The organism is Pseudomonas sp. NPDC088885 (genome assembly GCF_044750025.1).
In the GTDB taxonomy this organism is placed as follows: domain Bacteria; phylum Pseudomonadota; class Gammaproteobacteria; order Pseudomonadales; family Pseudomonadaceae; genus Aquipseudomonas; species Aquipseudomonas rustica.
Genome location: NZ_JBIVJB010000005.1, coordinates 1 through 51,821, shown reverse-complemented (window position 1 = coordinate 51,821; position 51,821 = coordinate 1). Strand labels below are relative to the sequence as shown.

At 56.3% G+C, this 51,821-nt stretch carries 72 protein-coding genes and 1 tRNA gene (1 of these 73 running past the window's edge); 24 read left to right on the top strand and 49 right to left on the bottom strand.

From position 1 onward, the window contains the following. A protein-coding gene (locus tag ACIP1X_RS05495) for a hypothetical protein (protein ID WP_400750089.1) crosses the window boundary here: on the top strand, positions 1–46 show its 3' end. It extends 356 nt beyond the left edge of the window; 46 of the gene's 402 nt are visible here — the last part of the coding sequence; its start codon lies off the left edge, out of view; its stop codon occupies positions 44–46. A gap of 516 nt (positions 47–562) precedes the next feature. Here ACIP1X_RS05495 and ACIP1X_RS05490 read toward each other — a convergent pair. The 30 genes from ACIP1X_RS05490 to ACIP1X_RS05345 all read right to left on the bottom strand — a co-directional run bounded on the left by ACIP1X_RS05490 (position 563) and on the right by ACIP1X_RS05345 (position 28,322). After that, positions 563–2,470 carry an AAA family ATPase gene (locus ACIP1X_RS05490; RefSeq protein ID WP_400750087.1) on the bottom strand — a complete coding sequence of 636 codons (1,908 nt, stop codon included), beginning with the start codon at positions 2,468–2,470 and terminating at the stop codon, positions 563–565. Between the two features lie 781 nt (positions 2,471–3,251). Continuing rightward, positions 3,252–3,677, bottom strand: coding sequence for a cell wall hydrolase (locus ACIP1X_RS05485; RefSeq protein ID WP_400750084.1), 426 nt, complete (start codon positions 3,675–3,677; stop codon positions 3,252–3,254). A 43-nt stretch (positions 3,678–3,720) separates the two neighbouring features. Next, positions 3,721–5,046: a hypothetical protein gene (locus tag ACIP1X_RS05480; RefSeq protein WP_400750082.1), complete on the bottom strand. Its 1,326-nt coding sequence runs from the start codon at positions 5,044–5,046 to the stop codon at positions 3,721–3,723. A gap of 21 nt (positions 5,047–5,067) precedes the next feature. After that, positions 5,068–5,748: a hypothetical protein gene (locus ACIP1X_RS05475; RefSeq protein ID WP_282352839.1), complete on the bottom strand. Its 681-nt coding sequence runs from the start codon at positions 5,746–5,748 to the stop codon at positions 5,068–5,070. After that, the gene (locus tag ACIP1X_RS05470) at positions 5,748–6,059 is read right to left on the bottom strand and encodes a hypothetical protein (protein ID WP_400750257.1); all 312 of its coding nucleotides are present in this window, start codon (positions 6,057–6,059) and stop codon (positions 5,748–5,750) included. Before ACIP1X_RS05470 ends, ACIP1X_RS05475 begins: the two co-directional genes overlap by 1 nt. Positions 6,060–6,074: 15 nt before the next feature. Beyond that, a complete protein-coding gene (locus ACIP1X_RS05465; protein ID WP_400750078.1) occupies positions 6,075–9,662 on the bottom strand; it encodes a phage tail protein in 3,588 nt (1,195 codons plus the stop codon). Positions 9,663–9,719: 57 nt separating this feature from the next. Then, positions 9,720–10,334, bottom strand: a complete 615-nt coding sequence (locus ACIP1X_RS05460; RefSeq protein WP_400750076.1) for a tail assembly protein — start codon at positions 10,332–10,334, stop codon at positions 9,720–9,722. A 414-nt stretch (positions 10,335–10,748) separates the two neighbouring features. After that, the gene (locus tag ACIP1X_RS05455) at positions 10,749–11,075 is read right to left on the bottom strand and encodes a hypothetical protein (protein ID WP_400750074.1); all 327 of its coding nucleotides are present in this window, start codon (positions 11,073–11,075) and stop codon (positions 10,749–10,751) included. A gap of 17 nt (positions 11,076–11,092) precedes the next feature. Then, a complete protein-coding gene (locus tag ACIP1X_RS05450; RefSeq protein WP_400750071.1) occupies positions 11,093–11,434 on the bottom strand; it encodes a hypothetical protein in 342 nt (113 codons plus the stop codon). Positions 11,435–11,508: 74 nt separating this feature from the next. Then, positions 11,509–11,907, bottom strand: a complete 399-nt coding sequence (locus ACIP1X_RS05445; RefSeq protein ID WP_400750068.1) for a hypothetical protein — start codon at positions 11,905–11,907, stop codon at positions 11,509–11,511. Between the two features lie 74 nt (positions 11,908–11,981). Then, on the bottom strand, positions 11,982–12,746 hold the full coding sequence (locus ACIP1X_RS05440) for a C40 family peptidase (RefSeq protein WP_400750066.1): 765 nt from the start codon (positions 12,744–12,746) through the stop codon (positions 11,982–11,984). Position 12,747: 1 nt separating this feature from the next. Next, positions 12,748–13,497, bottom strand: coding sequence for a phage minor tail protein L (locus ACIP1X_RS05435; RefSeq protein ID WP_400750063.1), 750 nt, complete (start codon positions 13,495–13,497; stop codon positions 12,748–12,750). Between the two features lie 9 nt (positions 13,498–13,506). Further along, a complete protein-coding gene (locus ACIP1X_RS05430; protein WP_400750060.1) occupies positions 13,507–13,845 on the bottom strand; it encodes a phage tail protein in 339 nt (112 codons plus the stop codon). Then, positions 13,845–17,174: a phage tail tape measure protein gene (locus tag ACIP1X_RS05425; protein ID WP_400750057.1), complete on the bottom strand. Its 3,330-nt coding sequence runs from the start codon at positions 17,172–17,174 to the stop codon at positions 13,845–13,847. Before ACIP1X_RS05425 ends, ACIP1X_RS05430 begins: the two co-directional genes overlap by 1 nt. Continuing rightward, entirely contained in the window at positions 17,171–17,443 is a 273-nt protein-coding gene (locus ACIP1X_RS05420) for a DUF1799 domain-containing protein (protein ID WP_045122089.1), read from the bottom strand. The genes ACIP1X_RS05425 and ACIP1X_RS05420 overlap by 4 nt, the downstream gene beginning before the upstream one ends. Positions 17,444–17,487: 44 nt before the next feature. Continuing rightward, positions 17,488–17,868, bottom strand: coding sequence for a phage tail assembly chaperone (locus ACIP1X_RS05415; protein WP_400750054.1), 381 nt, complete (start codon positions 17,866–17,868; stop codon positions 17,488–17,490). 9 nt (positions 17,869–17,877) lie between these two features. Further along, positions 17,878–18,534, bottom strand: coding sequence for a phage tail protein (locus tag ACIP1X_RS05410; RefSeq protein ID WP_400750052.1), 657 nt, complete (start codon positions 18,532–18,534; stop codon positions 17,878–17,880). A 68-nt stretch (positions 18,535–18,602) separates the two neighbouring features. Next, positions 18,603–19,019, bottom strand: a complete 417-nt coding sequence (locus ACIP1X_RS05405; RefSeq protein ID WP_400750050.1) for a phage tail terminator-like protein — start codon at positions 19,017–19,019, stop codon at positions 18,603–18,605. Continuing rightward, positions 19,016–19,669, bottom strand: coding sequence for a hypothetical protein (locus tag ACIP1X_RS05400; RefSeq protein ID WP_400750048.1), 654 nt, complete (start codon positions 19,667–19,669; stop codon positions 19,016–19,018). Before ACIP1X_RS05400 ends, ACIP1X_RS05405 begins: the two co-directional genes overlap by 4 nt. Beyond that, positions 19,666–20,037, bottom strand: coding sequence for a hypothetical protein (locus ACIP1X_RS05395; protein WP_400750046.1), 372 nt, complete (start codon positions 20,035–20,037; stop codon positions 19,666–19,668). The genes ACIP1X_RS05400 and ACIP1X_RS05395 overlap by 4 nt, the downstream gene beginning before the upstream one ends. Before the next feature lie 17 nt (positions 20,038–20,054). Beyond that, positions 20,055–20,558, bottom strand: coding sequence for a DnaT-like ssDNA-binding protein (locus ACIP1X_RS05390; RefSeq protein ID WP_400750044.1), 504 nt, complete (start codon positions 20,556–20,558; stop codon positions 20,055–20,057). Between the two features lie 57 nt (positions 20,559–20,615). Beyond that, positions 20,616–21,200 (bottom strand): hypothetical protein, encoded by a 585-nt coding sequence (locus ACIP1X_RS05385; RefSeq protein ID WP_400750041.1) that lies wholly within the window; start codon positions 21,198–21,200, stop codon positions 20,616–20,618. Between the two features lie 49 nt (positions 21,201–21,249). Then, positions 21,250–22,218, bottom strand: a complete 969-nt coding sequence (locus tag ACIP1X_RS05380) for a major capsid protein (protein WP_400750038.1) — start codon at positions 22,216–22,218, stop codon at positions 21,250–21,252. Positions 22,219–22,229: 11 nt separating this feature from the next. Continuing rightward, entirely contained in the window at positions 22,230–22,937 is a 708-nt protein-coding gene (locus ACIP1X_RS05375; RefSeq protein ID WP_400750036.1) for a hypothetical protein, read from the bottom strand. A gap of 85 nt (positions 22,938–23,022) precedes the next feature. After that, the gene (locus tag ACIP1X_RS05370) at positions 23,023–23,373 is read right to left on the bottom strand and encodes a phage protein NinX family protein (RefSeq protein WP_400750033.1); all 351 of its coding nucleotides are present in this window, start codon (positions 23,371–23,373) and stop codon (positions 23,023–23,025) included. Positions 23,374–23,430: 57 nt separating this feature from the next. Next, a complete protein-coding gene (locus tag ACIP1X_RS05365; RefSeq protein ID WP_400750031.1) occupies positions 23,431–24,516 on the bottom strand; it encodes a minor capsid protein in 1,086 nt (361 codons plus the stop codon). Continuing rightward, positions 24,491–25,951 carry a DUF4055 domain-containing protein gene (locus ACIP1X_RS05360; RefSeq protein ID WP_400750028.1) on the bottom strand — a complete coding sequence of 487 codons (1,461 nt, stop codon included), beginning with the start codon at positions 25,949–25,951 and terminating at the stop codon, positions 24,491–24,493. Before ACIP1X_RS05360 ends, ACIP1X_RS05365 begins: the two co-directional genes overlap by 26 nt. Continuing rightward, the gene (locus ACIP1X_RS05355) at positions 25,951–27,438 is read right to left on the bottom strand and encodes a terminase (protein ID WP_400750026.1); all 1,488 of its coding nucleotides are present in this window, start codon (positions 27,436–27,438) and stop codon (positions 25,951–25,953) included. The genes ACIP1X_RS05360 and ACIP1X_RS05355 overlap by 1 nt, the downstream gene beginning before the upstream one ends. A 1-nt stretch (position 27,439) precedes the next feature. Then, the gene (locus tag ACIP1X_RS05350; RefSeq protein ID WP_400750023.1) at positions 27,440–27,961 is read right to left on the bottom strand and encodes a hypothetical protein; all 522 of its coding nucleotides are present in this window, start codon (positions 27,959–27,961) and stop codon (positions 27,440–27,442) included. Between the two features lie 154 nt (positions 27,962–28,115). Next, a complete protein-coding gene (locus tag ACIP1X_RS05345; protein WP_400750021.1) occupies positions 28,116–28,322 on the bottom strand; it encodes a hypothetical protein in 207 nt (68 codons plus the stop codon). A gap of 121 nt (positions 28,323–28,443) precedes the next feature. Between ACIP1X_RS05345 and ACIP1X_RS05340 the strand changes: the two genes are divergently transcribed. Then, entirely contained in the window at positions 28,444–28,782 is a 339-nt protein-coding gene (locus ACIP1X_RS05340; protein WP_400750018.1) for a YceK/YidQ family lipoprotein, read from the top strand. Between the two features lie 195 nt (positions 28,783–28,977). Here the strand turns inward: ACIP1X_RS05340 and ACIP1X_RS05335 are convergent, their stop codons facing one another. From ACIP1X_RS05335 to ACIP1X_RS05280, 12 genes are all read right to left on the bottom strand, one after another. Further along, entirely contained in the window at positions 28,978–29,355 is a 378-nt protein-coding gene (locus ACIP1X_RS05335) for a hypothetical protein (RefSeq protein ID WP_400750015.1), read from the bottom strand. Further along, on the bottom strand, positions 29,352–29,666 hold the full coding sequence (locus ACIP1X_RS05330) for a phage holin, lambda family (protein ID WP_178116912.1): 315 nt from the start codon (positions 29,664–29,666) through the stop codon (positions 29,352–29,354). Before ACIP1X_RS05330 ends, ACIP1X_RS05335 begins: the two co-directional genes overlap by 4 nt. A 140-nt stretch (positions 29,667–29,806) precedes the next feature. Beyond that, a complete protein-coding gene (locus tag ACIP1X_RS05325; protein WP_400750012.1) occupies positions 29,807–30,043 on the bottom strand; it encodes a hypothetical protein in 237 nt (78 codons plus the stop codon). Between the two features lie 156 nt (positions 30,044–30,199). Then, positions 30,200–30,877: a hypothetical protein gene (locus tag ACIP1X_RS05320; RefSeq protein ID WP_400750010.1), complete on the bottom strand. Its 678-nt coding sequence runs from the start codon at positions 30,875–30,877 to the stop codon at positions 30,200–30,202. Beyond that, positions 30,874–31,455: a recombination protein NinG gene (locus tag ACIP1X_RS05315; RefSeq protein ID WP_400750007.1), complete on the bottom strand. Its 582-nt coding sequence runs from the start codon at positions 31,453–31,455 to the stop codon at positions 30,874–30,876. The genes ACIP1X_RS05320 and ACIP1X_RS05315 overlap by 4 nt, the downstream gene beginning before the upstream one ends. Next, positions 31,455–31,856: a recombination protein NinB gene (locus ACIP1X_RS05310; protein ID WP_400750004.1), complete on the bottom strand. Its 402-nt coding sequence runs from the start codon at positions 31,854–31,856 to the stop codon at positions 31,455–31,457. The genes ACIP1X_RS05315 and ACIP1X_RS05310 overlap by 1 nt, the downstream gene beginning before the upstream one ends. After that, positions 31,853–32,077, bottom strand: a complete 225-nt coding sequence (locus ACIP1X_RS05305; protein WP_400750002.1) for a hypothetical protein — start codon at positions 32,075–32,077, stop codon at positions 31,853–31,855. The genes ACIP1X_RS05310 and ACIP1X_RS05305 overlap by 4 nt, the downstream gene beginning before the upstream one ends. Next, positions 32,074–32,871: a hypothetical protein gene (locus tag ACIP1X_RS05300; RefSeq protein WP_400749999.1), complete on the bottom strand. Its 798-nt coding sequence runs from the start codon at positions 32,869–32,871 to the stop codon at positions 32,074–32,076. The genes ACIP1X_RS05305 and ACIP1X_RS05300 overlap by 4 nt, the downstream gene beginning before the upstream one ends. After that, positions 32,858–33,829, bottom strand: coding sequence for a phage replication protein (locus tag ACIP1X_RS05295; RefSeq protein ID WP_400749996.1), 972 nt, complete (start codon positions 33,827–33,829; stop codon positions 32,858–32,860). Before ACIP1X_RS05295 ends, ACIP1X_RS05300 begins: the two co-directional genes overlap by 14 nt. Position 33,830: 1 nt before the next feature. Beyond that, entirely contained in the window at positions 33,831–34,553 is a 723-nt protein-coding gene (locus ACIP1X_RS05290) for a Rha family transcriptional regulator (RefSeq protein WP_400750248.1), read from the bottom strand. Between the two features lie 153 nt (positions 34,554–34,706). Beyond that, positions 34,707–35,132, bottom strand: a complete 426-nt coding sequence (locus ACIP1X_RS05285) for a phage regulatory CII family protein (RefSeq protein WP_400749993.1) — start codon at positions 35,130–35,132, stop codon at positions 34,707–34,709. An 80-nt stretch (positions 35,133–35,212) separates the two neighbouring features. Continuing rightward, a complete protein-coding gene (locus ACIP1X_RS05280; protein ID WP_007965032.1) occupies positions 35,213–35,419 on the bottom strand; it encodes a Cro/CI family transcriptional regulator in 207 nt (68 codons plus the stop codon). 107 nt (positions 35,420–35,526) lie between these two features. Between ACIP1X_RS05280 and ACIP1X_RS05275 the strand changes: the two genes are divergently transcribed. The 3 genes from ACIP1X_RS05275 to ACIP1X_RS05265 all read left to right on the top strand — a co-directional run bounded on the left by ACIP1X_RS05275 (position 35,527) and on the right by ACIP1X_RS05265 (position 37,754). Continuing rightward, positions 35,527–36,393 (top strand): helix-turn-helix transcriptional regulator, encoded by an 867-nt coding sequence (locus ACIP1X_RS05275; RefSeq protein ID WP_400749990.1) that lies wholly within the window; start codon positions 35,527–35,529, stop codon positions 36,391–36,393. Positions 36,394–36,471: 78 nt separating this feature from the next. Next, positions 36,472–37,314, top strand: a complete 843-nt coding sequence (locus ACIP1X_RS05270) for a hypothetical protein (RefSeq protein ID WP_400749987.1) — start codon at positions 36,472–36,474, stop codon at positions 37,312–37,314. Further along, positions 37,311–37,754 carry a hypothetical protein gene (locus ACIP1X_RS05265; protein ID WP_400749984.1) on the top strand — a complete coding sequence of 148 codons (444 nt, stop codon included), beginning with the start codon at positions 37,311–37,313 and terminating at the stop codon, positions 37,752–37,754. Before ACIP1X_RS05270 ends, ACIP1X_RS05265 begins: the two co-directional genes overlap by 4 nt. Before the next feature lie 64 nt (positions 37,755–37,818). Here the strand turns inward: ACIP1X_RS05265 and ACIP1X_RS05260 are convergent, their stop codons facing one another. Continuing rightward, positions 37,819–38,139 (bottom strand): DUF1654 domain-containing protein, encoded by a 321-nt coding sequence (locus ACIP1X_RS05260; RefSeq protein WP_400749981.1) that lies wholly within the window; start codon positions 38,137–38,139, stop codon positions 37,819–37,821. 445 nt (positions 38,140–38,584) lie between these two features. Between ACIP1X_RS05260 and ACIP1X_RS05255 the strand changes: the two genes are divergently transcribed. The 11 genes from ACIP1X_RS05255 to ACIP1X_RS05205 all read left to right on the top strand — a co-directional run bounded on the left by ACIP1X_RS05255 (position 38,585) and on the right by ACIP1X_RS05205 (position 44,508). Further along, positions 38,585–39,127, top strand: coding sequence for a hypothetical protein (locus tag ACIP1X_RS05255; protein WP_400749978.1), 543 nt, complete (start codon positions 38,585–38,587; stop codon positions 39,125–39,127). Positions 39,128–39,564: 437 nt separating this feature from the next. Next, complete coding sequence (locus tag ACIP1X_RS05250) at positions 39,565–39,756, top strand: hypothetical protein (RefSeq protein ID WP_215731547.1); 192 nt, start codon at positions 39,565–39,567, stop codon at positions 39,754–39,756. Between the two features lie 21 nt (positions 39,757–39,777). Beyond that, entirely contained in the window at positions 39,778–39,969 is a 192-nt protein-coding gene (locus ACIP1X_RS05245; protein ID WP_400749975.1) for a DUF551 domain-containing protein, read from the top strand. Positions 39,970–39,986: 17 nt separating this feature from the next. Continuing rightward, positions 39,987–40,415 (top strand): hypothetical protein, encoded by a 429-nt coding sequence (locus ACIP1X_RS05240; RefSeq protein WP_400749973.1) that lies wholly within the window; start codon positions 39,987–39,989, stop codon positions 40,413–40,415. Continuing rightward, positions 40,412–40,627, top strand: a complete 216-nt coding sequence (locus ACIP1X_RS05235; RefSeq protein ID WP_400749971.1) for a hypothetical protein — start codon at positions 40,412–40,414, stop codon at positions 40,625–40,627. Before ACIP1X_RS05240 ends, ACIP1X_RS05235 begins: the two co-directional genes overlap by 4 nt. Further along, on the top strand, positions 40,624–40,818 hold the full coding sequence (locus ACIP1X_RS05230; RefSeq protein WP_400749969.1) for a hypothetical protein: 195 nt from the start codon (positions 40,624–40,626) through the stop codon (positions 40,816–40,818). The genes ACIP1X_RS05235 and ACIP1X_RS05230 overlap by 4 nt, the downstream gene beginning before the upstream one ends. Beyond that, a complete protein-coding gene (locus ACIP1X_RS05225) occupies positions 40,815–40,940 on the top strand; it encodes a hypothetical protein (RefSeq protein ID WP_400749966.1) in 126 nt (41 codons plus the stop codon). Before ACIP1X_RS05230 ends, ACIP1X_RS05225 begins: the two co-directional genes overlap by 4 nt. 168 nt (positions 40,941–41,108) lie before the next feature. Beyond that, positions 41,109–41,915 carry a phage recombination protein Bet gene (bet, locus tag ACIP1X_RS05220; protein ID WP_400750245.1) on the top strand — a complete coding sequence of 269 codons (807 nt, stop codon included), beginning with the start codon at positions 41,109–41,111 and terminating at the stop codon, positions 41,913–41,915. Next, entirely contained in the window at positions 41,912–43,534 is a 1,623-nt protein-coding gene (locus ACIP1X_RS05215) for a YqaJ viral recombinase family protein (protein WP_400749964.1), read from the top strand. Before bet ends, ACIP1X_RS05215 begins: the two co-directional genes overlap by 4 nt. Then, positions 43,531–44,124 carry a hypothetical protein gene (locus ACIP1X_RS05210; protein ID WP_400749961.1) on the top strand — a complete coding sequence of 198 codons (594 nt, stop codon included), beginning with the start codon at positions 43,531–43,533 and terminating at the stop codon, positions 44,122–44,124. The genes ACIP1X_RS05215 and ACIP1X_RS05210 overlap by 4 nt, the downstream gene beginning before the upstream one ends. Positions 44,125–44,193: 69 nt before the next feature. Further along, complete coding sequence (locus tag ACIP1X_RS05205; RefSeq protein WP_400749958.1) at positions 44,194–44,508, top strand: hypothetical protein; 315 nt, start codon at positions 44,194–44,196, stop codon at positions 44,506–44,508. A gap of 22 nt (positions 44,509–44,530) precedes the next feature. Here ACIP1X_RS05205 and ACIP1X_RS05200 read toward each other — a convergent pair whose 3' ends face one another. Beyond that, on the bottom strand, positions 44,531–45,103 hold the full coding sequence (locus ACIP1X_RS05200; protein WP_400749955.1) for a hypothetical protein: 573 nt from the start codon (positions 45,101–45,103) through the stop codon (positions 44,531–44,533). Positions 45,104–45,155: 52 nt separating this feature from the next. Between ACIP1X_RS05200 and ACIP1X_RS05195 the strand changes: the two genes are divergently transcribed. Continuing rightward, positions 45,156–45,932, top strand: a complete 777-nt coding sequence (locus ACIP1X_RS05195; protein WP_400749953.1) for a DUF2786 domain-containing protein — start codon at positions 45,156–45,158, stop codon at positions 45,930–45,932. Positions 45,933–45,948: 16 nt separating this feature from the next. Here the strand turns inward: ACIP1X_RS05195 and ACIP1X_RS05190 are convergent, their stop codons facing one another. Both ACIP1X_RS05190 and ACIP1X_RS05185 read right to left on the bottom strand, forming a co-directional pair. Next, positions 45,949–46,221, bottom strand: coding sequence for a hypothetical protein (locus ACIP1X_RS05190; RefSeq protein WP_400749950.1), 273 nt, complete (start codon positions 46,219–46,221; stop codon positions 45,949–45,951). Further along, entirely contained in the window at positions 46,218–47,009 is a 792-nt protein-coding gene (locus tag ACIP1X_RS05185; RefSeq protein WP_400749947.1) for a hypothetical protein, read from the bottom strand. The genes ACIP1X_RS05190 and ACIP1X_RS05185 overlap by 4 nt, the downstream gene beginning before the upstream one ends. Positions 47,010–47,101: 92 nt before the next feature. Here ACIP1X_RS05185 and ACIP1X_RS05180 point away from each other — a divergent pair, with 92 nt between their 5' ends. Beyond that, positions 47,102–47,785: a hypothetical protein gene (locus ACIP1X_RS05180; protein WP_400749945.1), complete on the top strand. Its 684-nt coding sequence runs from the start codon at positions 47,102–47,104 to the stop codon at positions 47,783–47,785. Here ACIP1X_RS05180 and ACIP1X_RS05175 read toward each other — a convergent pair. After that, the gene (locus ACIP1X_RS05175) at positions 47,745–48,074 is read right to left on the bottom strand and encodes a hypothetical protein (protein ID WP_400749943.1); all 330 of its coding nucleotides are present in this window, start codon (positions 48,072–48,074) and stop codon (positions 47,745–47,747) included. The genes ACIP1X_RS05180 and ACIP1X_RS05175 overlap by 41 nt on opposite strands. Positions 48,075–48,261: 187 nt before the next feature. On the opposite strand from ACIP1X_RS05175, the gene ACIP1X_RS05170 reads away from it, so the two are divergent. The 6 genes from ACIP1X_RS05170 to ACIP1X_RS05145 are packed head-to-tail and all read left to right on the top strand — an operon-like array spanning position 48,262 to position 51,178. Further along, a complete protein-coding gene (locus tag ACIP1X_RS05170; protein WP_400749942.1) occupies positions 48,262–48,588 on the top strand; it encodes a hypothetical protein in 327 nt (108 codons plus the stop codon). Positions 48,589–48,637: 49 nt separating this feature from the next. Then, entirely contained in the window at positions 48,638–48,793 is a 156-nt protein-coding gene (locus ACIP1X_RS05165; protein WP_400749940.1) for a hypothetical protein, read from the top strand. A 51-nt stretch (positions 48,794–48,844) separates the two neighbouring features. Next, positions 48,845–49,090 (top strand): hypothetical protein, encoded by a 246-nt coding sequence (locus ACIP1X_RS05160; RefSeq protein ID WP_400749939.1) that lies wholly within the window; start codon positions 48,845–48,847, stop codon positions 49,088–49,090. Continuing rightward, the gene (locus tag ACIP1X_RS05155) at positions 49,087–49,812 is read left to right on the top strand and encodes a hypothetical protein (protein ID WP_400749937.1); all 726 of its coding nucleotides are present in this window, start codon (positions 49,087–49,089) and stop codon (positions 49,810–49,812) included. The genes ACIP1X_RS05160 and ACIP1X_RS05155 overlap by 4 nt, the downstream gene beginning before the upstream one ends. A 41-nt stretch (positions 49,813–49,853) precedes the next feature. Continuing rightward, a complete protein-coding gene (locus ACIP1X_RS05150) occupies positions 49,854–50,066 on the top strand; it encodes a hypothetical protein (RefSeq protein WP_072392567.1) in 213 nt (70 codons plus the stop codon). Next, complete coding sequence (locus tag ACIP1X_RS05145; RefSeq protein WP_400750242.1) at positions 50,066–51,178, top strand: tyrosine-type recombinase/integrase; 1,113 nt, start codon at positions 50,066–50,068, stop codon at positions 51,176–51,178. Before ACIP1X_RS05150 ends, ACIP1X_RS05145 begins: the two co-directional genes overlap by 1 nt. 89 nt (positions 51,179–51,267) lie before the next feature. Here ACIP1X_RS05145 and ACIP1X_RS05140 read toward each other — a convergent pair. Beyond that, positions 51,268–51,344 (bottom strand) — tRNA-Pro (locus ACIP1X_RS05140). 89 nt (positions 51,345–51,433) lie between these two features. Then, positions 51,434–51,799, bottom strand: a complete 366-nt coding sequence (locus tag ACIP1X_RS05135) for a MerR family transcriptional regulator (RefSeq protein ID WP_400750239.1) — start codon at positions 51,797–51,799, stop codon at positions 51,434–51,436. Between the last annotated feature and the right edge of the window lie 22 nt (positions 51,800–51,821).

The following is a 51,821-nucleotide window of genomic DNA, read 5'->3' as shown; positions in this document are numbered from 1 at the left end:
CGCAAGCCAGCTTTGCGCATCTGCGATTTATCCTCCGGCGGCATAGGTTCGCCACTACTATGTCAAGGCGACCATCGAACCTACTTAACCAATTGATCAAAAGGAAAAATCATAATTTTAGCGCACCTGTTAAAACAACTCATGATCCTATAAGAATCAGTAATTTTGCTTTGTAGATTGCTACGATAATCCTCTGCCTCCGGTGTCCTGCCGCCCCATACTCAATCCAAACTCTACAGTACATCGCCTCACTCATGCCCGCTTAGCCCAACACCTATAATAATGTATATAAATACACGATACATGCAGTAAATCACGCAGCATGAATATCGAGGAAATGAATAAATTCGGCTCCTGCACTAGGGCGCAACTCTCGACTAACAAGTCTTGCGCATGAACATTTTCTAGAGGGATACGCAAAAATACTTTTTTGAAAATTACTCACCTGAAGTACGGCAGGCAAATACTTCCACAACAACAAACAATACCAATCAGTAAGAAGGCATGTATTTCATGCTTGAAACTCAACCAGATCAAAAACCCATAAGAAAAATTCAAAAATCTATTTCTGAAGATTCAAAAGAGATTCCACCAACAATAATGGAATAAACTCACCATCTGTCACCTTCAACATACTTAAACGAACAATCTCTTTTTTGACGCCATCTTCAGTTTGTCCATTCTTCGCAAGCCAAGGGTATTTCTTTATAATTTTGTCGCGCCACAACAAATGGCCATTATGATTAAAATATCGCGCATCGGATAATACACGCTTACCACCAACATATTCAATCAAACAATTTCTTTCATTTTCTACACCTAACAAATTCAGAATATATATATCAACACTTGCCTGAAGCAAATCATCATCTTTCAACCACTCCTTGAATGACGTGTCTTGCCCACACACATCCTTCATAGATAATCGCGCCTCATCTAACAAATGCGCTTGCAGCAGAGTACATATAGGATCAAACACTAAATTTTCAATTGCATAGCAAGCTCCCCCACCTACTACATATATAAACCCGTCAGATTTATTTCTCTCATCTCTATCTATGAGTCCTCTCACTGTAGTACTACCTCCGCCGAGGAGATACTCAACAGTTCCAACCACCGCAGAACATCCTCCAACACCATTAATTGCTTTGGTATACAGCTCCACTTCCGCGACAGGTAAATTACCGAAAAACTGACGAAGCTTTTCTGAAACCAATTTTGCTGGATACTTCATACCGGCACTTATAAAATTCAAACTTATTTTATCATCCAATAAATCCGCGTAACGCGAAATACCCTGATAAAGCATTTGATAAATATCAACATCATTTGAACTTTCAACATAGATCTGCCGCCTGTTATGCGGATTAATTGATATCTTTGTAACGCCTTTAAGAAGATTAGAAATTGCTTCATCCTGATCAATCGACAGCACTTCACCTCCCGCTACTATATGAATCGATTCACTAGGTGCAAGAGCTACAGTGGTCGGCGAATGGGTTGCAATTATGACCACCAACCCCATCGAGGAGTTAATCGCAGCAAAACAATCAATCATCTTAACAATCATTGAGGGATGCAAAAAAGCATCAGGCTCATCCAACAACAACAAGTGTTTTTTAGATATATCACCCTTCGAAGCTCGGGTTTCGAAAGTCTTAAATACAATCCACAAAAGAGTTTTTTCACCCGAGGATAAATCGTCCGCCACAAGAGGCACGTTACCATTAGTTAACACTAAGGATGTGACGAATTCCGGATCGTACATCGCTCCTGGCTCAACAAATTTAAATTTACCTCCAAAAGTCTCATTCAATATAGAGTTCAATGTAATCCAAGGTGGACAGCCGAATTTAGACTCAAATTTTTCACCGGGACAAAAATAGACATCTTCACGCCCTTTAGCCTCACTCAACCATTCATTGTAAAGATTATCATCCCTAATCTTCATATAGGTGTTAAAAATCGCACCTATAGCGTACACCCCATAGTTAAATCCATCAAATTCATCATAAAAAGCTTCAACTTCACCAAATGACAATTCACTTGGTTTCTTTTGTAACTTGTTTGCTATATCACCAAGAATTCTATGACCTGCCCCCCATGTAATTCCGCTCTGCCCTATACCTGCAGAATATGAGGGATCACTTGAATCCAAAGGATGATCTAAATTATCTTTTTTTTGCTCCATAACAACTTTAAGAGATCTAATTTTTTCTTTTCGAGCCCCCTCTTCATAATTGTAATGAAAATTAGGCGCCAGCTTATCTTGCTCAATCATTTCTATTGCACCGAGCGAAATAACTTCACCATCTTTAGCAACAGAAATAGCACCATTCTTTATGGCGTGGAGCAGCCTTGTTTTACCTGATCCATTTATTCCAGTAAGGACGGTCAATCCTTTCTCAAGTTTCAACACATTAGTTAGTTCAAACCCTTTATACGCCCTGACCCCTGAAAACAATAGCAATTCGAATCCTCCTAAACGCACTAAAAATTATTATTTGCAGAAAATCTTAATACAATCTCGCCCTACTAGGATACTTCGCTGCATAATTTCACCATAGCAAATATTTTTTAATACCACCACACACATTCAATGACCCATCAAAAATTCGATTGTTTAGACAAACGTCTCCAGTAAGTGGAGATGCGATCAAGATGCTTGGCATCTTTCGACGCAACCCATTGATTTCACAACCAGTGCTCCACTGTTTTCGCAATCCAGTTGCATTCAACCAAGTTAATTACCTAGTACTTTCCAAATTTATGCTTTGCACGCCTGCAGTTCGGCCCGCCCCTTTAACCGCATCGGTGATGGCGATATTTTTTAGGGTTCGTCGGGGCAAGTTGGGCCTTTACGGACGCATGATTCACGGCCCCGGCGGAAGCTATCACGCTGCAGCTCTTGGCAACGTCGGTCGCGTCGAGGAAGACTGACAGCCAGACATCAGCATTGGCGAGGCGAATGCGCAGGCAATCCTGATCACGTAGGGCATCGCTCATTTTCGTGAAGTGTGTGTGTGTGTGTGTGTTCGCTAATCGCCAGACTTTTCTCGACCACGAGATGCTTGTCGTACTCGGCCTGTTGCGCCGCAACAGCAGCCAGTATCAGTTGGCTGAGGCCTTCGCAGCGCATCGGGCTTGCTCTGCTAACCGATTTCCATAGCGCCAAGCCTTGGAATTGCCATGCGGTGCCAGCGCAGACCAACACAAGCGCCAGCGCGCCAGTACCTTTGCACGGTGGGGCATCACGTGACATCCTTGAAAAACACGTGCCCGCCCAACTTCTGGCTTTGCTTTGCCTTAGCTGCCCATGCGGGGGGCGTCTTCATGCTGAGGGCGTAATAGTGCGTGGCGCCGCCAGTGGGATCCGGCACTTTGCCGTCGATCACCTGGTCAGCGGCGATCCGCGCCTGCGCCAGTTCGCGAAACGGGATCTGCCTCACGCCGATCAGGAACTGATAGTTCGGGTCAGTCTTGTTCCAGCAACTGAACTGGTACGGTTTCTGGCAAACGCCCGCATACCCCTCCCCCCACCACGACTTCTCCTTTCCATCGAACACGCGGTTTCGAACAGTCCATGCCACAGCGATCTGGCCGGCCAGACTCTCGCCGCGAGCCTCCCCCCACAAAGTGCGTGCAAGGACGTCGCGATCTTTCTCGGTGGCACTCATAACTTTTCTCCAGGCAAAAAAATACCCGCTCAATGGCGGGCTGTTATTCGTTTATAGGATCGGCAGGCGGCGGCTGATAATCGGGCTGCGGCATTTCCAAGCGAACGTCGATCCAACTGTTGAGCGGCACATCCAGCGGTGCACCGCGACCGGGAAGCATCTCGCCGTCGTCGGACAGCGTCCAGCGCTGCTTGAATAGCCGGATGGTCACGGTACCGTCGGTGTCTTGTTCGCTCTCTGTGATGCCGAGCGTCCCGCCGCCGTCCGGCGAACAAGGGTCTTGAGTGCGCCAACCTTCAATTGCCAAGCCGAGACTACCGGTGATTCGATACTCTCCGACGCCGAGGCGCTCGACATGCACCCCCTGCGCTTCGTTGTTCGCAACACCCCATGCCCCGGCAGATTCAAACGTCTGCTCCTGAAGATCACGACGGTGGCTATCAGCGACGTTCGCAATCCGTATGATCGGCGAGGCCGCCGATAAAACGCCGCCCGATCCTCGAGTCGTGTTCCCCGTGTGATAGAGCTTTACCCAAGGAGAGAAGCCAACTGTTGTGGAGTTGTAGTAACGGTACGCCAGCTCCGTACCCAAGATGCTCATCGCAAACTGGCTAAAAGTTTGGGCGTTGTAGGAAATCGTGAAGCTTGTGCCGTAAGGAAATCCCGGCTGAGTCCCGGCAGGGTTCACAATCGATTTAAATTCGGTAGTTGTCAGCGCGTCGATATTGGCGAATGCAGGTGCTTGCCCACCAAGCCCAAAAGCGCCAACAGGCATTGCATTGCCGGCGTTATTACCAAGCGCGGCAGTGGCGGCGGATCCCAAACCTAAGCCTGCTCGAGCAGTAGCTTGTGAGTTTCCGCCGGTTCCTCCTTGAGCCACGCTTAAAGCAGCGGTCAAGCCAGCCAACGATGTAATGTCGCTGTTGGCGCCAGACTTTGCAGCACCCAGTGTCGATCGAGCCGCTGCTGCATCCGTGTCATTCAATAATCCCTGAATGAAGGCAGAGAGGTCGGTGATGCCAGTGCCACCTTTGCCTGGTGGAAGCACCTCATAGTTCCCGGTCGTGCCCAGCGCTGCCAGCTTTTCACCGTAGTTGGTGAGGATCGCGCGCACTTGATCAGACAGATCCTTCTGATATCCCTGAACCGGCGTTATCGAGTAGAAACCGCCAGCAGCTGTCGGGCCTTCGTAATTCGGCGAGATCGAGAGAGCGGTATTGCTGGCGATGTTGGTCACCTCGTACCAGCGACCGTCAGGCCCGCGAAAGCCATCCCCGACCCGGCTGTTGGCAATGAAGGCAGTGCCCGCACCGATCACCGCGTTGGAATTTTGGGTGACAGATACCGTTCCCGTTTTGTACCAGGGCATGGCTACATCCTATAAATGAGGTTAAACCGCTTGTTTGGCGAAAACCGCCGACAGGAAAAATGCGAGCGGATTGGAAGCTGCGACGGTGATGGCGTAGAGCTTTCCGTTGGGGAAATCCCACCAGCAGGCCAGGCTTCGGGGAATCGCACTACCGGCGGTCATAGACATGCCAAAGGTGTTTATCAGCATGAATTCGTTTTGCGGAAAATCGAAGGGTACAGAGTAGAAGATCCGCGTCAGGCCTTGTTCGCTGATGTCGCTGGTGGCATACGTCCAGTTCTGGAAAGCTCTGGTGAAGCTTGCGTTTGGAGTGCCGGAATCGAAGAGCAACCTGCCGCCTCCGTCCCACAAGCGCATCCCGTATTGCGCGACGGCTTGCGCCGCGAACGCGGCCACAAAATATCTCCCGTTCGGTTGCGCCGTATTCACGTTGTAGGCCCTGACGTAAAAGCCCGTCCAGTTACCTGCCGATCCTATGAGTCTCATCTGACAGAGGCCGGCCACTGCATTAACGGTGTCAGGGCGCACAAACACCAACGGCGGCTCCTGCGACGTCACCGGCCGTGCGAAATAGGTGGTTGAGCCCAACCCGCTCTCTTCTGTAGGGGAGAACCTTCCAGAGGAGATAACCATTAGACGGGCAAATTCAGTGTCGAGGGTGACGACGTTGCTGTTGTTGGTGAACTGAAGTCCGTAAGCCATCAGCTCCACCTCATAACAATCAATCTCATTGTGCCTGAGGAGGTGAAGCTCGCGGCATAAGTGCGGGTGTGGTTATACACGCGCACCACACCATCAAGCATTTCCGTCTCGAACTGCAGCTGGCTGCTGGCGTAGGCGCCGTTGGGGATAACAAAGGCCGTTCCGTTGCCAGGGCCAACGCCAGGCACCGCAAAATCCTGACTTCCCTTGTTCGCTCCCACCGCAAATGTCACTAACGTCGAAAGTGCAACGCGGATTGTGAAGGCGTTTTCATCGATCTGAAGTGCACCATCGGCACCCCAGATCCGCATACCGTAAGCCATTTATCACCCCAAATAGCCGAGACGAACGCGTAAAACATTGTTCGCGTCGTAGACCGAAACGTTGAGAGAGTTGATCACCAGCCGCCCCTGACCGGGAACAATGCCGTTAATCTCCAGCGTTCCGTCCTTGTTGAGGATCCAGCCTTGTTGACCGGCAATGTAGTTGGTGGAGCTGATGTAGCTACCGATTTTCGCGTTGGTGATTGTTCCATCTTGAATGAACGCGGAATTCATAAAGACCTGCCCGCCCTGCACTGCAAACGGAACAGACATCGCGCCGCCAGCAATCGTGTTGACGATGGCGAAGCGGTCAGCGCTCACCAGGAACTGGCTTTGCAACCCGGCTGGAGTGTTTTCAATTCCAAGCCCAATACCTGCTGCGATGTACTGTCCGGTGGAGGTGCTGTATTGCATCTTCACCGACCAGGTTGCAGCCAGCCTGCCGGTCACATCGTTGATGATTGAGGCGTTGGTCTCGATCATCGTCTTCTGCTGGCCTATCTGCGTACCTTGATTGCCGACAGTTGTGCCGAGCTGCGTTAATTGCTGCGCCGTGGCCTGCTGGTTGGTAACGACCACCTGTTCAAGCTCGGTGATGTTGGCTGCGTTCTCTCCAATCTTTGCGTCGAACGTTGTTATGCGCCGCGCCATTGCCTCGTTCTCGGAGGCGCGCACCTTCGACTCTGAAGCAAGCGACGCCGTACTGTTGTAGCTTTTGACCGCATCCGCGAGATCGCCAGCCCCATCATCGTCTCGATAGGAGGCGCGGAGGGCTTCGAATGCGGTGGCCTGTGCGGTGATCACGCCGTCGAGCTCCGTGATTTCGACGGTGTTGGTAGCGACTTGCTGAGCAAGTCCGTTCACCGTCTCCACGGTCTGGCCAACGTCCAGCCAGTAAGTCGGGTTCGGCGGTGGCGTATTGGCCGGCACCGGGCCGGTTGCCTGATAGATGCGCTTGCCCTGAACGACCAGGTCGTACTCAACGTAAGTTGCATCGGGGTCGTACCCCTTAAGTCCGTCGAGTGCATCGATCTGCGCCTGCAATCTCGGGATCTTTTCGATCTCAGCCAGCAAATCCTCACCGAGTTCCGTCTCGGTAATCTGGCCCTTGATCATTTCCAGAATGTCACTGGCGTTCGAGCTGGACTGGCCCTGCACTCCCAAGCCAATCGGATACCAAGGCCCGATGTTTCCGATCTTGTCGACGATGCGGCCCCAGAAGTACAAGGTCACACCGGCGGCCAAGCCGAGCATCGAGAAATCGCTTTGCGGATAGGACAAGTCCGTCAGCTTGGTCGCTGCATCCAGGCTGGTTGTCGGCCCGTACCAGATTTCCGTCCGCTGGCTGTCTTCCGCGCCAGCCGGGAAGCCCCACTTCAGATAGATGCCGAACAACAGTGGCGTGGCAGTCAGGTAGCTGAGAGCCGGCGGTAGTCCGTTCTTCCCTTTCAGGTTGGTCAGGATCGAGTTGCGCCACTGCGACGAGATATCGTAAGCGCTCACCGCGCGCACGCGAGCAACGTAAGCGCCAGCGTATATGCCAACGACGTCGACGTTGGTCATGCCGGTGCGCTGCACCTTGATCCAGTTGCCGCTGTCCTTGCGCCACTCCACGTCATAGCCCACCGCGCCATCCACAGCGGGCCAACTGATCGTCATGGTGGCCACGGCCAGACCTTGAACGACCGACGACGTGGACGCGAGAGCAACGCTGGCGGGCGCCGGTACCACAGTGATCGGAATGACGCTGATCGGACGTTCTTCCAGCCGCGCGCCCGTGTCGATGTAAGCGAACTTGCTCGGCTCGAACTGCAGTGCGCTGATCTCGAAATCGCCCTCGGTTGTGCGCTTGGTGCGCAGCACCCGGTACAGCGGAATCGCCAGATCGTCTGCATCGAGCGCCCATTGCAGTTGTGCGATCGGTGGTTCGCTGTAAGCGACAGTCACCGTCACCGCGCGTCCGTTGACGCTCTGCACGGTGCGACCTTCAGCGCGGCCGCCGGGCAGGTTGATGATCAGTCGATCTCCTGCCTTGGCCTGGGTGTCGCGATCGAGCGTAATAACCCGGCCTGCCGCCTTGGAGATTCGGCCGCCGACTTCACGTCCCGCCAGCAGCGAATCCGCCACCGGGATGATGTGCCCCGGCAGTGGAATAACACCTTCCATACCGGTCTTGAACGAGACGGTGCGGTCTTGGTTGTTGCTGAGGATCGCCCACTTGCCGCGGCGCTGCGCCTCCGAAGCACGCGTGCAGCCAATGGCACTCAACTCGGTCGGCCGGTCACCATAGCGCCGTTGCAGATCCAGATCGGCAAACGGAATGACGTCGGTGTCGTAGTTGTTCGCGGGGTTGTCGTAGCTGACCAGCGCTCGGGTGTAACGGGTTTTGGCCGAGGCGCTGCCGTAGGAGAACTTGCCGTCGATGACGTTCGAGCGGGTGAAGACGTAATCGATGTCCTGCGCGCGTGGCATGTCGGCCTGCATCACCAACTGGCCTTGCGCCCAATACGTCATGCCTCGGTAGATCGCCGAGATATCGCGCAGCAGCGACCAGGCATCGGCCTTGCCTTGCAGGTTCATGTCGCAAAGGAAACGCGGCTCGGTACCGCCAAGGCCGTTCGGCACCAACTGATCGCAGTACTGCGCGATCCGGTACAACTCCCACTTGTCGACCATGAACGGCTTGATGCGCTTACCCAAACCGAAACGGTCTTCGGTGCACACTCCATAAGTGATCCACGCAGCATTGTTCGTCCACGCCGACTTCATTGAGCCGTCCCACGTGCCGGTGTATGTGCGCTGCACAGGATCGTAATTGCTCGGCACCATCCAACGGCGAGCCTTGCACTTCACGGTTACGGCCGGGATGTTGGTGAACTGCTCGGCATCGAACTCGATGTAGAGCAGCGCGGTGTTCGGGTAGCGCAGCTTGGCGTCTATCACTTCGGTGTAACCGGCGACCAGCATGGTGTCAGCGATCTTGTTGCTGTTCTGGTTCGGCGTCAGCCGCCGTACGCGAATCTGCCAGCCCGTTGTCGCTTCAGGCAGATCGATACGGCGCGAGCGCTCGTAGCGCGTGGTGGTCTTGCCGTCGACCGCGTCCACCAGCACCTGCTGATAGGCGCCGCCATCGGTGGCCACGTCGATCGCGTACTCGATGCGATATCCGCCGATATTGCCTTCGTCATCTGCCCGTTGCAGCGCCGGCCATGCCAAGCGCACGCGCACCGCCGACAATTGAATGTTGCTGATGGAGCGCACCCACGCCGCGTCGCTGCGCAGTTCGATGTTCAGCGATGTCTCGTTCTCCACGGACGGAATGCCCGGGATGTATGTTTGATCCACGGAGCCCGGGCGCCAGTCCCACTTCACATTCGGGAAGTTGTAGTTGCCGCTGGCATCGCGGATCGGCGTGTTGTCCAGGTAGATGTCATAGTCGGTCGGGATCCCGTCGAACTCACCCTCGCCCACCGCAATCAGCAGCTTTGCCAAGTTGGTCGAGCGCAGGCTGTCGCTGGCTTCGACCGGCGACTTCGGCTTGCTGCTGCCGCCCTTCTCGCCGTGGATCTCGATCTGTTCTGCTGCGCCCATGCTTTCCTCCAGGCATAAAAAAACCGCCTCGCGGGCGGCTGTTGTGCTGCTGTCTGCTTACACCTTGTCTTCGGCCATGATCGAGGCCGAGATGATCATCCCACCCCACCGGCGTTCTCCGATGCAGATCGGTACCGGGTTGCCGCTGGCCGTGGTGTTCTTGGCGCTACCGAAGGCGTAGGACGGTGAGTTTTCAGGGGAGGCGCTTTGCGACAACCCCTTTGCTTGGGGGCTGAGCATTTGAATAACGCCACCGGCGGTCGAGGCTATACCTGCGGCATACAGCGCGGATACCGCTGGCCCGGAAAACGCACCGAACGGGTTGAAGTAAGCAAGTGCGATCAGTACGGCCCCAACCACTGTTTGCAGTACCCCGGCTCTCTTGCTGCCCGAGATCACCGGAACAATCTTCAAAACCCTCGTGCCGGATAAACCGAGCTCGCTGAGTCCTGCGTTTTTGCCGTTTCGATAAATCGCAAAGCGCATCCCAAGTCGATCAAGCCTTTTGATTTCCTCTTGGAATCCCGCAAGGATGACGCTGAGCGCTCTGAAGACCTCTGTCGCTTGGCCTGAATCCAGCAGCAAGTGATGGACTTCACCAAATTTGCTCGCGAGCTGTCTCGTTAGGAGAACCCGAGTTCTGGGTGTGTAATGCGCAACTGTGGCCGCCATGCTGTTCTCCGGGCAATAAAAAACCGCCCTTGGGCGGCTTGAAAAAAAATGGTCACTATCGGGAGCAATTCCTAACTACATCGGTAACGCTCGAGGATGGATCCTGCCAGGTTCGAAAGAAGTGGTAAGCAACTGCAGACCCGCTCGGAGTCGGCGTTACGTCAGCGACATGCCAAGGCGATTCTGGGTTCGGTGCGATCACCGAATATTTTTCACCGGAAGTCTGCAAGACCCCACCTACGCTACCGCCGATCAACGAAGTGCCCTGCCAACCATCACGGATGCACTCGGCCACATGTTTCGCGGACTTATTTGAAGACACCTTCACGATGGGCGGATTATTCCGAATGTCGTTCGTGGTCGCACACCCCGCCAACAGCGCTACTGCCAACGCTCCTATCAAAATACGCATTTTTACTCCTTAAAATTGGCGCTGAAGGTGAAAAAATAGAACGAGATTTTCTCGTTTTCAACGTCCCTCAGCTCGTACCGGATCCTGTCCAGACCTTCGTCGATGCGACTCACGACGAGATCCATAAATTGGCTTAGTCCGCCGCCGAAACCGTCCAGGTTCAGCGCACTGACGTCTTGGAAGCCAATAGTTACCGCACCTGTCTCAGGATCATCGGAAGACGACATCGTCAACGATAGGTTGTACTTAAAATCCTTTATTGCGATGCTCATGGAGTGAACACAATTGTGCTCGACCAACAGCTCGTTTAAGCGAGACAGATTACCCATGTTTATAAATCCAAAATTCAACGCTGATCGATTTCGATTTTTTGAGTTGGGTCAGGATTGTATTTCTGCCGTTTCAACTGTGGATCACCGACTGCTAAACAGAAAAAAAAGATCTCAGCTTCGCCGCAGCCTCCATGCAGCGCACATTCACTTGCCTGCATGTGATCGAGGAGTATTTCACGCCCCTGTGAGGCGCAAAAAACGTTCGCCTCTTTCAAGGCCTGCCCCTTAGCGGAGGCAGGGCCGCCGAAAGGTACGCGAGTTGAAATCGTGTACGTGTCGGGACCAACTTTGATCGGGCCACTGTCAGAGCAACCCGCCAATAGCGCAAATGCCAGCGCTCCTACGATCAGTTTCATGCAGGTCACTCCTGTGGAAATGCTGGCAATGTAACACCTGCTGGAAGCGTGCAAAAATTTGTGCACAGAAAGGGTCAGGGTGCTGCTTTCTGTGCGTGAGGGCTCGCAGGAGTCGACTCCGTATAGGCTTTTATGCAGATCAGCTTCGCCGACTTCATAAATTCCTTAAGATCGCTCTGCCTTTCTTCAGCAGTGTCTCGTACGGGGTAAGTAAGCACCATTCGTGACAAACTTTCCCGCATGCTTTTTCTCGCCGCTGATGGCACTTCATATTGGTCCCGATCAAAATAAGGCGGCTCATTTGCCTGCCTGCCGAGCATTATCGCGCCAGCGTCGAGGGCTAGTTGCGAGCAATGGTCTATTTCGCCACGACTAAAAACTATCTTCCCACCGTCATCAGTCCAAGCCATTGCAGATGGGGAGCCGAGCAAAACAGCGCATGCAAGTGCGGTAGTTAGAAGCTTGTCGATCATTGCGATCCATCGTTTAAAAAAAATGAGATTATCATTCGACGGTCTTTGCCTCCACCACGGAAAACTCTCCAACATTATGTGCTTAATTCTGCCCCCCTGTGCCTGAGAATCAGGCGTGTTCGGTCGAGCCACGGCCCACCGAAAACGATAACTTCTGACGGCCTGCCGTACAGGTGGTGTAACAAGAACGGGCCGGGGCCGAACGTCGCCGCGTCTTCACCTGGCAGCGCTGGATCAGCGCCGAGAAAGATCCCGGCGTGGTTCGGGTAGACCGTGCGCCCCACTTCCATCACGATCATGTCACCGCGCTGTGGCTGGTCGACGCGGTAAAAGCCTGCAGCCTCATAGTTCGCCTCGTACAAGCTGGCGTTGTCCTTGCTCTCCCACCAGCCATCGGCGCGCTTGAAAACTTCGAACTCCAGCCCCCACTCGCGCTTGTACCACTCAGCGCAGACCTGCCAGCAGTCCCAGGCACCGTGCACGAATGGCCGCTTCAGCAGCGGGACGTCGCCAGTCGGGACGATGGTGCGCATGTCACCCTCAGGCCAGCTCAGAATGTGCCACGGCATAGCCGTCGCCTCACACATGGCGAGGTCGCGCGGTGACGGGCGGCTTGTGGCATCCGGATGTGAATGAACTATGCCGATTACTTCGCCGATATCTTCGGCCTGAGCGTATTCCTCCGGATCGATACGAAACTCTTCGTTCGGCTCGGTCGAGACATTGCTGCAGGGGAAGTACTGCTGCTTGCGCCCGATCGCCAGCAGCAGCCCGCAGCACTCTTTCGGGTACTCGGCCGCCGCGTGCGCTTGGATCGCATTCAAGATGTGCTTTCGCATGTCAGCTCCGTGCGATCAGGGAAACAGCCGGGAATCCACCAAACGGCAGCGGGTTGCCTTCGCCGAAGCGCGGGATGCAGCCCTTGCCGAGCGTGGCGTCACACTGATCCAGTTCGGGGTTGTCTGTGACGACACCGTCCTTCGTAACGTACGGCCCGGTGTAGCCGCAGTTCGGCCCCCGGTAGCCACCGGTGAGGCACCAGTGACACAGCGTCGTAGCCTGACGGCCGATTGATTCACCGCCGACGTCTCCCGGGCTGGCCAGCTCCCAGCTAACCGTTTCCCCGTCCTCGTTCGTCTTCTGGTCAATGTACCAGACCTCGATCGTCTCTTGGGTTGGGTCAGCTGTCGGGTTGCCGGCGGCAAAGTTCGCCGCATCGAGGTACGTCCCAAGCGTGTGACGCATTGTGAGCTTGAACTCGAGCAAATCCTCGAACGCAAGGCACAGAGCGGTGATGCGGCCGTTGACGTTGCCAACCGACAGCGTCGGCCTCACCGCCGTACCGTCGCCGTTCGCCTCGATTCCATCGATCTGCATCGGCCAGGCGCTGTACTCGTTGCCCTGCCAGTAGATCGCTTTCGCCGGCAGTTGGTCGGCATCTGCGCCTGCGGCAATCAACTCGGCCGGTGTGTGCGGAATCGCGTGGCCGTGGAAGCGCAAAACGTCTGCCCCATAGTCCGTGCCGTCCAATTCAAAGAGCAGCACTTCGCTGCCAGGCTCGAGCACCTGGATATCACTAATCAGCGGCATGTTTGCCCCTTATGGTTGGAATGCCCGCTCAAACGTGGCGGTGAGTTTGAAGACCCCGCCCCCCATTGGTGTGGGAGCGGGATTTTTGCAGGTGAACAGCCCGAGTTCGCCGAGAGGCGTTGTCCAGAGGAACGCCTTTGCGCCGGCGTGCCGGTCGAGGAATGCCGTGATCTCCAGCACCTTGGCCTTCTGGCCGACGCAGGTAACCGGGTAGGAGTCTTCTCTGTTATTCGGGCCGTCACCGACGTTTTGCGCGTAGCCGTTACCAAATTTCGAAGTGCGCACCCGATAGGTGATTTCGGGCGTCTCCCCACGCTCGGTTGGCCAGGTGAATTTCTCGATGGCCATCAGCCCCTCCCATTTGTCAGGCGCCAGATCGAGCCGCCCGGCTGCAGCGCTCGGGCAATTGCCGTTTCCGCTTCGGTTTTCGCAGCCTGCTGGATGCTCTTGCCAAGCTGGTTGGTTGTTTCTTGCGAAACACCCGCCCCGTCGCTCTCAGATGTCTGCACCGAGACCGCTACCGGAAAGTTGTACGTGTTGCCGCCACCGCCGGACATTGCGGCCAGAGCAGGCCCGCCTCCGGTGGTCAACGGCGTGACGCTGCCGCCGTTGGCGCCGGTCATCAGGAATGACCGGCCGCCCTCGTTGTAGAGCTCCGGCCCCAATTCGTTGACTTCGTACAGAGAGTTCGGCGCAACAGGCCCACCAGAAGCCCGATATCCGGAGAGATCAAACCCCGTGTAGCCGGCCTGCGATGCTCCGAGATCTGAAGACACGGCACCTGCGGATCCAGCGGCCAATCCATTCCCGCCGCCACCTCCGAAGTACGTACCAGCGGCTGACGCGGCGAGACCAAAAAGAGCGCTGAGCCCTTGTGAAGTAGCCTGTCGAGTGGCGATCTTCGCCATATCTGCCAGCACCGATTTGGTGAAGTCAGAAAACGAGAATTTGCCGTTGATAGCGAAATTCGCCACAGCGTCCTCTGCCGAGCTGAACGCATTGGTGAGCAGGCTTTTCGTCTGCCCCGCCGCATTCTGTGCGGACTCCAGATAGTTCTGCCACGCCGACGATGCTCCAGCACTCCAGTCGCCCTGGGCTGCCGTCATCTCGTCGTAGTTGGCTTGAACCGTATCGTGCAGATCCTGCTGAGTTGCCTTCAGTGCCGCCAGCTTCAGCGTGTACTCGTCGAGGCTCATGCCGCGCGAGCCATCGCCGTACTGGTTCGCCAGATCCAGCTTCTGCTGATTGAAGCGATCGTCGATGCCGTTCTGCTGGCTCATCAGATCGCGCTGACGATCTCCCAGGCCGATGCCCGCCGCCGCACGCTGGCCCTGCTCACGCAGAGTTTTGACTTGCTGCTGCAACGCGCTGCTATAGGTGTTGACGGCCTCGGTCTGCTTCTTCAGCCGGCCTTCTTCGTTCTTCGCCAGCACGCTCAATTCGGTGTCAGCGTCCTGCTGCACCTTGACCATGGCGGCCCGGGCATCGGCGATTTTCTGGTCAAGCTGGATGCGCTGTGCGGCCGATGTGCCGGCTTTGCTCTTCGCCGCTTCCAGTGCGGTGATCTCAGCCTCATAAGCTGCAGTGACCTCGTCGCGCTCGTTGCCGATCATGGCTTCACGCGCTTGCAGATAATCAGCCTGCGAGATCAGCCCGGCCTTTTGCGAAGCCTCCAAATCCTTTTGAGCATTTTTGTACTCGGCGAGCACGGTATTGAGTGCGTTTTTCGAGTCATTGAACCCGGATAGATCGACGCTACCCGCGGCAGCTTTGGGGTCTTTTTTCTGCTCGTCGATTGCCTTACGCAGTTTGTCGTAGGCGCCACCAGAGAACTTTTGGCCGTCGAAGAACACGCCGTCGAGCAATGGGGATTTCTGACCGGTCTTTTCGGCGTCCTGATAAAGCGTCGTGAACTGATCGTTGAGCTTCTTGTAGGCCTCTTGACGCTTTGCGAGTGGGTTCAGGTTGTCCATCTGCTTGTCCAGTTCCTTCTGGACAGCGATCAATTCCTTGTTCGCCCGAGTCGCTTCGCCAGTCGCGGCAGCGTTGCTTTCGCTCGCTGATAAGCGTGCCTTCAACCCTGCAAGCTTGGCCTCCAGTGCCGGCGTTGAGTCGTCGTTCTCGCCGTCGTTTAGCCCCAGAAAGGAATTGAGCGAGCTCAACCCATTCGATATTGCACCTGTGACCCCACCCCCTTTCCGGGTATCCAGCACTCGCTGGGTGATCTCGATCTGCTTTGCCAGATCGGGAAAAATCTCCGACCGGACCTCAGCATAGGCGCCCTTGATGGCCACCTTCACGCGATCCCAGTCACGCTCGATATCAGACAGGGATTCACGATAGCTCTTCAGGCGTTCCTGGGCCGACCGATTGAGATCTTCACTGAGAACGTCCAGCGCTCGCTGATGGTCTCCCTGATCATCAATCGCCTTGATCGTCTGGTATTGCTCGTAGGTGAGCAGGCCATACTGGTCGCTGATTTTCTCTGCAGCTTCTGTGGCGGTGTCACCGGCATTCGCGAGCGACTTGGCGATGTCTCCAGCGCCCTTCCCTGTCACCTCACCAATTGCTGCGGCAGCCTGAGCCAGGTTCTGCATTTGGGCGCCGCTGGTAGCGGCACCAGAAGCCAGTGCAATCACCGCCTCCCGGGCGCCTGCAAAGTTCTCAGTGATCGCCCCAGCGGTGTCAGCCATCACCTTGAGACTGGCAATGCTCTGCCCGGCATCGTTCGATCCGCCGTTGATGGCGACGTTGAACTCACGAGCCTGCTTCTGTGCGTCGAAGTAGGCGTAACCCAGCGCACCGAGGACACCGGCCAGCAAGCCGGCGGGAATCAGCGCTGCTGCCAGGCTCTTGGCAGACGCGCCCGCACCGGCGCCGAGCTGAGCAACAGCCCGTGCACCACTACCCCAATCCCCAGACTGCAGGGCATTGGTCAGCTGCATCACGTTTTCTTGCGCCTGGCGGGTGCCGAGCTTCAGCTTGTCGAATGCTGTTTCTGTCGCGGTCAGGCCGTCACGGTCTTTGCCGATCTTCGCCAGCGCCTCACCGTAACGAGTCGCGTCGATCTGGCCGGCCTTGTACAGATCGTTGAGCGCTTTCTCTTGCGCCTCCAGCTTTGCCAACTTCGCAGTAACCGGGTCGATGCCGTTGACCGTGCGCTTCAGCGCTTCGATCTGACGGTTTTCAGCGTCGATCAGCCGCTGCTTCTGCGCCATCTCCTTGGCTTCGGCTTTCTCGATTCGCTCATACGCCTTACCGAGCCGATCCTGATAGGACTCCTGCTGCTCGATGGTGACGAGACCGCCCTTGCGAGCGCGCTCCAGCAAGCCTTCAGCTTGGATCAGTTGGTCCATGCTGCCGATGTTGCCGGACATCGCCTTGTCGAGCTGGCTGATGATTGCGATTTCACTGGCCGCGCTGGCACCTGCCTTGCGGCTGGCATCGACCTGGCGCTCTTTAGCGCCCGTGGCCCTGTCGATGCCCTGAGCAGCCTCGCTCTCGGCCTGGCTGATCTTCTTGCCAGTGTTGGCCAAGTCTTCGCCCGACTTGCCGAGATCATCAATCGCCTTTTCGGCATCAACTGCCGAGTCGACCAGCTTGTCGAGATCGTCAGCCGCCTTGGATGCCGACGAGGAGTTCACCTCGATACCGAGGGACGCGAAGGTGGTGCTCATTTACTGTCCCTCTGTTCCGCCATCACCCGCAGGGCTTCGGCTTCCATGACGCGGATGTCTGGAAAGACGTCGGCGACCTCTGAGCGGGTAAGGCCAAGGAAGCCGGCGACATGGCGAATTGACGTGTAATCGAGTCCGGTAGCGCCGCACGCGCCTGTACGCCACTGAGTGCCCATGGCCTCGAAGACCTTGAAGGCCTGCCAGACATCAGGCCAGACCTCACAGATTTCATCGGGTATGTCACGAAGAGAAAGGCCGAAGGCCGCCAGCGATTCGGCTGACGGCCCCGGCTCGTACAGCTTGCGGGAGACGCTTAGGAGTTTCCCAGGCGTGCATTGCTGAAGGCATCGGAATAAGCGGTCAGCACCGCGCCCGGAGTGGCGGCGATGGATTTGACCAGGATGCGCAGGTTCTCGTCGGTGAACTCTTCAGCGATATCCCAGCCGGCGATGATCGCCTTCAACTGCTCGACCTGCAGATCAATCAGCAAAGCCGTGAACTGTTCAATGCCGGCCTCTTCCGCTTTCTCCTTGAGCGCCTTATGACGCTCACCCCACTCTGCGTAGAGGCCAGCCAATTCGGTGCGGTCGCGATACTTGAACTCGAACTCGACGCTAACCGGATCACCGCCGACCGTTGGCAGCATGACGACGTGCTTGAAGGTTGGATTCCGGGCGAGTGTGAACCTTGCCATGTGCCTTCCTTACGCCGAGGCGCTGTAACGAGTTGGGCGACCGGTTAGCGCGATGCTGATCACGCGAGTCATCAGGTTGTTTCGCGACATGGTTGGGGTCGAGGTGATCGAGACGTAGCCGTTGTAGATGATGCGGCTACCGCCCGGCAGGTTCAGTCGCAGAACGCGGGCCTGTTTGTCGTCATCCGCTGCCTCGCAGACGTCGACATAGGGCTGCGATGGATCGTCGGCGACCGTGATGGTCAGCGTGATCGGGTTCTTGGTGGTCGGCATCTGACGGTCATCATCGTCAGCAAGGAAGCCGAACGTCAGAAACTGCTGATCGCCACCGCTCGATCCGAGCTCGGTAATTTTCGAGATCTCGGTGAAGGTGGTCACTTCGCGCGCGCTACCGACGCCAGACCCGGCCGGATACTGCTGAATGTTCGTGGTGTTCACGCCATCGAGAGCAAAGGTGCCGCTGGCAATCTCGCCGACTTGCACGGCGCGTCCGTCCAGGCGAGTCCAGCCAGAGCTGACGGCAATGATGTCGCCTTCGGCCAGTCCGTGTGCTGCTGCGGTCGCCACTGCCGGGTTGGCATTGGTCAAGGCGGTGAGTGGGATTGCAGCGCCATAGGCGGAAGCAATTTCGAACGTTGCGCCGTTGGGCATTTGAATGCCAGCCATGGGGTTTTCCTCTCTTGAAATGACAAAACCCGCTCGATGGCGGGTTCTGGGTTTGCCCAATGGGCGGATTAGTTGGTGTCTGCGCGGTACGTGAACGACACGGGCACAGTGAAAGTGGTGGCGTCGGGAATTCCCGGGCCTGGGTCTACCGGCGTCATGGTCACCACCGTCAGCGCGCCCTTGGTGTTCCGCTCATACAGCGGGAACAGCGCGGCGATCTGGTCGGCGATTGCGCCGGCCGCACCGCGGTACTTTCCGGAGGGCGTGACGATGCTGACCTGAAACACGCCTGTGTATAGCTTGTGGTCGCCGCCGAGCGTGTTGCTTGCGGTGTCGCCCGGCAGAGTGAAAGCTCGTAGGTAAGTGACGCCAGCTCCAGGCTCATAGGCCTCGTTCTCGACGACAACCTTGATTGGCACCGGCAGCGCTTTCGCCCAGGCGATCAGTCTGGCCTCATAGATAGAGGCGGTGATGTTGTGGCTCATACCTGGTTGTTCCTGATGGCTTCGTCGACGATCTGCTGGAACCGCGCGAGCGTGATGCGCACCATACCGCCCGGTGCCTGTTTCGAGTGGCCGTACTCGAGCGGTACCGCATATGGCAGGTTGTTCACGATGTACGCTGTTTGCCCAATGGTCAGCTGCTCGACCTGAAGCCTTAGCTTCGCAAGCGTGACGCCGCCGGCCGGATCTACCTGATCAAGCTCACCTTCAGCCGGCGCCCCGATTGAGAATTGCCAGTTACCGCGGAATCGGCCACCGACGTAATCCTTGCCGGCAACCAGTCCATTCACGTTGAAGTTTTGATCGCGCTCGGTCTTTGTCAGCGGCTTGGCGTACTTCACGCCCCGTTTCAGCTTCCCGGCCTTGGTGAAATTGTTCACATCGAGATTGATGAGGGTGTTGCGCACGGCGACCTTGAAATCGTAGTCATCGGCAGTACGAGTGTTGGAGGCGCGATGCGCCGCGTTCGCAGCCCAGATCTCGGGGTTGCCCACCGGTGACATGCGGATGACGCTGCTGCCGATCTCGATCACAATTTCGCGGAAGGTGGCGTCGAGCCCCGCTTGGGCCTGCTCGGCAAACTGTCGGATGTTTTCGGCGAAACTGCCGTTGAGGCCTGAGTACTTGCTCATGACCGCACCTGCAGCTCATAAAGAATCGCCGTCCCGGCGGGATTCACCTCTTTCAACGGCGGCACGATGGAGCAGGTGCGCCCCTGAATGATCACCTTGTTCAGCAGATCCGGAACCCACTCCAGCCCCTGCGCGGCGATCTTCAATTTCTTGTCGCCCTGCTTGATGAGGCTGTTGTTCTGGAATTCCTGACCGGTGAAGTCGAGCAGGATGCCTTGGGCGGTCTGTTCAAAGGTAGCGCCCGGCGTGTCGCCTCCGGTCTCAGGGTCGTACTCGCCCGGCTGAGTCTTGCTGATAGTCACCGGCTGGCCGAACTCTGTGATCATCTCCAGAGCCATCACGGCCATTTCGTCGTAGAAGGTGGCCATGGCGGTCTCCGTTGCTGCTATGCGCGGATAGCGAACAGCCCGCGCTTCTGTAGATAGTCTGCAAACTGCGTGGCGCTCGGCCTGTCCGGCGCCGCCGGCAAAAGTCGGCCGCTGGTGTTCGAGATCGCCGCGTACTCGCGAGTTACCGCGCCTTCGACACGCTCCAGCGTTACTGCGCCTTTGCGCTTCTCGATCGGGTCGACGTCGTCTGTGTGGATCTCGGCAGCCAGCGCCATCTGGCCGTACTGGATTCGAGCCGGCAGGTAGTTGTCAGGCTTGATTTCGTAGTCCAACTCAACGCCTCGGCGCGGCCAGGACAGGGCCTGTTCGCTGTTGGACTTTCGCCCCTTCCACATCATGCCGTCCATCGCCAGCGCGGCCCGGCGCAGCAGCGCTTCCTGTGCTGGCACATCTGCCGGGATGCCTACGCCAAACTTCACGGCGTACATGGCCAGATCCTCGGCGGATGCATAGCTTTCGGCTTCAGGCTTACTGGTACCGTCCTCGATGATGAGAGTCATGAATCAGCTCGCTGTGGTGTTCTGGTTCGGGGGCCGCGTTGACGGGCACCCGGATTATTACGCCTGCTGTAGATCGGCAACCGCCTTTTCCAACGATTCCACCGAAGCGTTCGCACGATACTGCACTTTGGCAGCGTCGAGCTGCGCTTTGAGGCTTGCGATTTTCTCGGCGTTTTCGTCAGGCTGATTCGCCGCCGCTTTCAGGCGCTCGATCTCGGCGTTCAGCGATTGAACTTCGCCCGCCAAATTATCACGCTCGCCCTCAAGGTTGACGACCCCCTCGTGAATGGCTTTCAGCGCACCGAACAAGCGGATCGGCAGTTCGCCGGCGCCCGGGTGTTCCAGCTCCGACATACCTTCGGCAGCGTCGATCAGCAGCGCGATGCCGTCACGTTCTGCATTCAACTTGTCGATCAACTCCTGCAACGCAGCGCCGTCAAAATCAGCGCTATCGGCGATCAGCACCGGTGCCGAATCAACCTTCCGCACCGTCACTTCCGGCGCATTCTTAGCCTCGTCATCGCGGCTTTCAGTGGCGTTCGCGTCGACAATGCACAGACCGTTTTCTTTGGCTAGCGCCTTCACATCTTCCTGGTACTGGTGGAATGGGCCGGGCAAGTACCAGATGTTTTTGTGGCTCATGATCATTACCTCGTCGAGCCGGGCACACCGCCCGGCTCAACATTCAGGGTTACTTGGAGGAGTCACCGATCAGAGCCACACCGGCGGTGTGCTTGATGCTGGTAGCCGTCTTGTCCCAGTTAGTACCGGTCGCCAGTTCAGCGTCGGTTGGCGACTTGCCGCCGGTGGTGGTATCCCAGGTGTAGCCCTTCAGGCCCAGGCCGAAGGTGTAGTCGGTTTGCAACGTGGTTTCGATGCGTTCCTTGCCGTTGGTGGTCTGGACGTTGCTGATGATGTCGCGACCGTCGTGCACCAGCGCAGCACCCTGCACCAGGGACAGGATGATTTCCTTGTTCGGGGTGCCGGCCTGCATCAGCGCCGGGGCATCCGTCACAACGGAAATCTTGCCGAGGATGTCCACCACGCGGACGTTGCCGGCCTGAAACAGCTGCTGCTGGTTCGCCAGGTTCTGGCCGACCAGCTTGTGATAGCTGGTGCCCTGCATCACTTGGGTGACCAGGTTCTGGCTGGCATCGCCAAACTTCGCATGCGCGTTGTTCAGGCCGGCGTAGGTGATGCCTGCGGTCGCCGACACATCGTTGACTGCGGCGGCTTGTGCGGTGATCGCTGCAACCAATGCCGCGATCGCAGTGTTCAACTGATCCTTCAGCAGGATTTCAGCGAACGCGCGGCTCGCGACTTCGATACCCTGCGCGGTTGGACGCTCGAGCCAGGCCATCTGCGATGGCTCATAGCGGATCGGGCCGAAGCCGCCGGCGACCTTCACCGAAGTGTTCTTCAGCTCGGTCAGGTCGGTGGCAGCAACGGCGGCGTTAGCGCTGTAGCGGTCTACGCGGCGCTGGGCAGCAGCAAGGGTCTGGAAAAACGACTCCTGGAGGAAGTCGCCAGTGAAGCCGTCCGGGGACAGCACAATGGCGCCCCGGCTCGCAGCGTTGAATGCGGCGAGATATTGATCCAGCGTCTCGAGAGTCGCCGGCATGATGTATTCGTTGAAAACCTGCATTTGCGACAGGGACATGAGTTATTTCCTTACGATTGAGGGAGATCTGGGAACCGGCTTGCGATTGCAGCCGTGCGTTCCTCTTTGGTACCGCCGATTTTTCCTTTCGGGGCCCCGCCCCCACCACCTGCACCGCCGGCCCCGCCGCCCGATGCTTTACTGCCCGCGATCAACGGCGCGAACGCAGTGTCATTCGCGATTTCTGCTTTGAGCTCATCCAGCGTTGCCGCCGAGAGCTTGCCTTGTGCGTCAAGGACGACCACAACAGGCTTTCCATCGCGCTGCTCGACGCTCAGACGACGTTCGATGTGCGGCAACAGGGCTTTTGCACTGCCTTGCACTGCAAGCGCAGAGGCGATGTCAGTAGCGGTACGCCCGACAGTCAGATCCCGGATCTGTCCGCTCAGCGTTCCACGCTCCTGTTCCAACATGCCGTTCAGCTCAGCTTCGCGGCGGGTAAATTTTTCAGTCCAAGAGCGTTCGAGTTCTTCGACGTTGCCGGACTTGCGAGCGGCTTCCTCACGCTCAAGGCGCGCTGCATCTTCAGCTTCGCGTGCCTTCTTCTCGGCGGCTTTCTTCTCGCCAAGCAGCTCATCAACCTTGGCCTTTAGGCCGGATACATCTTCTTGCTGCGGCAGACCTTCAATGCCGAGTACGAACTTGCCGTCCTTCTCGGTGTAAAGAGCGCGCACGGCTTCATCTACCCCATCCAGGGTATCCAGTTGGAATTTCAGCATTGGTTGTCTCCCAGAGACGTAGGTGCAGGCCCTGCCTGCGGGCATAAAAAAACCCGCACTAGGCGGGTTCTGAAAAAGTCAGTTGTTACGATGGAATCTCATAGGGCGGTTTGACCTTTGAGCTGATCAGCACTCTCATTGCGGCAATTAAAGGCGACTCATCCTGATGTGAAATCCCTTCTTGAGAGGTGCACGTCCAAATACCTGCTTCGTTTTGGACGATCGAAAGACCGTAGCTCTGGATCAGAGGGCCGCCATCCATCCACCTAGTTGTTGGTGAAAACTCAAGATCATTGAGCCCACCTCCCGAGTAAGCCACATTAATGGTTTGGCGGGCTCTCGTCGTCCTTGATATAGCGTAACCAAATATCCGATTTGCAATCACATAATCCAAGTGCCATGCCGGCAGTTTTTCGACATCCATGTAGCTCGACATTTTCAAAATCCTTCCTGTTATTAATTTCCGAATGAAATTACAGGTTGGAAAGCACAATCACAAGCTGGCCCTCTCAAACGCCAAAGGCTCAAGAACCCGCATCTGAACAAGCGTCAATGGCGAAAAGTTGCGATCAAGCTGAAGCTCGGAGAATCGTTCGATGCTCAGCCCACCGTCTCGGAACAGCTTCGCCCGAACAGGGCCAATAGCCTTATCCTGAAATGCCGCAGGCTGCTGCTTGAGCCAGTCGTAATAGCTGAGGCCAGCCCTAACCTGCTGGGCACCGCCGTCACCTATGGATGCCCGCGTGGCGTCCTTGGCAAACAAGGCGCTGAAGCGAGTCACCGCCACCACCGTCGAGCGGCAGTTGATGTGGATCGGAGGCCTCGGCCCTTCGGTCAGTTTGAAACGGCGCTTGTCTAGCGTCCGGCACTGGCTGGTTGTCTTCGAATCCAGCGTGCTGACCCACTCCACCGAATGCACGACATCGGAGTTCTCTTTCAGCGTCTCCATGCGCGCCTGGGTGGCGACGTGCTGCACCGCCGTTCGCACGATGGCGCCAGCGTTGCGGTTGGTCGTAGCCAAGATGCCATCGTTGTACTTGAGCGCTTTGGTACCCCGGATGCTCTTGATGATCTGGAAATTGGTTTGGCCTTCGAAGAACCCCTGCCTGATCGCGCCTGTGAGGCGTTGTCGCTCGGTGGCGGTGAAGCCATCGATGAACGACTTGAGCAGCTTGCCGCCGTCCGCACCTCGCACGCTGAGCGGGTTGGTGAGGATCGCCGCCCTGATTGCAGCAGCACCAGGCACCGCCGCGTCGAACGAAACGCCTACTGGCGCCGCCCGGGTCAGGCTGGTCGCCTCAAACTCGGCCTCGTAGTTGGCGATGTCCACCAGGTCGAGGCTCAGCCGCTCGCTGTATCGGTCGAAGATACCGAGCAGAAGGCTATCGACTTCGCTCAACAGCCGTTCCAGCCGAACAGTGGTGTAATCCGTCAGATCCGCCCGAGTCAGCCGCTCACGAATCGAACGGTCGATCTCCTTGAGGAAAGGTGCGAACTTGGCCACCTCCCCCGACTTGAGCTGCTCCAAAAAGACAGCGTGCCGAATGGTGGCATCAAGGATTGCTTGGTTTGCCGCCATTCGGAATTACCTCGTCTTCATCCAGGTCAGGCCCAGTGCTTTGCGCTTCCAGTTCGCCCCGGATGTCGTCGTCCGTCTTCTCTGGGTTGATCACGCCTCGATCACGCAGGTACTGCCAGAAGTCGCCTTCAGGCAACTTGCCGCCCTGCACCGCGTTGAATAGTGCAGCCAGGATCGTCGCGTCCAGACTGATCTGGCTGAAGTCTTGGTTGAGTTTGTAGACCACTTCGCCTGATGCATTCACGAACTCAGCCATCCATTCAAGGCACTGGCTGTAAGCCTCACTCACGTTGCTGACCACCAGCGAAAGAACGCTATGTTCAGCGGCGCTATCGTTGTCGGCCTGGGTAGCGGTCTTCACCGCGCTGCCGCGCTCAATGAGCCGGGCGCCAAGCGAAACCATGTCTTGTTTCTTGGCGTCCATGGCCTCTTTGGCGACAGCATTTGGTTGGGCTTGCATCATTCCGCAAGCGCCACCTTGTGGAAGCAGCCATGGCGCACGAGAACCCAGATAAATGCCTTCCGCCTCCAAGTGGTCGCGCCACTGATCACTGAGTCCTGACATCCAAGGTTGGGGCTGCCCCACCAAGTACGCCGCCTCTTCATAGTCCGCGCTGTTCCGGTAATGGCCGATGTTGATCTCTGCCATGTCGTACAGCGGCGAATCGTCGATGCTGGTGTCATTGTTTTCGCTGCCAACGAACTGGAACGGAATCACCTGCCAAGGTCGACCCAGACCATTCAACGGTGTGAATGGTGCGACCTTCTGAGTTGTCGCGCTTGGCCCCTCCTCCCAAACTTCCTGCGTGTACTGGCCGGAAAAATCGAGGCGCAACACACGGTATTGAACGACCTTCTCACTACCGAAACCGTCGTCGGTATCGACATCCACCGTCTCGCGCAGCACTACAAGACTCAGCAGATGCTGGCCACCGACTTGACGGGTCTTCCAGTTGATGATGGATTCTGCGGTGTAGCTGGCAATATTTGCCCGGGCCCGTCCGGAAATCTCGTCCGCCTTGCTGACAGTTCCGGCCTCAACCGCGGCGTAGTCCACCAGCAGCCCGTGACGCCCGACCTCGAGTAGATGACCGATCACCGACTGGGATTGCTGGTAAACACTCACGCCCTGCCCGTCGATGTTCTTCGCCACGTAATCAAGCGCCGCCGGAACGGTTAACGTGGGCCAAGTGCGGAAGACCGCACCGACCAGACTGTGTTTCGTGCGGCCGGTGGCGTTGTAGAACACCGCCCGCTTCTTGTACGCGTCGTAGCGTTCCCTGTTGTCCTGACTGGTATCAGCAGCGTTCGGGCGCGGCAGATACATATCGCCCGCGGCCTTGATGGTCTCCGAGCCTTTGCAGACGTCGCGCACCAGGCGCCAGCAGTTTTTCGCCGCGACGTACTCGGGGCGAGTGAAAGTGACGTCGCTCATCAGCGTGCAAATCCCATTCTGATTTTGGTGGCCGGCTTCCTGGCGCTCTTCGCCACAGCGAAGTACCGGAAAGCGTCGGAGCCGTGAGAGGTCCAGTCATGAAGCGGGTTGTTTTTCCAGCAGCCGCGCTTGTCGTCCCATTCTTTTTTGTAGTTCTCGAGACAGCCGATCCCCTCTTCGCACTTGGCCTCATCGAACACGCACTTCGGCAGGATTTCGCGAACCTGCTCGATGCCGTCGTTGATACCGATCTTGGGGACGATCTCGAAGGTCATGCTGTACTTCTCGCCGTCGATCTCATAACCCTCGCGGGCCAGCTCTCGGCGAGTCTTGGCATCGCTGCCGAACTCTCGGTTGTCGATGTCGTGCGGCCCCCAGTGCTCGGAGTAGGTGAAACCCTTGTCCTTGAGCACCTTCATGTAATGCCGCAGGCCTTCCCCGCTGTTCTGGTAGAAGTCGATGACGTGGTACTCGTTGCCGACCTGACGCACGAACCAGATCGCCGTGGAGTCGCCGACTCCGATGTCCCAGAAGGTCATTACCGGCAGGTGGCTGTTGTCTGGCAGCGTGCCGATGCGCTGAGCGGCATACAGCTTGGTGAACTGCTGGGCGTAGTAGGCGCCCTCGATCGACTGCTGGAAGGCTTCGGCCGGGATCGACGGGTATTCCCGCTTCATGTCGTCGCCGAGGGTCTTCTCCTTGGCCGCGTACCAGGCGCGCTGGCCCGGGTTTGTGTCGATGCCGTGTTTCGCGAACAACTCGTTAAAGTAGTCGGTCAGGCGCTGCGGGATGATCGCCTCAGTCGGGTCGAGCCAGTAGGCCTTGTTCTTCCACCAGCTGAAGAAGAAGAACTTCCAGTCCAGCTTGCCGAGAGGCGTGCCGGACAGCAGTTGCTTCTCGGCCGTCTGCGAGTAGTCGAAGAAGTAGCCGGCCCGGCCTTCCGCTGTCGATTCAATCGTGACGAAGCAATCCGTGGCCACCGCCTCAAATGCACCGGTGACGATCTCGCGCGCCTTGTGCGGAAACTTGGCGCAGATCTTCCCGAACTCGGAGACGTGCAGGTAACGCAGCGTGCCGCCTCGGAACGAAGTGCTGACGTAAAGCGAACCGCCCTTGCTGAACACCAGCTCGCCGGCGGCGTCGTTACTCGCCGGGTTCGCCGCGCGGATCTCTTTCGGCAGGTTGTCGTAGGCGTACTTCACTTTCTCCCGGAACAGCCGCTTGGCGTCGTTCAGGGTGTGGGCAATCAGCGCGCACTTGGCCGACTCGAAAAGTGCGGCGTCCAGCTGGATGATGCAGCACTCAGTGGTGAAGCCGAGCTGGCGAGCCTTCAGGATGATGTTGCGGGTATGCATCCCGTCGAAGTATTCAATCTGCTCGTCCGTCATCCGGAAGCGGGTTTTCTTGCCCTGCTTGTCGGTGATGAAGTAGAGATTGTTCAACCGCCAACGCTTATCCCGGAGCAGCTTCATATGCTCGGGCTTCATGTCAGGCGTCCTTCGACAGTTCGTCCATCATCGCGGCCAGGGTGTCGACTGTCTTGTCGCCCTCTTCCGTGTCGAGGTTGTACGCCTGGCGCTCGCCCTTGATGACCTTGAGCTGTGCGTCAACGCCTGCATTGAGCGAACGAGCGAAGTCGCCGGCATTGTCAGCGGTCACATCCATGGCGACCAACGCATCACTCAGCTTGTCAGCAATGCTGCGCCACTGCGCGAGCCCAGTGCGATGAGCCAGGATGACAGCTGCTGCCTGATCGGAAGCCTCTTCGATAATCTCGGCATCAGTAACCACTTTCGACTGGTTACTTTTAGTGGTTACCGCCGTGGTTACTTTCTGCTTGGTGGCCGCTCGAACCCGGTCAGTCAGGTCGCGCTTCCAATCTTCTTTCTTTGCTCGCTTCAGGATGGTCGCGTGGTTTACACCGTGCGTATCACCTATGGCGCGAACTGAAAGCAATCCAGCCCGGTAGGCTCGTTCGATCGCCTCCCAGTCGGGTTGCTTGGCTGTCATTAAGTAGCCTCTGAAAGGTGGGATAGCTCAACATCGACCAAATACATCGAGTTGAGTTGTTCCAGTTCTCTGGATCTAGATACTGGGTATCGAGTTCTTAAATCACAGGAAATCGATAATGCAGCGCTCTATTAAAACAATCATCTTCATCGCTCTACTGATGCTCCCCGCTAACACTCACCATGATGTGGGTCTGTGCGTGGGCGTGCCCGTGAATCTCGGCGACGATCAAGCCCTGAGGCAGGCCGGCAGCCTTGGCCGCATCGATGGCGTTGGCAATTGCGCTGTCCAGATCGGTCAGAGCCTTGTTGATGTCTTGGCTCAGCGGTAGCGCGTGGCGCAAGCGCGTTACGTTGGTCATGCAGACTCCAATGTCGCGACACAATTTGCTGATTCGCTAAACGTGTCGCTACTTATTAAATATGACTCCGTGACTTCACTCGCTCGACTACAATTCGAATCCTTTGAAAGGAGTCGACTCAGTGAAATTCAGATGGATTCTGTTGATACTTGCGACCGCTTCGGCGTCGGGATGTGGAACGATCAATACGACGTTCCGGGATGATGCCGTGGCTAGCAATAAACTGGCTCGCTGGCATTCCCATTGTGACTCGGTTCCGCGAATCTACAGCGGTACAGTCTTTGATTACTGCACACTAGATGCGGAGCCACGGCGAAGCACTGGTTTCGATGGATACCCTGCTCCCGCACTTATTGTTCTCGACATGGGGCTCTCAGCTGTTACAGACACTGTCTTACTGCCTTATTCCATTTATCTTCAGAACAAGCATGGCGATATCAAGAAGGCTCGGTTCGAGTAGCGAGCGAACTGACTACTTCCATGAGAAGGGCGCGCGACCTACTTGCTCTGACTGCGCTTGATCTGCGCGTCCACTTGGTCAGCACAGGTATCGAGCAGCTCAATGGCTCGATCCTTCAGCGCCCACACATCCCCGTTGAGTCGCAGATCCGTGTCATCGCCATTTATCCGCTCACAGGGGATTGGCTCAGGTGCTTCAGTTCTCACGGTCTTTGTCTGGGTTACCACTACTGGCCTTCCCGCGCAGGCCGTCAGGCAAAGGCTGAGCAGCCCAATCACGAACAGGCTTGCTGTTGCGCTTGAGGTCTTCAAAGTCTTTCCTCGCCTTTTTTGCTTTGTCTTCGCTGGCTTTGATTCGCTTGTTCAGGTCTTTCTGGTAGGCAGCGTTGCGCTGGGCTTCGGCGCGCAGCGTGGTGATGGTGGCCTGGCTTTCAACGTTGGCGTCGACCGCCTTCTGCTTCTCGCCGGCTTCGAACTTCACGTCGGCGCGCAGGGCAATCACCCGGTACTGCTGAATCCCGACGAGCAGGATAGCGACCAAGGCGATGATGATTGCAGCGGCGAAGGCCTTCATGCGGCATCCGCCTTGCGACCGAGGAAACGGGTCACCAGTTCGCGTATGGCTGTCACACCAAGGAAGCCGATCGTGCCACCGGCAGCGACCGACAAACTGGAAGGCCAGGCCATCCACTCAATAAGACTCGACGCGACCAAGCTCAGCGATCCACAGATCAGCGCCTCGAACACAATCCGGCGCTTACTGGTTTCCTTCGCGTCGTACATGACTCGAAGCAACGATACGGTGATGGACATGATCACGCCCTGCCAGAGCGGATTGCTCAACGCCAGCCAGATCTTGGCCCATGTGTCTGGCTTGTCAGGCATGTTTGGCATCCGGGTTGCCTCCCCCTTGGGGAGATTGATAAATCCGGCGTCCGCTGCACTCCCAGCTCGGGGCAATGGGTGTGGGGAGCCGAAAACGAAAAAGCCCCGCACGATGGCGAGGCTTGAGAAAATCCACTGCATTATCTTTCCAGCAGTTCCAACAGATCATGACCCGCCCACGTCATCCGGATCGAATTGTCATCGAGGATCAGATAGCGGCTGTCTACCAGAAGTCGGACAGCATAGTCCCAGTCTTCTTGGGAGTAGCCGACATTGGTGCGAAGTGTTTCTAGACGAGATTTATCAATCCCGTCAGCCTTCGAATATGTTTGAACGCTATAAAGTACGCTCTTTGCTGCCTGCTTATCTCTCTTCATCTTTTCCTGGCTTGAAGGCATGAGTGAGCTGCGAGCATATAACGAGCGGACAATAAAAAACCCGGCGCGGTGGCCGGGTTTCGAAGTTGTCGTGCGCTGGAGGTAAGTTGCGCAGTGTGGGAAAAGTACATCAAATCCCCCACCATGACAACACCTTTATGCCGCATCCTCTGAATTTTCTGAGTGAATAACCTGCCATACAGGTTGTTGAGCCTGAATATCCACTTCCTCGATAGCTTTCCGCAGGAAATTCCAGATGTCGAGCCAATCGCGATCCCAGTGCTTGGGCTGGATAGCGATCCCGTACAGCTTCATCATGGCGTCAGACACTCGAGCTGGGCCCCACGCATCACCTCCGTTCGCCTCGGCCTTGTAGGACTGCAGGGCGCAGGTGATCAGGCAATGCACCTTCGCCGCCTTGGCATCGGTGAGCGCACTGAAGTCAGTATCCGACCAGATCAGCTTCTCGGCGTTGAGCATGTGCACGACGGTCATGCACGGGTGGTAGAGGTAGTGCCCCAACTGCTGCACCTGGAACGGCAACGACTCGATCGCCTTCTGTACCTTGCCCATGGTCACCAGATGGGCAGCTCGATGTGTCGACCGACCGATAGGCGTGCGGCGCGTCTCGGCAATGTGGATCTTCTGGCGCACAGCCATGATGCGCTCTTCCTTGTCATCGCCTTGGGCGGCAAAGATGACCTCTCGAAGCGCGGCCTTCTCCTTCCTGACGACAGTCGCGGACTTTGCCCGGTCAGCCGCTGCCGCACTGATTGAGGCGTTCGACTCATGCTGTGCGTCTGTCCACACTTGACGTGCGCTGATCAATTTCATGCTGCCTGCCCCTTCTTCAGTTCCCGAGTCTTGGCCCGGTATTCGGCCTTGATGGTTTTGATTTCTTCGACGGTGTACTTGCAGGGCTGATGAGGCCCTTCAAGCCATTCAACCTGCTGGCCACCGATCAGTTGTAGGAGCGAAAGTCGGTAGTTCACCAAGTTGCCAGACAGGTGCGTATTGCATGGCGCGCACTGCTTCCAGACATTGATCGGCTCAAATCGCAACTCTGGGTTCGCTCCCACAGAGCGGTAGTGTCCGGCGTGGTACTGGCCTTCGTGGTAGCGACCACAACTTACGCAAGGTCGATCGGCGTCACGCAGGCGGATCCATTCATTAAACGCGGCCTGGGCTTCGCGCAGGTGATCAGCCCTGCTCTTCAGCTTCTCCTTGCGCACCTGGATCTCGCGCCGATCGCGCTGATCGATGGCCTTGCGGGCTTTCTCGCTGTTCGCCGGCGCATGAGCCAGCGCGCATTTCGGGCTGCATACAACCTGTGTGGTGTTGAACATCGGCGCGAACTTCTCGCCGCAGGCCTTGCAGGTTTTCTGCTTCACATCCTTGAGGGCAGTTCGCATCAATACCGCCCTCCCCACTTGTCTTGCTCTGTCCAGCGCACATCATGCTCGGCGCCGAAGGCATGCATCAGTTCGAACAAATCGCTGAACCACTTCAGCGACTGCTTGCGGGTCGACACAGCCATCACGACGAAGCCGCCGTCGAGGCCAGGCTCCGCGCGTTGCTTTTCCAGCGAGGCACTGAAAAGGCACTTCCAGTCCTCACTGGTCAGTTTCTTGCCGTGCCAGATCACCTGTTCGGAAACGTCCTTGAGCATTGCCCACATCTTGCGGTTGCAGATGTCCGGGCGCTTCTCGTCGCGGATCACAACTACCTTCGGCTTGCTCAGGTCGATGGCGTGCAGGACGCCGGCCAACCGGTTGATGTCGCGCTGATCGCGGATCGTGTATTCGGGATTCATTGCTGCACCACCTTGCTCGGTTGCGACACCATCAATTCGCCAAGCTGCTTCGTCAGACGTTCGTTCTCAGCCAGCAGCTCGAGCGCAACCTCTTCCACGGTTCTCTCGCCGAGAAAGTCCTGCAGCGCTTCAGTGTTGAGCTTCCACTCTGTGCAGTCAGACCGGAATGACGCGGCCTCGGCCCACAACAGCTTCTGGAGCTTCTGTTTGTCGATGGTCATTGAACCGCACTCCTTGCTTCCAATTGTTCGGCCTGCTGAATCAGTAGCGCCCGGCGATCCGCCAGCTCGTTGGCTGCCAGAATTCGCAGTTCTGTTTTTTCCTCTGTCGATGCTTGGCGCATGGCCAGCATCGAGTCCTTCACCGCGGCGAGCTTCTCGCGCAGCTTTGGGGAAGGCCGCGCGACCTCGCCGGTGAGCAGCGCAACCACGGCCCGACCGTCTTCAGTGACCGGCGCGACACTCAAGTCGGCCAGATACTGCTGAGCGCGCTCCTGTGGGATTCGCTGCATTTGCAAGGCCTTGGTGATCGCCTGCGCGCGGCGGTTGGCGTCGAAGCCGACAGACACATGCCAGTTCACCTCCTTGCTGTGCTCTCGGGCTTGGCCCACCAGACGCTCGTAAGCGCTGTTGAACGCCATGCGCGCACCGACCTTGTCACCGGCATCGAGGACAGGTTTTGCAGCAGCCAGTGCGAGCTGGATTTCGTCGGTCAGCACCACGGTTTCGAATTCATCGTTGGTGGTCATGGCGATCGCCCATGCTTCGTCCTTGCCCGGACGGCCGTCAGCGGCCTGCACTCGCCGGAGAATGTCAGCCATCGCCAGCTTGCCTTTCACCTCGAAGCGGCAGGCCTTCAGCGCGGCTTTCACGGCGGGCACCGAGTAAGCGCAAAGGTCTTCGGCCATCATCGCCGCGGTGCCTGGGTTCATTTCCTGACCCACGGCCTCGGCGGTGGCGCAGATCGCTGCTGCGAGGCTGGCAACCTGCTGATCATCCATCTCAAATGTACTCATTGCGCTCCCCTGCTTTGCGCTTCGCCAAGACCATTTGTGCGGCCTGTTCGGCGGCTGAGACGTTCGCCTCGGTGCGCTCCATCTGGCGTGCGGTTGTTCCGTTGATGCGCTGACCGGTCACCCACTGGGTGTGGTAGCTCTCGGCGTTGGCCAACAGTTCGTTGAGGCTGTGGCACTTCCGCAGCACCGCGGCATCGCTGGTTTTCAGGAAGTGAGCCGCGACGTGGTGGGCGACATCGGCGCCGAGGCGGTCGACCAGTCGTCCAAGCTGGCCACCTACCTTGGCGTTCCACACAGGCCAGGTGCTGTAGCGCTTGCGGTAGGCCATGGCGTAGTTCGCCCAGACCTTGAAGGTTTTGCAGGATTGGTCTTTTGGGCCCGGCATGTCAGCGGGAATCTCAACCCGTGGCGCATCGGTGCGATCAGCCACCAGAACCAGATTGCGGGCCGGCTTGTCCGGGCTGCCTTGCAAGTCCTGACTGGTATCCTGATTGGTACCCTGATGATTGGTATCCTGATTTGTCGGAGATTTTTCCGACCCTTGTTCGGATTTTTCTCCGACCTTGCTCGGATTTTTTTCCGAGGCAGATCGGATTTTTTTCCGACCTTCGTTCTTTGGTGGGGTCGGATATTTTTCCGACCCGTCCAGCTTTTGGTTCCACTCAATCGCCTTCTCGGTCAGGCGGAACAGCGTGATGTTCGAAGTACTGGAAAGCTCAATCAGACCGGCCTCTTCCAGAGCTTTCAGCATGCGGTAAGCAGTGTCTGGCTTATCAGTGAGTAGCGGCAGCTCCTCGATGATCTTGGCCTTGCTCAGCGCGAAGAAGATCCCGTCGTCAGTCTTGATTGGCTTTGTCCAGCTCGGGCAGCCGTAGACGAAGGCGAACAGCAGGGCCTGCTGAGAATTCAGCCCCCACTCCAACGCCTTCACCTGATTGATCGTGACGGTGTACTGCATATCAGGCCTTCCCGACCAGTTTGGCCAGTTCGAGGAAGCGATCGACGTACCAGTGAGGCTGCGTCTCGCGTGGGGATTGGGGGTTGGTCAGGTTCTTGCCGTAGGTCATGCCCTTCTCGGTCACCGACCAGAACGGAACCATTTCCTGTTTGGAGTTCTTGCGCTGGAGCTGCTTCAGAAAGCCTTTGGTTTCCAGTGCGCGGTTGAACGCTGCGGGAGACACGCGAATGCCGTTGTCTTTCAGCAAGGCCGTAGCTGACTTGGTGGGCATTGAGGATCCGCCGGTAGCATCTGGCGCGGCTTCGACGGCGTAGCCTGGGAGAAACTTCGGATCAAGACCGTTGTTCTTGGCGATCTTCGTGAGCATGGCCATCTGGCAGGATGGAGCCGGCTTCAGCAGGCGCGTAAAGCACTCCATGATGGCGATCTCGCCAATGACCTTGGTGCCATTGAGCAGAACCTGCTCGCGGGCGCCCTGCTGCTGCTCCAGCTCCCGCCAACGGCGAATCACCTTCATGCGCATCGGGGCGCTGTAGCCGGTGAGCAGGCAGTCGGTGTGTTCGCGGTCGAGCATGTATTCGACCTGCTCCCGGTTTTGACCGTCCAGATAGATGTGCTCAAAACTGAGTACATCTAATTTCAGTTCTTTCAGCATCGCGGCGATGTCGCGCTTCACGTTGGCGTGCCGCTTGCCGGTGACGTTAGCGATCTCGCGGGAGGACATCGTGGTGCGCGACACTTTTTCAGAACTCGAAAAACGTGTCGCGACACTGTTGGGGGTATTGCTGGATTCTGTGTGTTGGTGCATGATTTGCTCCAGTTGTTTACCGCTGTAGAAAAAGCCGACCTAGTCCGTCGGCTTTTTTGTGTCTGAAATTCAGGCTGCCTTCACGGACTGCTTGAAAACTTCCAGGCTGACGATCACTTCCTCAGCCTCTTTAAGTAGGCTCGTTTTCTCGACCGAGCAGACGCGCCCGTCAGCCTGTGCGTCGAACGCGAGCCGGGTAACGTCGGCAAGATCGGCGTGCAGCCGCAGAAGTGCGGTATTGAGATTGATGCCCTCCGGCTTTTCCTTCGGGATCAGGTCGAAACCGAACGCCTCCGCCCATGCTTTGAGCGGACGGAAGTCCTGGGTGAACTTCATGATCCGGTGCAGCTCTTCCACGTTCATGCGGTGAGTGTCGTAGTCCGGGTTTGCCTTCTGGGAAAGAAGCGTCCGTGACTTGAAGTCCGCGCCTTCGGCGATTTTCTTGGTGCCGTGGTCGTCAACCACGTCGTAGATCGCCTTCATCAATTCCTGCATGTAACACCTCGAAATTCTTTACGTGGCGCCCTGCTGATGCGGGGGCGATCATTTGCTCAATGGATTGGCGGACGGGAGTGTCACGCGGCGGTTCTCTGAACCGGTAACTGGCACGGAAACGGGCGAACCTCCTCTGCTGTCAGCTTTCCGTCCTCATGTTCAATGACCAGGATTTCCCTAGCCGCCTTCAAGGCTTTTGAAATGGCTGGAGCGCTGACGCCAAGGCCCTTGGCGACAGCGGACTGACCAATACGCTCAACCAGTTCTGGCAGTGGCGTCTTCTTCATGTCGTTGCCTCAGCAAACTTTGTCAGACCCAATATTAACCGCCGGTTAGCTTTCAAGCAATACCGGCGGTTGCCGCAATAAAATTAACCAACGGTTAAATTTCACGGATGAGCAGAAAGAAAGAGCTGTCCCCAGAACTGAAAGCTGAGTGCGACGCCGCCAAGGCGCTTTTCGTATCAAAAAAGAACGCGCTCGGATTGACCCAGGCGAGTCTTGCGGCGGAGGCTGATATATCGGCCGCTGCGGTAGCGATGTACCTGAACGGAACGAATCCTCTGAACGCCAAGTTCGCGGCGGTTCTATCGCGCTTACTCGGTGTTCCGGTCGAGCGCTTCAGTAAGCGACTTGCCCGCGAGATCAGCGGGCTGACAAGAGTCGCCGAAGCGCCATCGGCTTCGACGCTTTCTGCCGCTGATATGATCCGCCAGATGCTCGATAAGCAGGGAAAAGGGTTGACTGACAAGGCCAGACAAAGATTGATGGCAGCCGCTGAAGCAGATGATGCCGGCGGCACCATTGAGATTGACTACTACCGGCCGGGCGTTGTGGGTGATGAGGTGTGGATCGCGCACTATGACGTCCGTGCGGCAATGGGTGGAGGCCAGATCCCGCACGACTATCCAGAGTTGCTGCAGGATGTTCGAGTAAGCCCCCAGCATCTTCGCGAGATGGGTGTTGAGTTCAAAGAGCATTTTCATCTGAAAATGGTGACCGGTTGGGGCCAGTCAATGGCGCCGACGATCAAACATAGAGACCCGCTGCTGGTCGACATCAGCATCCGGGAATTCGTGGGGGATGGGATCTACATGTTCTCGTGGGAAGGTCATCTCTACATCAAGCGGCTTCAGTGGATTGGTGATGATCAGATCAAGATGATTTCGGATAACGAACGGCACCCACCGCAAACGATAAGAGCAGACGAGACCTTTATTCAGGCTCGCGTGCTTCTGGTTTGGAATGCCCAGCTGGTGTAATGCTAAGCCTAACTCTCAAATAAATTGGCACGCATCACCGCATAGCAGGGAAGCGAAGGCCTCGACAGGAAGTTAATAATGTCAAAGACTCGTTTTAATCTCTTCAGGTATCAGCTACTCCCAAGAGATCGATATTTTCAAGGTGACTTATACGGCCCCAAGTCGGTCGATGATTTGATAGAGCAGAAAAATCGGATATTTGCCGATGCTTTAAGGCTACCTACTGCATTCAAAAGCGAAAGAGCCGAAATAAATGTTCAAAAACTTTATGAAGACAAAGACTTTTTTCTATTTAGAGTGGCAGTAAATAGGTCAGTAAATCTCGAAACCAAGGACTTTAGCGTAAAATCTGTTGACAACTGGCCAAAGATATTGGTTGCCATCTGGAACGATCCAGAAATACAGCTAATTGCAGTGCAACACAGACTTCAAGCCTTTCAGCATTCGCGCGCTGTTGCTAAATTAATTATGAAGTCTATTGAAGAACCATTAGCTCGTCATCAGCTAATTTCATCAGTAGAGCCTCTGATAGAAAAACGTGTTTTCTGGGATCTCGTCGAAAAACATCGCGGAAAAATCAAGAAGGTTGAATTCGAGCTTGTTACTCCTAACATGGCCTCAATCTCAAAAGCCCTTCCCGAGGATCTGCGCTCATTTGCGAAAAAAACTAACGCCGTGAAAAGCACGCTTGCAATCGAGGCGGATCCAGGCGCATCGCTAGTTCTCGATAAAGCCGACCCGACAGTAGACGGCCTCGCGTCTTACACGAGTGACGGTGGAGGCAGTGTTTCAATTACTCTAAGCGGCGTAAAGAAGAAAATAAATACTGCAAATGAAGTTAAGGAAATTGAGATTGGAGATGCTAAACTGGATGGATCGGCGGAGGATATCGCTAACATACTCAAGGAACTGATGAAATGATAAAACAGGTGATGACAAATACGCTAATTGCGCTAGGCATGGGATATCTATGCCAGCTGCTGCAATCGTTTTGCCAGAGCCAGTTCCTCATCACCTTCTTGAAAGGTAACCTTATTACTTTGCTGATTGCCCTACTCGCCATCAACTCTGGAACAATGGGCATTGTCCTGACAAAAATACGAGAGCTTATAGATAAAGCTGGCGCTGGGTCGGAAGCTTTTCAGGCGACAAAAAATGAGATGCTGCTATCGATTAAAGAGCAAATTGCCTTAATTGTTATATCGGTAATTTTGCTTACCGTTGCCGACTCCGAGTTAGCAAAGCAGTCAAAAGAACTAGCAGCTGTATATCCGGTTTTGCTTTTCTCCTTATTCTCATACTCTATAATTAACCTATACGACACCGCAAAAAGCGTGCTCATAATTATCGATTACGACTGAGTTACTAGTTATAGCCAGCATTGAATTACAAAAGCCCGCAAATTAGCGGGCTTTTTTCTGTCGATCAAAATGGAGCAGGCTCCCCCATCGCCACTTCAAACAGATTTTCGACCTCAGAGACTCGCTCCTCCTCGGCTTGAGGATCCCACCTGAGCATCACTGAGTCATCGTCGTTGAATGTCATGTCTATGCACTCCGTCTCGGACAGCAGCCCCATCACCTCCTCCCACTCCCTGTCGCCATCTGTGTCCAGTCGATGGATCGTCACCCATCGCTGAATCTGCGCAACTGGGTGGTTGATCATTGACGACACCCTGAGCGATAGCCGCTCCAGACCTGACATAGCGGCTCTCTCAGGTTGATTTTGTTCTTTTGCCATCGCCATCTACTTCGCTCCTGATAGCTGTACATCCATACAGTAAGGCCAAAGCATAACCAAATCTTGCAGGAAATAAATTAACCGCCGGTATTGACGACAAAGAAACCGGCGGTTAATTTACACCTATCGCAGCGACACACAGTCACCGCGAAGGGCCTCAACAGACCCGCCGCTCTTTAACAGTCAGAAATCTTCGCGGATCGATCTCCGGCAACGGGCATAGCGCGAAACACAAACTTCGATCTCCATGCAGGCTCTGGAACCTGCCGGACTCCCCTCAAGGGAGGACGCCAAACCATGCAAGCCAGCCGGCGAATAACACCGAACACGAAATGTGTGACGCCGGCCAGGTGGGGAAACCGCGGCGCCGAGCATGGGGCGGAGAGCAAGACCACAGATTTACTGATGCCGCTTCTATGAGGCGGCATTGGAAATCAACGGGAGTCACAAAATGCTCAACATCAACGAAGCTGAACTGAAGAAATCCATCGTGTCGAACGTCGCCGATCAGTTGCTGCGAGAGGATGAAGACCTCTCCGAGATGGTGGCGAAAGAGGTGAAAAAGCGCATCGACAAAATCTTCGACGAGCGTGTGACCTCGCAGATCCAGAAGGCAATCGACGAAACGATCAATGGCTCGTTTGAGCGCGAATATCGCCGGGTGAATCAGTGGGGCGATCAGGAAGGGCCATCCACCACGCTGCGCAAGGAACTGGAAAAAACGGTAACCGCCTACTGGAACGGCAAGGTAAACCCCGGAGATGGCAAGCCGGCATCGAGCGATTACAACTCAGTCACTCGGGCTCAGTGGCTCATGACCAAGATCTGCGCCGAGGACTTCACGAAGCAGATGCAGACCAGCGTCAACGCTGTAACCGGCGCACTCAAGGACGGTTTGCGCAACCAACTGGCCGGCCAGATGGACATGATGTTGAACAACCTGTTCCACATCAAAAGCCTGCAAGACCAAGGCAAGGTTGAGAAACCTTACTGAACCATCCTTCTGCGCATTCAAAGAGTGCGCAGCGGGATGCGGACGAAACTGCGGCCTATAACCGCCCACCTGCAGGCAACACAAACTGAGAACGGCGAGCGCCCGCCAAGATGCCAACGGCGCGCATTGGAGGATGACCATCATGTGACAAGGAGCGATTCACCTGCGCGGCGCGGCAAGCCTGAAGGCCGGCGCCCATCACTCATACAGGCAGCGGACAGTAGGCCGTCGATGTCACCGCGCATCGGCCGAATGCGGTAGGCCACCCCAGCGCACGAAGACAATTTGACGCTGCAAACCCGGTCTGTCGCCAGCAGCGAGACCGGGCCACCCTCCCCCGACCAATCCCGAATGCACTCCCCTCCGCGCCCAACGGCAACCAACGGAGCGGATGAGTGCATTGCGAGTTTTGTTGGATCAACCACAAGGAGCAAATCATGGCCGAGCAACGAGCACCGTATCCACGGTCGGCGGACAACGCTGATCAGATGAACCTGCCTGAGGGTAAGACCTGTGGCGACTGCGTGCACTGCAAGCGCTGCACTGCGATGTTCGGCCACATTCCTGCGGATGAGTCTTGCGACTGGAGCCCTTCGCGCTTCCGTGAAGCCGTCCCCGCCACCGCCTAACCCCAAACACTGGAGGTCGCCATGAGCGATTGGATAAAGGTCGAAGACAGGCTGCCAGACGAGCATCAGGACTGCTTGGTGTATTACCACCAGCCGTCAATCAGCTTCCAGAACTTGCACTACATGACCGAGTCGTCGTTCTACAACGGACGATTTGAAATCCCGCAAGAAGTCTCGCACTGGCAGCCACTCCCCGCCCCGCCCACCGAATAACGCCGCTGGAGGCAACCATGAACGCAGCACTGAAGATTTGTCAGGCCATGCACGACGCGCAGTTGCCTCCGATGGTGAGCGAGAGCGCGCAGGAAGTGGCTCGGGCTGAGTGGCTGTTTAACGCCGCTGAGCAGTTGGTGCGGTTTGGCTGCGACGTCTCGTTTCAGCGCCGCATGCGGCCGGCTCAGGGCGTCACGCTGGCCCAGTTCGCTCTGGCAGTTGATGAGCATGCAAACGGACGACTTGGAGACTGCGAGGTCACCACGGCTTCGCTGGGTTATCTGCTGATCGCCGCCGAGCGCGGCCACGCTGACAAGGTCGCCGCCGCCGAACTCCTCGGCCCCAGCGACCATCCACTGGGCAAGCTCGGCGAAATCGCAGAGGGCCTACTTCGACCCCTTGTCGATGACGCACTGATCGCCCAGGCCGAGGACAGCGCGCTATGAGCAATCAGGTAGCACTGGCCCGGCTGGGCCTTGAAATCGCGAAGATGCGCAAGTCGTGTACTCCGGTACCGGATCGCACCTTCGTCATGGGCATGATCGAAATGGCCGAGTTTGCCCAGATCATCGACACCCGTACTGCCAACCCTTATCGCGATGCGCTGGACGCCAAGTTCGTCGAGCGCAACGGTTACCTAAAAGGAGTTTCGGTATGACAACCCCTCCAGTAAAAACGCTGGTCGATGAGCAGCTCGACGACATCGAGCGCCGTATTGCGATCCTCGGCTTCGGCCTGCCCTTCAACGAGGTGATCGGCCGCAAGCGCGAGGATCTGGTCGACAGCCTCCCGCAGCGTCTGTCGGTAACCATGAAGGGCGGAAGAATCGCTGTGAGGCCACGCCAATGAATCTCGTCTACTGGATTCTCGTTGTGATTGTGGTTGCCGGTGCCGGCGCCTACGGGGTGGTTCGCGACGGCTCGGGCGCTTGCCAGGTGCCACGCTCCACCACCTACAACGTGTTCCGATGACCAGCCGGCAGATGGCCCGTCGCATGCTCATTCGGCGCGGCTCGTTCTCCGCCATCGGCATTTTCACCTTCTTGATGCTGCTCAGCGCCCTCGCCGACCGCATCACTCAATAAACCAAGCATTCAATCGCTGCGCTGGGCGCGGCAAGGAACTCCCGTGAGCGCAGTAATGAAGCAGGACGAGCAACTTCCTGTGATGTCGGAGGCCGCACTTGTTGAAGTACTCAGCAGCAGCCTCTATCCCGGCGCAGAGAAGAATTCGGTGGTGATGGTTTTGGCTTACTGCCAGGCCGCGCACCTCGACCCAATGTTGAAGCCAGTGCACATCGTGCCTATCTGGAACGCCAAGGCGAAGAAGATGCAGGACACGGTCATGCCTGGCATTGGCCTCTATCGCATTCAAGCGGCGCGAACCGGGCAGTACGCAGGCATCAGCGACCCTGAATATGGGCCACCGGTCACCGCAAAACTAGCGGGCGTAGACGTCACCTATCCAGAGTGGTGCCGGGTGACCGTCAAGCGCCAGATGTCGAATGGGCTGGTCGCTGAGTTCACTGCGAACGAGCGCTGGCTTGAGAATTACGCAACAGCCGGCAAGGACACCATCGCGCCTAACTCCATGTGGAAGCGCCGCGCCTTCGCTCAGCTCGCTAAGTGTGCCGAGGCACAGGCATTACGCAAGGCTTTCCCCGAGGTTGGATCGGCGCCGACGGCTGATGAAATGGAAGGCAAAACATTTGAAGAGGCGCCGCGCGATGTGAGCCCACAGCGCCAGCAAGAGCCGGAGCCGGAATCTCTTCCTCCCTACTCCGATGATCTCCTCAAAGAGAACATCGCCAAATGGCAGCCACTGGTTGACGCCAACCGCACCAGCCCAGAACACCTGATCGCGACCATCAGCAGCAAGTACACGCTGAGCCCGGCGCAGATCGAAAAAATCCAGAACCTGAAAGCCCTCGATGGAGATACAGCATGAAAATTCACAACGTAGCTCAAGGCTCCGCCGAGTGGCATTCACTCCGCGCCAAGCACTTCACTGCCTCTGAGGCGCCCGCAATGATGGGCGCTTCGAAGTACCAGACCCGCACCGAACTGCTGACCATGAAGAAAACCGGTATCACGCCGGAGGTCACTCAGGCGCAGCAGTACATCTTCGACAAAGGCCATGCTACTGAAGCGCTCGCCCGGCCGCTGGTTGAAGACATGATCGGCGAAGAGCTGTATCCAGTTGTGGGCACCGATGGCAACCTGCTCGCCTCTATGGACGGCGCCACGATGCTTGGCGAGACCTTGTTCGAGCACAAACTTTGGAATGAGTCGCTGGTCGCCCAGGTGAAAGCTGGCGAGCTGGAGCCGCACTACTTCTGGCAGCTCGAGCAGCAACTGTTGGTGAGCGGCGCCGAGCGTGTGATTTTCGTTTGCTCCGACGGCACCGCCGAAAACTTCATGCACATGGAATACCGGCCTGTCGCAGGCCGCGCCGCGCAGCTAGTCGAGGGCTGGAAACAGTTCGAGGCAGACCTGGCCACATTCGAAATGGCCGACGCACCATCGATCGTCGTCGGCAAAGCGCCTGATGAGCTGCCAGCCCTGCGCATCGAGTTGACCGGCATGGTCACCGCGAGCAACCTCAAAGTGTTCGAGGAATCGGCGCTGGCCGTCATCGATTCGGTGAAGACCACGCTGCAGACCGACCAAGACTTTGCCGACGCGAAGAAGGCGGTGAAATGGTGCGGAGACGTAGAAGAAGCGGTTTCGGTTGCGAAGAAACAGGCGCTCTCCCAGACCCAAAGCATCGATGAGCTGTTCTCCTCACTGGATCGCATCAGCGCTCATGCGCGCGAAACCCGCCTGAAAGTCGACAAGCTGGTCAAAGCTCAAGAACTGCTGGTGAAGACCAACATCAAGCAGAAGGCCGAGCAGATGCTTAATGACCACGTCGCAGCAATCAACAAAACGCTGGGCCGGGTGACGCTACCAGTTGTGGCATCGGACTTCGTAAGCGCGATGAAGAACAAACGCACGATCGCCAGCTTGCAAGACGCCGTCGATACCGAACTGGCCCGCGCGAAAATTGCCGCGAGCCAAACAGCAGACGGCATCCGTTTGAATCTGGCCAGCCTGACTGAGCTGGCGGTCGATCACATCTTCCTTTTCAACGACGTTCAGCAACTGGTGATGAAGGCGAATGACGACTTGATCTCACTGATCAAGGTACGCATTTCCGAGCATCAAAAAGCGGAGGAGCAGAAAGCCGAAGCACAGCGTGAGCAGATTCGTCAGGAAGAGTTGAAGCGAATCGACGACGAGGCGAAGGCCAAGACACCTGTCGAGCCAGCACCAGTCGCCAGCCCGGCACCTGTGAGAACGGCCGCGCCGGTTCAATCTGCAGCGAAGCCAACGGCCACAGTCGCTGCGCCGGTAAATCTGCAGGCGGAAGTGTTCGATCTGGAAGCGCTCATCAAGGCGGTTGCCTACGGCCAAGCCCCTATTTCGGTGCTGACCGTGAATTGGGAAAACCTCGACGCGCTGGTTGCCTCTCAGGGCAGCAAATTCAGCATGGCCGGCGTGAAGCTGGTCAGGGCGGCGGCATGATCAGCAACCACCTCAGCTTGGTCGAAGCCCTTCGGCCAAAATCCAATGAACTGGCAGCGCAGGTCGACCAATACCTGGCCGCAGGCGGAAAGATCGAAGAAGCCGAACCCATCGGGTACAAGCCAAAGCCGATCAGCTACAGCAACCAGATACCGCCGGCGCCAAAGCCATTTGTCCGGCGCCGGCCGCCTGCTCCGCCTCAACCGTTGTCCGCTCAAGACATTCGCCACCAGGAGCGCGTGAAGCAGCTCGAACGGATTCGCGAAATGGCACCGACGCACACGCAGGCGGAAGTCGTTGAGGCTTTGGGCATCAGCCGCCGCACTCTTTACAACATCGCTCAGGCCCACAACCTGACGTTCAAGGGCGCAGCTCGCGGCCGCTTAACCGGCAAAGATCGCGAACAGGATCTGGAGACCCGCGACGCAAAGTTCGCCGAACGGATTCGCGCCTTCCTTGAGCTGGGCATCACTCGGCGGCAGGCGTGCGGCCGTCTCGCTATCGCAAATAAGACGTTCGAGCGAATCATTGCAGATCACGGCATCGACTATCCGAAAGCGCGGCGTGGGTGTACTTCATGCGTCGCATAGTTCGAATCCAACAACGCAAACGACAGATCTGGCTGAACTTGCCGGCCAGCGGAATTGAAGAGGTAGGCCATGGCCAAGAGCAATGCGCAGTTGCAGAAGGACAAGCGAGCCAAGGAAAAGGCACTGCTCGATCGGATCGGCGCCGAGAAGCGTTCGCTGATTGTTTCGAAGGCATTGGATGATGCTCTTCATGTTCTCGGCGAGCGGCACGGCTTCGAGGAATGGCAGGAGACAGTTTCGACGTTGATCATCAATCTCGCCGCAGCGACGGCCGACGATTCGAAACGCTTCGCCAGCATGTCGCGACCGGTAATCGTTGTGACTGAAAAGTGGTCGCGACAGCTTGGGGATTTCTCAAATACGGGAATAGCAAGCAAAGTTTAGTAACAATTCAAAAAGAACAGAGTCACCAGAGGATAACGGGCTCCGCCATATTAGGCGGAAGAATAATTTCTCGGGATTCAGCTATTGGCCAAAAAAGACGGTACTCCGCCTGCCATTCATCTTCATCAGATTTTAGAAAATGGTTACGCTGATGTCCGGATGTATATTTACAACACCCAGATATTGAAGCGACGCCAAGTTGGTGATCAATTACTCTTTTTAGCTCGAGTATGTCCAAGATTTTCACGCACGCTTTCTTATCAAGTTTGCGAGCTACAGACCTTGTCAGACGAGAACTAAACGAAAGTATCAATCCATCCTCTTCGTAAAAGTCGATTTTGGGATTATCAGGAAAAGGAACACCATTGACCGTCACGCCAGTTATACTTCCACCTCTTGACCCTAGACCAATGCGGTATGGAAGATTGGGCGCACGTAGATCTACAGTTGATGTATGTATTAAATTTTCATCCGGAGTAAAAATTCCCGATCGTTCTAATTTTTTATAAGTGCTGGCTGGACTGATTGGAATTTTACCGCCAGCAACCCATGAATTAACAAATGCGTGTTCTTTCAAATATAAATAAGTACTCATAAGCAATCCACCCGAAATTTTATTAGCATAACTATACCGCCGAGGATCTCCTATGTCCGCACAACAGATCGACGAAAAGAAACTCGAGCGCGCGATCCGCAAGATCAAGCACTGCCTGGCACTGGCCCAAAGCGCCAATGAGAACGAAGCTGCAACGGCGCTTCGGCAAGCGCAGGCACTGATGCGCGAGTACCGGCTGACCGAAATGGATGTGAAGTTGAGCGACGTTGGCGAAGTCGAGTCGCAGTTCTCCCGCGCCGAGCGCATTCCCGTGTGGGAGCGAAACCTGGCCGGAGCAGTTGCTCACGTATTCGGGTGCGCCTCGCTGTACGGCAGGAAGTACTGCAATGAAAAGGATCGGATCATCGCCAGAACGTCTTTCGTGGGAGTGACACCTGCCCAGCACATCGCGCTGTATGCGTTCGAGGCGCTGCTGACGAAGTTGAAATTTGCCCGCAAGCAATATGTCGCTGCGGTTCGTGCTGGCGTGCACCGTAGCTCCTACTCAGCGGAAACCGCAGGCGATCACTTCGCCATGGCATGGGTCAATGAGGTTTACGGGAAGCTGATCGCCCTTGTACCGAAAGGGGAAGACGACACGCCGCCAGCAAGCGACGGCCGAGACATCATCGTCGTCGAAGCGCAAGACAAGGCGCTTATCACCGAGTACCTCGCAAACAAAGGCGTAGGCAAAGCTCGCAAGTCGCGCGACGTCGACATCGACCTGAACGCGCAAATCGCGGGAATGCTCGCCGGCCGCAGGGTGGATCTGCACGCCGGCATCGCTCGCGGCGGCGAGGACACTCTTGCCCTATCCGCAACGGTCTGAACGCTCTCAACTATCATTATGAGCCAGCAGCAAGAAGGCCAGCTGCGATTTGAAGCAATACAGCAGCCGAAGCGGCGAATGCCGCGATGCTGTTCCATTTCGACTGTGCTCGAAGCGTACCGTATAGGTCTCCACCATTTAAAACGTTGCCCGCCCAATAGCTCCCGTCTGGCTTGCCCTCAAGGCCTTTGGCCGGCGGAACTTTAACCAGCGCTGAAATTATCCAACAAATCGCTGATGCCAGACCAAAAATCAGCGAACCAATACTAGACATCGTCTGAAGTGTCATATGGCAAATCTTCGATGGATTCGAGGTGGCGTTATATCGTAGATAGGGCAAGCAGACAATTTTCTCGCAAAGTAAAAATTGGTCGAGCGCTGCACAGCAATTCTATTAATCACAGCCACTTCAGCGCGAGTAATAACAGAATCTAGCTGATCAGCCATCAGAGCAATTTTTGGAGAGATTGGTACTATCATCATATCCTCAAAGCAGTCAGGCACGATGAATTCACCACTCTCGCTTCTAACTATTCCCCAATTAATTTCTGAATTTGAGCTTCTAAATGCTTGAAGATATCCAATAACGTGAATGCTCGCAGCGAAACGCCCCGGCATAATCCCGCCTTGCCCCATGAAAATCGTATGATTCTTTTCTAAAATCTCTTGTTGATCCTGCGTCAGTAGCTCGCCTGATATGCCTTCCGCCTGAATGTCCGGGAGGCCTTCAATTTTGAATTTATGCCGAGCACGCCACAGAGAGAAAAACTGCTCAATCACGTCCTTCTCGAAGTGGCCAATAATCCGCACCGACCCAGAAAGCACACCATCAACCAAAGCTTGAAACTTATCCTCTACTTGCTTTCCTATTCCGGATTCTGTTTTTTGATCCCACGCTCTCTTTGCACAAAATAATTCATTTGAAGATTTAGAGGGAATCACTTTGGCATGATCCTTATAAAAGACTGAGACGAAACCATTCGAGTCGTAAAACCGTTCAATACTTGCTCTTGGAAAAACATGCTGCTTTATGGTTAAGCCGTGAGGATTCCCTTTTTGAGGCTTTTCAAACTTCATTTTCTTCCACCACAGATTTGTTTTATCGCTGAACTGTAGCTGATCCCCCACCACCCTCCACCGCCCGGGCATGCCCCGGCATAGGACTCCCCATGCCCACAGAAAACAATCCGGCCGAGCCGCTGAAGATTGAACGCTCGACAGTGACGAAGCTGGTGATATCCGGCGCGCCGCGGCTCGACACGATCACCGTGTTCCTCGAGGACTTGGGCCGGCGCAACTGCTCCATAGAATCTGATCCGAACTACCAGACGGCCCAAGGCAAGATCACCATTAGTTGCTGGGACAACAGTTGGAACGCTTACTGGGGTGGAATGGGCCCGCGCACCGTCGCCGAGTTCGTTGCCGACTGCGGGTGGGACTATGTGCTGAATTGCTTGGATCGCGGAATCAGTTCCACCGTCTTCAGCGGTAACGCGCTTCACGCGCTCGCCGAGAAATGCATTATCCAGCGCCGCAGACAACAGACGGGCCGACACGATTGGGAACTGGGCGAGCTGAGCAAACGCGAAGCTCGGCAGCTGTGGGGTGATATCGATGTTCTACGCAGCATCGAGAGGTCAAACGAGTGCTGGCACCAAAGCCCGCTGCTGACCGAGTTGTTCGGGGATGAGTGGCATTATCCGGTTGGCGATCGCGCCGTAGAAGAAAACCGCGACTTTAAATATCTACGACGCATCGTTGAGGCCGTTCAGGAAGCCCTGCGACAGGATCAACAGCACGCACCACCTTCAATCACTGCTGCTCAGCCGACCTGCCAATCTCTTCGCGCGTAGGCATTGTCCAATCAGAGGTTCTTTTCTCATAGATTGATTGTTCTTGCGTTGCAGGCTCGTAACCAAAAGCTAAAAAATAAACTGCGAGTGAAAATGCCGCTAATCCAGCGCGGCCAACAGGATCCGCGTCTTTGGAAAGGCGTCCGCCAGGCGCAACGTGAATGGCTTCCCCCCTTATAAAGGCGAACACTGCTTGACCAAAAAACGCTTGAATAAGAAGCACAGTCCAAAAACTCTTCCAATCTCCAATGAACCGAATACAGACGTTTAGAAGCGAGGCCGTGGTCATGAGCAAGAGCAACCAATACTGACAGCGCCTCAAATACCCCATAACTCGATTGACCGCTCTCAAACCTAATACTCCATTCAGTTAGTTTTCAAATCAGCGTACTCAGATATCGGCCAACGTAGCCCGATCCTAAACCACAACCCCATCCCCCTTCAAAGTCAGCCGCTATAGCGGCAAGGACTAAGTCATGCCTGAAGAAATCAAATTGATCCAGCCCGCACCAGTCGTGCGCGACGAAATGGGCTCGTTCCAACATCCGGATATGCCCGACTTCGACGAGGGTGACGGCGACAAGTGCAAGGCCTGGGTAGCGGAGCAGGGTTTGACTGTTACCCAAGTGTGCCTCGAATACGCCGAAGAGGCAGTTGCTGACCGTTACTTTGAATCAGGCGACCCGGACTACAGCTACTGGGAGCCTAACCGCCCTGACGGCGAAGGCTGGTTCTGCCTGGCAATTCACGACACGGACGATGGCCCGGTCTGCTGGTGGGCCCGCCGCGAGGTTACGCCATGATCTGCGCCCCCCTTTACATGGCCTACCTCATCTACAAGGGGCCGTGGCGATGACACACCAACCTAAAGGCGGCATGTGCGCAACCTGTGTCCACGCCCACCGCGATTGCAGCCACCTGGCCTTCAGCACCATGCCGCGCCTTTCGAACGACGGCCAGACCGTGATCGTGCGCTGCACTGACTTCCAGCGCCGCACCCGGCAGTAACCCCTCCCCCTACTCAACAGCCTGCCGGTGTACGGCGGGCGAGGACTGCGCGTGAATATTTACCGACACAACTTCGCAGCCGTCTGCCCAGCCGACGGCGAGACGATCATTTACCGGCTTGAGTTGCGATCGACCTCGATGATCCACGTCGAACACATCAAGACTGCCACCGCGTTGATCAAGCAGGGTTGGCATGAGCAGATCGCTGACAGCCTTTCCGAAACGCTCGGCGGTGATCAAATCATCATCGCAACCCATCAGGGCGTAGAAATCGAAACGGTGAGGCTCAGCGGATGATTGCGTACCACGGCACACCGGTCGGCGGCACCAGACAGGACGGCGCCCGGTTTCTTGCTGGACGGCATGCTCTGGTGCCATTCCCGCGCCAAGATGACATGGGCATTGTCGCCGAAGTGTGTCAGTCGTTTGTCTTCGACAACGGTGCATTTTCGGTTTGGAAAAAAGGCGGGACGCTGGATGTGGACGGTTACACCCGGTGGGTTGAGCAGTGGCACCGGCATCCGGGTTTCGACTGGGCACTGATCCCCGATGTCATTGATGGGAACGAAGCTGCGAACGACGCTCTACTTGCCGAGTGGCCGTTGGAATTGCGCGGGGTTCCGGTTTGGCATCTTCACGAATCCCTTGATCGGCTTGCGCGCCTCTCTGCTGACTGGTCAACGGTTGCGATCGGCAGTTCAGGTCAGTGGTCAAGCCCGGGCACTCCTGCTTGGTGGAAGCGCATCAGTTCAGCGATGGATGCGATCTGCGACGAACAGGGGCGGCCAGCGTGCCGCCTTCACGGTCTGCGCATGCTTGACCCGGCGATATTCCAGCACCTGCCATTTGCTTCAGCCGACTCTACGAACGCCGCAGTGAACGGCGGAAGCATTAGCCGATTTGGGATGTACGCACCGCCCACTGCTGGTCAGCGCGCCAACGTAATCGCGGATCGCATCGAATCCCACAACAGTTCGCCGATCTGGCAACGAGAAACCCAAGCCGAGATGGCCATCTAACCCACCACCTTCTGCCGCCACGCGCGGCATGGAGCATCACAATGAGAAAAGAGCTGATCAAGATCAGTGAGTTCCAGCGCCGGCGCTGGGGCGAGAACGGCACACCTCCCTGCCCCCAAGCGATCCGAAACTACATCCGCAACGGCCAGGTGCCAGGCGAGCAGATCGGGAAACTCTGGTACGTTGATTGGACGGCTTTTAGCAGGTCAGACGGTAACGACCTGGTCGCAATGGTATTGAAAGGAGCTGCATGATGGTTCCACGGCCGCGCAACAAGGCGAACAAGAGCCTCCCGCAGAACCTGTACTTCGATTCGCGGCGCTCGACCTATCGCTACCGCCGGCCTACCGACGGTAAATGGTTCCAATTCGGCGCCGACCGAATCAAAGCGATCGATGCTGCGAAGCAATTGAACTTGGAATTTATGCGAGGCGCCGACCTGATCGGCGCGGTGATGGGCAGCACATCCGAATCGTTCGCCGGTTTCTTGGATACCTACGAGCGCGACGTGCTGCCACCACGGGAGCTGGCGAAAGGAACCTTAGGACTGTACGCCGTCCACTTCCGTCGCTTCCGAAAACAGTTCGAAGGGAAAGCGGTCGACCAGATCACGATCCGCATGGTCGCGGAGATGCTGGACGCCCTGACGCCTCGCACTGCCAACCAGTGCCGCGCCCTGCTGATCGACATCTTCAACCATGCTGCGGCCAAAGGTCTGTGTCCGGACAACCCGGCGGCGAGCACTATCAACCGAATCGAGAAGAAGCAGCGCAAGCGGCACACAATCGAAGGCCTTAAGGCCATCCGCGAGAAGTCTCCGTTCTGGCTGCAGAACGCTATCGACCTCGCGCTGATCACCGCGCAACGCCGGACGGACATCTTGAACATGCGCTTCGATGGCGTTCGGGAAGGTTTTCTATATGTGGTGCAGCAGAAGACGGCCAAGGCCAGTGACGCGGCGTGGATTCGGTTCAAAGTAACCGAAGAACTCCAGGCCGTGATCAGCAGGTGCCGGGATGACATCGTTTCGCCCTACCTGATTCACCGCCGGCCAGACCGAAAAAAGCAGAAGCAGGCGCAGACGAAAGAGCACTGGACTCAGGTCGAAGAACGATATTTGACGCGAGCTTTCAAAGAGGCCCGGGAAGCGGCGGGATGCTACAAGGGATGGAAAGAGGAGGAAATGCCGGGCTTCCACGAAGTACGAGCACTGTCGCTGCACCTGTATCAGAAAGCCGGAAAAGACGGTCAAAAGATCGCAGGCCACGCCAGCGAAACCATGACCAAAAACTACCAGAAGGATCACGCGGAAATCGTCTGGTCTGAGGCAATTCCAGACCTGAATATCAGCGAAATTACCGGGTAGTTTTGCGCAAGTTTTGCGCGAGTTTTGCGCAGACACAAAAAAGCCGATCCATCTGATCGGCTTAAGTGTCTGATTTTACTCAGGAATTATGGTCGGGACGGAGTGATTCGAACACTCGACCCCTAGCACCCCATGCTAGTGCGCTACCGGACTGCGCTACGCCCCGACTGGTTTTCCAACTCGCTCTTCACCTCGAAGAGCGCTCAAGAATATATCGCAAGCTTTTGAAAACTGGAAGTATTCAAAAGCAGCTTTTTATTTCTTGAGAACCACCAGCACGTCTTCCAACTCGGCAATCATCTGGCGAATCATCTGTTTGTATTGGGTGGTGTCGTCTTTGGCTTCATCGCCGGACAGGCGCAAGCGTGCGCCGCCGATGGTGAAACCTTGATCGTAAAGGAGTGCGCGGATTTGCCGGATCATCAGCACGTCCTGGCGCTGATAATACCGGCGGTTTCCGCGGCGTTTGACGGGGTTGAGTTGAGGAAACTCCTGCTCCCAGTAGCGCAGCACGTGTGGCTTTACGGCACACAGCTCGCTGACTTCACCGATGGTGAAGTAGCGTTTGCCCGGGATGACGGGTAGTTCGTCGTTATGACTTGGTTGATGGTTATTGCTTATTTTTGGGATTGATTTTATGTCG

Bases quoted from the DNA above. Each gene is read 5' to 3' on its own strand.
- ACIP1X_RS05260 (WP_400749981.1), bottom strand. From the start codon at position 38,139: ATGGCGATGGCAAAAGAACAAAATCAACCTGAGAGAGCCGCTATGTCA.
- ACIP1X_RS05210 (WP_400749961.1), top strand. From the start codon at position 43,531: ATGATCAGCAACCACCTCAGCTTGGTCGAAGCCCTTCGGCCAAAATCC.
- ACIP1X_RS05270 (WP_400749987.1), top strand. From the start codon at position 36,472: ATGTCAAAGACTCGTTTTAATCTCTTCAGGTATCAGCTACTCCCAAGA.
- ACIP1X_RS05255 (WP_400749978.1), top strand. From the start codon at position 38,585: ATGCTCAACATCAACGAAGCTGAACTGAAGAAATCCATCGTGTCGAAC.
- ACIP1X_RS05485 (WP_400750084.1), bottom strand. From the start codon at position 3,677: ATGAGTGCCACCGAGAAAGATCGCGACGTCCTTGCACGCACTTTGTGG.
- ACIP1X_RS05320 (WP_400750010.1), bottom strand. From the start codon at position 30,877: ATGAAATTGATCAGCGCACGTCAAGTGTGGACAGACGCACAGCATGAG.
- ACIP1X_RS05315 (WP_400750007.1), bottom strand. From the start codon at position 31,455: ATGCGAACTGCCCTCAAGGATGTGAAGCAGAAAACCTGCAAGGCCTGC.
- ACIP1X_RS05205 (WP_400749958.1), top strand. From the start codon at position 44,194: ATGGCCAAGAGCAATGCGCAGTTGCAGAAGGACAAGCGAGCCAAGGAA.
- ACIP1X_RS05390 (WP_400750044.1), bottom strand. From the start codon at position 20,558: ATGACTCTCATCATCGAGGACGGTACCAGTAAGCCTGAAGCCGAAAGC.
- ACIP1X_RS05285 (WP_400749993.1), bottom strand. From the start codon at position 35,132: ATGCAGGAATTGATGAAGGCGATCTACGACGTGGTTGACGACCACGGC.
- ACIP1X_RS05465 (WP_400750078.1), bottom strand. From the start codon at position 9,662: ATGGGCGCAGCAGAACAGATCGAGATCCACGGCGAGAAGGGCGGCAGC.
- ACIP1X_RS05185 (WP_400749947.1), bottom strand. From the start codon at position 47,009: ATGAAGTTTGAAAAGCCTCAAAAAGGGAATCCTCACGGCTTAACCATA.
- ACIP1X_RS05190 (WP_400749950.1), bottom strand. From the start codon at position 46,221: ATGACACTTCAGACGATGTCTAGTATTGGTTCGCTGATTTTTGGTCTG.
- ACIP1X_RS05230 (WP_400749969.1), top strand. From the start codon at position 40,624: ATGACAACCCCTCCAGTAAAAACGCTGGTCGATGAGCAGCTCGACGAC.
- ACIP1X_RS05360 (WP_400750028.1), bottom strand. From the start codon at position 25,951: ATGAGCGACGTCACTTTCACTCGCCCCGAGTACGTCGCGGCGAAAAAC.
- ACIP1X_RS05350 (WP_400750023.1), bottom strand. From the start codon at position 27,961: ATGACAGCCAAGCAACCCGACTGGGAGGCGATCGAACGAGCCTACCGG.
- bet (WP_400750245.1), top strand. From the start codon at position 41,109: ATGAAGCAGGACGAGCAACTTCCTGTGATGTCGGAGGCCGCACTTGTT.
- ACIP1X_RS05240 (WP_400749973.1), top strand. From the start codon at position 39,987: ATGAACGCAGCACTGAAGATTTGTCAGGCCATGCACGACGCGCAGTTG.
- ACIP1X_RS05215 (WP_400749964.1), top strand. From the start codon at position 41,912: ATGAAAATTCACAACGTAGCTCAAGGCTCCGCCGAGTGGCATTCACTC.
- ACIP1X_RS05275 (WP_400749990.1), top strand. From the start codon at position 35,527: ATGAGCAGAAAGAAAGAGCTGTCCCCAGAACTGAAAGCTGAGTGCGAC.
- ACIP1X_RS05405 (WP_400750050.1), bottom strand. From the start codon at position 19,019: ATGAGCCACAACATCACCGCCTCTATCTATGAGGCCAGACTGATCGCC.
- ACIP1X_RS05325 (WP_400750012.1), bottom strand. From the start codon at position 30,043: ATGAAGAGAGATAAGCAGGCAGCAAAGAGCGTACTTTATAGCGTTCAA.
- ACIP1X_RS05200 (WP_400749955.1), bottom strand. From the start codon at position 45,103: ATGAGTACTTATTTATATTTGAAAGAACACGCATTTGTTAATTCATGG.
- ACIP1X_RS05335 (WP_400750015.1), bottom strand. From the start codon at position 29,355: ATGAAGGCCTTCGCCGCTGCAATCATCATCGCCTTGGTCGCTATCCTG.
- ACIP1X_RS05235 (WP_400749971.1), top strand. From the start codon at position 40,412: ATGAGCAATCAGGTAGCACTGGCCCGGCTGGGCCTTGAAATCGCGAAG.
- ACIP1X_RS05455 (WP_400750074.1), bottom strand. From the start codon at position 11,075: ATGGGTAATCTGTCTCGCTTAAACGAGCTGTTGGTCGAGCACAATTGT.
- ACIP1X_RS05445 (WP_400750068.1), bottom strand. From the start codon at position 11,907: ATGATCGACAAGCTTCTAACTACCGCACTTGCATGCGCTGTTTTGCTC.
- ACIP1X_RS05450 (WP_400750071.1), bottom strand. From the start codon at position 11,434: ATGAAACTGATCGTAGGAGCGCTGGCATTTGCGCTATTGGCGGGTTGC.
- ACIP1X_RS05480 (WP_400750082.1), bottom strand. From the start codon at position 5,046: ATGCCCTGGTACAAAACGGGAACGGTATCTGTCACCCAAAATTCCAAC.
- ACIP1X_RS05415 (WP_400750054.1), bottom strand. From the start codon at position 17,868: ATGGCAAGGTTCACACTCGCCCGGAATCCAACCTTCAAGCACGTCGTC.
- ACIP1X_RS05440 (WP_400750066.1), bottom strand. From the start codon at position 12,746: ATGCGAAAGCACATCTTGAATGCGATCCAAGCGCACGCGGCGGCCGAG.
- ACIP1X_RS05175 (WP_400749943.1), bottom strand. From the start codon at position 48,074: ATGACCACGGCCTCGCTTCTAAACGTCTGTATTCGGTTCATTGGAGAT.
- ACIP1X_RS05310 (WP_400750004.1), bottom strand. From the start codon at position 31,856: ATGAATCCCGAATACACGATCCGCGATCAGCGCGACATCAACCGGTTG.
- ACIP1X_RS05180 (WP_400749945.1), top strand. From the start codon at position 47,102: ATGCCCACAGAAAACAATCCGGCCGAGCCGCTGAAGATTGAACGCTCG.
- ACIP1X_RS05150 (WP_072392567.1), top strand. From the start codon at position 49,854: ATGAGAAAAGAGCTGATCAAGATCAGTGAGTTCCAGCGCCGGCGCTGG.
- ACIP1X_RS05425 (WP_400750057.1), bottom strand. From the start codon at position 17,174: ATGAGCACCACCTTCGCGTCCCTCGGTATCGAGGTGAACTCCTCGTCG.
- ACIP1X_RS05280 (WP_007965032.1), bottom strand. From the start codon at position 35,419: ATGAAGAAGACGCCACTGCCAGAACTGGTTGAGCGTATTGGTCAGTCC.
- ACIP1X_RS05330 (WP_178116912.1), bottom strand. From the start codon at position 29,666: ATGCCTGACAAGCCAGACACATGGGCCAAGATCTGGCTGGCGTTGAGC.
- ACIP1X_RS05170 (WP_400749942.1), top strand. From the start codon at position 48,262: ATGCCTGAAGAAATCAAATTGATCCAGCCCGCACCAGTCGTGCGCGAC.
- ACIP1X_RS05165 (WP_400749940.1), top strand. From the start codon at position 48,638: ATGACACACCAACCTAAAGGCGGCATGTGCGCAACCTGTGTCCACGCC.
- ACIP1X_RS05430 (WP_400750060.1), bottom strand. From the start codon at position 13,845: ATGGCCATCGAGAAATTCACCTGGCCAACCGAGCGTGGGGAGACGCCC.
- ACIP1X_RS05375 (WP_400750036.1), bottom strand. From the start codon at position 22,937: ATGCTGAAATTCCAACTGGATACCCTGGATGGGGTAGATGAAGCCGTG.
- ACIP1X_RS05365 (WP_400750031.1), bottom strand. From the start codon at position 24,516: ATGGCGGCAAACCAAGCAATCCTTGATGCCACCATTCGGCACGCTGTC.
- ACIP1X_RS05295 (WP_400749996.1), bottom strand. From the start codon at position 33,829: ATGCAGTACACCGTCACGATCAATCAGGTGAAGGCGTTGGAGTGGGGG.
- ACIP1X_RS05475 (WP_282352839.1), bottom strand. From the start codon at position 5,748: ATGGCTTACGGACTTCAGTTCACCAACAACAGCAACGTCGTCACCCTC.
- ACIP1X_RS05345 (WP_400750021.1), bottom strand. From the start codon at position 28,322: ATGACCAACGTAACGCGCTTGCGCCACGCGCTACCGCTGAGCCAAGAC.
- ACIP1X_RS05250 (WP_215731547.1), top strand. From the start codon at position 39,565: ATGGCCGAGCAACGAGCACCGTATCCACGGTCGGCGGACAACGCTGAT.
- ACIP1X_RS05245 (WP_400749975.1), top strand. From the start codon at position 39,778: ATGAGCGATTGGATAAAGGTCGAAGACAGGCTGCCAGACGAGCATCAG.
- ACIP1X_RS05355 (WP_400750026.1), bottom strand. From the start codon at position 27,438: ATGAAGCCCGAGCATATGAAGCTGCTCCGGGATAAGCGTTGGCGGTTG.
- ACIP1X_RS05370 (WP_400750033.1), bottom strand. From the start codon at position 23,373: ATGTCGAGCTACATGGATGTCGAAAAACTGCCGGCATGGCACTTGGAT.
- ACIP1X_RS05395 (WP_400750046.1), bottom strand. From the start codon at position 20,037: ATGGCCACCTTCTACGACGAAATGGCCGTGATGGCTCTGGAGATGATC.
- ACIP1X_RS05265 (WP_400749984.1), top strand. From the start codon at position 37,311: ATGATAAAACAGGTGATGACAAATACGCTAATTGCGCTAGGCATGGGA.
- ACIP1X_RS05410 (WP_400750052.1), bottom strand. From the start codon at position 18,534: ATGGCTGGCATTCAAATGCCCAACGGCGCAACGTTCGAAATTGCTTCC.
- ACIP1X_RS05225 (WP_400749966.1), top strand. From the start codon at position 40,815: ATGAATCTCGTCTACTGGATTCTCGTTGTGATTGTGGTTGCCGGTGCC.
- ACIP1X_RS05400 (WP_400750048.1), bottom strand. From the start codon at position 19,669: ATGAGCAAGTACTCAGGCCTCAACGGCAGTTTCGCCGAAAACATCCGA.
- ACIP1X_RS05290 (WP_400750248.1), bottom strand. From the start codon at position 34,553: ATGTCCTCCCGCGAGATCGCTAACGTCACCGGCAAGCGGCACGCCAAC.
- ACIP1X_RS05195 (WP_400749953.1), top strand. From the start codon at position 45,156: ATGTCCGCACAACAGATCGACGAAAAGAAACTCGAGCGCGCGATCCGC.
- ACIP1X_RS05145 (WP_400750242.1), top strand. From the start codon at position 50,066: ATGGTTCCACGGCCGCGCAACAAGGCGAACAAGAGCCTCCCGCAGAAC.
- ACIP1X_RS05385 (WP_400750041.1), bottom strand. From the start codon at position 21,200: ATGAGCCACAAAAACATCTGGTACTTGCCCGGCCCATTCCACCAGTAC.
- ACIP1X_RS05460 (WP_400750076.1), bottom strand. From the start codon at position 10,334: ATGGCGGCCACAGTTGCGCATTACACACCCAGAACTCGGGTTCTCCTA.
- ACIP1X_RS05435 (WP_400750063.1), bottom strand. From the start codon at position 13,497: ATGCCGCTGATTAGTGATATCCAGGTGCTCGAGCCTGGCAGCGAAGTG.
- ACIP1X_RS05305 (WP_400750002.1), bottom strand. From the start codon at position 32,077: ATGACCATCGACAAACAGAAGCTCCAGAAGCTGTTGTGGGCCGAGGCC.
- ACIP1X_RS05380 (WP_400750038.1), bottom strand. From the start codon at position 22,218: ATGTCCCTGTCGCAAATGCAGGTTTTCAACGAATACATCATGCCGGCG.
- ACIP1X_RS05300 (WP_400749999.1), bottom strand. From the start codon at position 32,871: ATGAGTACATTTGAGATGGATGATCAGCAGGTTGCCAGCCTCGCAGCA.
- ACIP1X_RS05470 (WP_400750257.1), bottom strand. From the start codon at position 6,059: ATGCGGATCTGGGGTGCCGATGGTGCACTTCAGATCGATGAAAACGCC.
- ACIP1X_RS05155 (WP_400749937.1), top strand. From the start codon at position 49,087: ATGATTGCGTACCACGGCACACCGGTCGGCGGCACCAGACAGGACGGC.